Source organism: Kitasatospora indigofera (assembly GCF_014655955.1).
Taxonomy (GTDB): Bacteria; Actinomycetota; Actinomycetes; order Streptomycetales; family Streptomycetaceae; genus Kitasatospora; species Kitasatospora indigofera.
Window position 1 is genome coordinate 1 of record NZ_BNBO01000055.1, and the last position, 57,671, is coordinate 57,671.

Consider the following 57,671-nt stretch of genomic DNA (forward strand, 5'->3'; position numbering starts at 1 on the left):
TCCGAGCGCTCCCCGATCGCCGCCCTCGTCACCGAGATGCTGGAGGACATCCAGCCCTAGGGACAAATCGGATGTAGTGGGTCATAGGTGGTCAATTCGCATAGTGGGGCCCGCCCTTGAGAGGGCGGGCCCCTCGTTTGTCATCACATCGGACCGCCCGCTGTCCGCCGAACGGCGAAAATTCTCGCCCCGGAGGATTGTGAGATGCGCCACGCAGACGGGAATTGCGCCGGAGATGCCCGGTGCGGCATGGTGAGTTCCCTGTCAGGCCCCGCGTACGGCACGACAGGGCCCCTTCGCCGGGGTCCGCGTCACCCAGACGGTGACGATGTGTGCGAAATGCCCGCCAACTCCGGTCGGTGGGAGGACAACTGAAAACCTGAGCCGTACGCCGCCCGATTCACACGTCCTGCCGACCACCTCGGCCGGGCGCCGGGCCAGCACCTCCCGTGACCAGCTCGGCGGAGGACAGTGCCAAGGGGCATGTTGCGCCCGTACGGTCACGCGTGGGCGATGCTGGAAGGAAACCATGTGACTCGGATCTCGGTCCGGGGAGTCGCTGTGGCCTCCGCCACCGTCGTCACCGCAGTCGGTGCCGTCGCGGGTGTGGCCTCGGGCAGCGAGGGCAAGGCCGCTCAGACGGTCGATGTCGCAGGCGCGACCCTGCTTGCCGACGTCCCCTCAGGCGCCCAGGCGCAGACCATAAGCGACAACTTCAGCCACCAGGCCTCCGCCCAGCAGGCCTCCGCCGACGCTGCCGCCAAGAAGGCCGCGGAGGAAGCCGCGCGCCAGAAGGCCGCGGCCGACGCCCAGGCCAAGGCGGACGCGGAGAAGGCCGCCGCGCAGGCCGCCCAGGCCGCCGAGGAGAAGCGGAAGGCCGACGAGGCCGCCGCTAACCGCTCCAAGGCACGCTCGGCGATGGCCGCGGTCGAGAGCTCGGCCCCGCCGGTCTCGGTCAGCCCGGGTTCGGTGCAGGAGCTCGCCCAGCAGATCATCGGGAACGACACGCAGTTCCAGTGCTTCAGCCAGATCGTGAAGCGCGAGAGCGGCTGGAACTACACGGCCACCAACGCCAGCTCCGGCGCCTACGGCCTGGTCCAGGCGCTGCCCGGCAGCAAGATGGCCTCGGCCGGCGCCGACTGGCGCACCAACCCCGCGACCCAGATCAAGTGGGGTCTCGGCTACATGAACAGCCGCTACGGCAGCCCTTGCGGCGCCTGGTCGTTCTGGCAGTCGCACCACTGGTACTAGGCCACCGGTACCCGGCACCCGCCCCGGTGCCAGGAGCCGTCCGGCGGCTTCCGCCGGCCGGCCCCGACGCTGTCCGGCGAGACCCCCGACCGTACGGTCGGGGGTCTCGCCGTTTCCCGGCGCTCCATGGTGCGAGGACCTCCGTCGGGCGGGCCGCGCCGCCCGGGCTGCGCTGACCAGTGCGCGCGGACGGTGCGGTCCTGGGTGCGGACGCGGGGCGCGGGAAGGGGTCCTGGTTGCTTCCCGCACCGGCCGGTCCGCCGGCGGTTGGTCCGACGGACCACTCCCGGCTTCGGCTCGGCCGCAGGCCCGGAGTGCTCCCTCGTTCGGGTACCTCCCCTGCCCCCGGGTGCCTGAAACCACCCCTTTCGACGGGTTTGTGACGATCGTCCCGCGTCAGGTCCACCCCCTGGGGGCGGTAACCCACCGGCCACCCGGACTCGCCCCGCACCGGGCGGGTAGCGTCTTCACCGACGGCCGTGGCAACACCCACGGCGCACCGCCGGGACGGCGGTCCGACGGGGAGCGGTGGTAGGTCGAGATGGCACGGGGCGGAAAAGCGTTGAAGGCGGCGGCCGCCGGACTGGCCCTGGTGGCGCGCGCGGCCGCCGGGATCGAGCGGCGCCGGCGGGCGGCGATCGCCGCCGAACCGGCCGGGCGGCCCGAGGCGCTGCCCGCCGGCCCGGCCGTGGTCGAGGAACAGGTCCCGCCACCCCGGCGGCCCGAGGCCGAGGCGCCCCCGGCGCCCTACCTGCCCACCCACGGCGCCTTCGGCCGCGAGGTGCACCCCGGCCGCCCCGCCACCCCGGCGGAGGCCGTCCCGTGGGGCCTGCGGGTGGCCGCCGAGTCGACCTGGCGGCTGCTGCTGCTGGGCGCCGCCCTGTACGTGCTCTTCCGGGTCGTCGACATGCTGCGCCTGGTCGCCTTCGCGGTGCTCGCCTCGCTGCTGATCTCGGCCCTGCTGGAGCCCACCGTCTCCTGGCTGCGCCGGCGCGGGGTGCCGCGCTCGCTGGCCGCCGCCGGCACCTTCCTCAGCGGCCTGGCCGGCATCGGCCTGGTCGGCTGGTTCGTGGTCTGGCAGGTGACCACCAACCTCCCGTCGGTCACCGTCCGGGTCCAGGACGGCGTCGACAAGCTCCGGGACTGGCTGGTCACCGGGCCGCTGCACCTGACCCAGCAGCAGATCAACGACTTCGCGAAGCAGATCACCACCGCGATCAACGCCAACTCGGAGCAGATCACCTCCGCGGGCATCACCGGCGCGCAGATCGCCGTCGAGGTGCTGACCGCCATGCTGCTCGCCTTCTTCACCACCTTCTTCCTGCTGTACGACGGCGAGAAGATCTGGAACTGGGCGCTGCGCGGCCTGCCCCGGCACTCGCGCTACGCGATGGCCGGCGCCGGCCCCAAGGCCTGGGCGACGCTCACCGCGTACGTCCGGGGCACCGTCTGCGTGGCCTTCATCGACGCGGTCTGCATCGGGATCGGCATCGAGCTGCTGGGTGTCCCGCTGGCGCTGCCGCTGGCGGTGATCATCTTCCTGGGGGCGTTCGTCCCGCTGGTCGGGGCGCTGGTCACCGGCACCATCGCGGTGCTGATCGCGGCGGTCACCGAGGGTCCGTTCACGGCGCTCATGGTGCTGGTGGTCCTGGTCGCCGTCCAGCAGATCGAGGGGCACGTCCTGCAGCCGCTGATCCTCGGCCGGGCCGTCCGGGTGCACCCGCTCGGCGTGGTGCTCGGGGTCGCGGCCGGCTCGATCGTCGGCGGCATCGGCGGCGCCATCGTGGCCGTCCCGCTGATCGCCGTCACCAACACCGTGGTCACCCACCTGCGCCGCCGCAACGAGGCCGGCCAGGAGGTCTTCGTCGCCCTGGAGGCGGCCCGGGAGGCGGCGGCCGCCCGGACGGCCGGCGAGCCGGCGACGGGCTCCGAGCAGCGGTCGCCGGCCGGCCGCTGACCGGCCGGCCTCCCCCCTGGGGCCGCGCATGCCGAAGGGCCCGCCGATCCGGCGGGCCCTTCGGTGCCCAGGTGTGCGCGTGGGCGGTGCGTCAGGCGGTGACGCCCGCGAGGACGGCCTCGGAGTCGAGGGTCGCGGCGACGCCCTGGAGGATGGCGGCGATCTTCATCGAGGCCTGGATCACCTCGCGCTCGACACCGTGCTTGCGGAGCACGGCCTCGTGCGAGTCGAGGCACTGGCCGCAGCCGTTGATCGCGGAGACCGCGAAGCACCAGAGCTCGAAGTCGGCCTTCTCGACGCCCGGGGTGCCGATGATGTTCATCCGCAGGCCGGCCCGCATGCTGCTGTACTCCTTGTCGGAGAGCAGGTGCAGCGTCCGGTAGTAGACGTTGTTCATCCCCATCACCGCGGCCGCGCCCTTGGCGGCGTTGTACGCCGCCGGGGTGAGGTTGGCCTTGGCCTCGGGCTCCAGCTCGCGCAGCACGGAGGGGCTGCGGGTGGCCATCGCGCAGGCCAGCACGGTGCCCCAGAGCTGCTGGGCGGGGAGGTCGGAGTTGCCTATGACCGCGCTCAGGTTGAGCTTGAGGTCCTTGGCGTACTCGGGGAGTGCCGCCTTCAGGTCGTCGAGGGCCATGGGTCAGCCCGCCAGCAGCTGGTCGGCGTCCAGGGTGGCCTCGCCCTTGTTCCAGTTGCACGGGCACAGCTCGTCGGTCTGCAGGGCGTCCAGCACCCGCAGGACCTCCTTGGGGTTACGGCCGACCGAGCCGGCGGTCACCATGACGAACTGGATCTCGTTATTCGGGTCCACGATGAACACCGCGCGCTGGGCGGTGCCGTCCGCGCCCTCGACGCCGCAGGCCCGCATCAGCTCGTGCTTGACGTCGGCCAGCATCGGGAAGGGCAGGTCGCCGAGGTCCTTGTGGTCCCTGCGCCAGGCGTGGTGGACGAACTCGGAGTCGCCGGAGACGCCGAGGATCCGGGCGTCGCGGTCGGCGAACTCCTCGTTCAGCTTGCCGAACGCGGCGATCTCGGTCGGACAGACGAAGGTGAAGTCCATCGGCCAGAAGAAGACGACCGACCAACCGTTGCTGTCCGCCGACGAGTAGTCCTTGAACTCCAGCTTGTCAGCGGAAGGCCCCTCGACGCCCTTGAGGTCGTAGGCGGGGAACTGGTCACCGATCGTGAGCATGTTCGCTTCTCCTGGGTGTGAGATCTGAGGGTGTCTGCCCGTATTGCCTATGATTCGACAGTTCCGGACGTGATCCACAGTGACACGACGGGCACTGATCGCGGAAATAGCTAGACTCGATTCATCTGATCGGAGAGAGCTATCAATACCCAGCAGCCCGACCCTCGCCGGGGCCGGCCGCGCAAACCCGACGCCGGTGTGGCGAGCGGCACAGCCGGCAGCGCCCCGCGGGGGCCCCGCACACCCACGGTCGCCCAGCTCAGGGCCTTCGCGGCGGTGGCCGAGCACCGGCACTTCCGGGACGCCGCGGCGGCCAGCGGCACCAGCCAGCCGGCCCTGTCCGGGGCGGTCGCCGCACTGGAGGAGGCGCTGGGCGCACAGCTCGTGGAGCGTACGACCCGCAAGGTCATCATCACCCCACTGGGCGAGCGTGTCCTCGACCACGCGCGCCGGGTGCTGTCCTCGCTGCACGCCCTCACCGAGGAGGTGGAGGCGGCCCGCCGCCCGTTCACCGGACCGCTGCACCTCGGCGTCATCCCGACCGTCGCGCCGTACCTGCTGCCCGCCCTGCTGCGACTGGTCCGCACCAGCTACCCCGACCTCGAACTGCACGTCCACGAGGAGCGCACCCCCTCGCTGCTGGACGGACTGGCGGCCGGCCGGCTGGACGTCCTGCTGCTCGCGCTGCCCTCCGGCGGCAGCTCGCCCACCCGGGACATCCCGCTCTTCGACGAGGACTTCGTCCTGGTCACCCCGCCCGGACACCCGCTGGCCGGCCGGGCGGGCGTGCCGCGCGACGTCCTGCTCGACCTGGACGTGCTCCTGCTGGAGGAGGGCCACTGCCTGCGGGACCAGGCCCTGGACATCTGCCGCGAGGCCGGCGCCGACCTCCCGCAGGGCGGCAGCACCCGGGCCGCCGGCCTCTCCACCCTGGTCCAGCTGGTGGCGGGCGGCCTCGGGGTCACCCTGCTGCCGGCCACCGCCCTGGACGTCGAGGCGGGCCGGACCGACCGGCTGGCCTCGGTCCGCTTCGCCGATCCGGCCCCCGGCCGCCGGATCGGCCTGGCCACCCGCCCGGGCTCCGCCCGCACCGCCGAGTACGACCGCTTCGCGGCCACCCTGCGGGACGCCCTGCGGGAGCTCCCGGTCCGGATCGTGGAGTAGCCGCCCGCCTCGCCGGCCAGGCCGCGCGCCCGGCCTACGGCAGCCGCTGCTCGAACCAGACGACCTTGCCCGCGCCCAGCCGGGTCGCCCCCCAGCGGTCCGCGCAGCGGGCCACTATCTGCAGGCCCCGGCCGCGCTCCTCGTCCGGCGCGGCCCGGCGCCGGCGCGGCAGCAGCGGACTGTCGTCGCCGACCTCGCAGCGCAGCCGCGAGGTGCGGACCATGCTGAGCGTCACCGGGCGGGTCGCGTGCTGGACGGCGTTGGTGACCAGCTCGCTGACCATCAGCTCGGTCGACTCGGTGAGGTGCTCCAGCCCCCAGCGGCGCAGCGTGTGCGCGGCCAGCCGGCGGGCCCGGCCGGGCGTCTCGTGCCGGGGCTGCAGGTACCAGTGCGCGACGTCCTCGGCCGGGATGCCGTCGAAGGAGGCCGCGAGCAGCGCGATGTCGTCGCCGCGGTCGCCCGGCGGCAGGATCCGCAGGGCGTCCTGGCACAGGTGCTCCGGCGAGTGCCGGTGCGAGGTGGCGAGCCGGGCCCGGAGCAGTTCCAGGCCGGTGCTGATCGGGCGGCGGCGGGTCTCCACCAGGCCGTCGGTGAACAGCAGCAGGGCGGAGCCCGGCGGGGCCGGCAGCTCCACCGAGGAGAAGTCGATGCCGCCGACCCCGATCGGCGCGCCGGACGGCAGGTCCAGCAGGTCGGCGCGGCCGTCCGGCTGGACCAGCACGGGCGGGACGTGGCCGGCGTTGGCCAGCACCACCCGGTTGGCGATCGGGTCGTAGACCGCGTACACGCAGGTGGCCAGGTGCTGTTCACGGCCGAGGCGTTGGGCCTGTTCGTCCAGGTGGTACAGCACCTCGTGCGGGGGCAGGTCGAGGGCGGCCAGGGTCTGCGCGCTGGTCCGCAGCTGGCCCATGATGGCGGCCGAGGTGAGCGAGTGGCCCATCACGTCGCCGACGATCAGCGCCACCCGGTTGCCCGGCAGCGGCACCGCGTCGTACCAGTCGCCGCCGACCTGCGCGCCGCGCTCGCCCGGCAGGTAGCGGTGCGCCAGCCGGACGCCGTGCGGCTGCGGCAGGTGGGTGGGCAGCATGCTGCGCTGCAACTCGTCGGCGATCTCCCACTCGCGGGAGTAGCGCAGCGCGGTGTCGACGGCGAGGCCGGCCTGGGTGGCGAGGTGCGAGGCGGTGGCGGTGTCGGCCGGGTCGAAGCGGCCGTGCCCCCGGCCGTCGGGGTCGCCGGCGCCGGCCGGGTCCGCCGGTCCGGCGGCGAGGGCTGGGCCGTCGACGGGCTCGGTGGGGCCGGTCGGCCCGGGCTCCTCGACGCCGCCGGCCGCTCCCTTCGGCGGGCGGCGGATCAGCACCAGCAGGCCGAGCACCGCCTTGCGCCCGCGCAGCGGCAGGGCCAGCACCGAGGTGCCGGCCGTCAGCCGTCCGGCCGTCCGGGAGCCGTACAACTCCCGCAGCAGCGGCCGGATCCGGGCGTCCGTGCTGGTCCCGATCACCGCCGGCTCGACCGGGTCGCGACTGAGCATCGCCCGGCAGAGCGCGCCGTCCGGCGGGACGGGCGTGCTGGGCCCGGCACCGGAGCGGCGCCCGAGCCGGGTGCCGTGGCTGTGGTGGATGCGCAACCGGGTCGGGCAGCCCGGGTCGCGCTCGACGTTCGGGAGCGGCTCGCGCAGGTGGACCACGGCGCCGTCGGCCAGCGCGGGGACCAGCACCCGGCACAGGTTGCGCAGCGTGGAGGCGAGGTCCAGGGCGCTGTTGATCCGGCGGGTGGCGGCGTCCAGGTAGGCGAGCCGCTCGGCCACCTGCCCGGCCACGCCGTCGGACTCCTCGCCGTCGTTCGGATCGGCGCCGCCCGGGGGCGGGCGCCGCTGCGCCGGCACGGCAGGTGGCTGCCCGGTCTCGGGCTTGAGCTGGTCGCGCACGGCTGCCTGTCCTGGGGGTAGTGGGAGGAATCGGGTCTGGTGGCCGCGCCGGCCGGGTGCGGTGGCCGGCGCCGGCTCAGCCGACGCGCCGACAGCGCAGGAACAGCTGCTCCTCCGGCGGCAGTGAGGTGCTGGCCGGCGCGTACGGCATCCCGAACTGCTCCTGGACGGCGAACCCCGCGCCGGTGAGCACCCGTTCGAGGTCCTCGCGCAGGTAGCCGGTGATTCTCAGCGTGGTGCCGAGGAAGGGCAGGGCGGCATGGTCGAGATCGGCCTCCACCATGCCGAGGGCCAGCAGGCCGCCGGGGCGCAGAAGCCGGCGGATCCGCCGCAGCACGGTCGGGACTTCGTCCTGCGGCAGCAGGATCAGGGAGAAGAACGCCGTCGCGGCCGCGAACCGGCCGGCCCCGGCGGGCCCCAGGCCCGGCAGGTCCCAGACGGTGGCGGCCCGCTCGGTCGCCAGGTCGTACATGTCGATCCGGTGGTGGACGGCCTCCGGGACGGTGCGGCGGGCCAGCGCCAGCATCCCGTCGGAGAGGTCGATGCCGGTGACCCGCAGGCCGCCGGCCACCAGCCGGGCGGCGGTCGGCTCGCCCGTCCCGCAGCCGACGTCCAGCACCTCGGCGCCGGGCTCCAGCTCGCCCAGCAGCCACTCGCCGCAGGCCAGTTGGCCGCCCTTGGCCGGGAAGACCTCGTCGTAGCCGGTGCCGATGCCGTCGAAGGCGACGGCCTGCAGGGCCCGTACGCCGCGGCGGCGCAGCTCCTCGGCGCTGCCGGCGGGAGGGGGGCCGGCGGCAGGGGGGCCGGAGGTGACGGAACTCAGGAGGGCGGCGGGTGCGGTGCCGGTGGACGAGGTGCCGGCGGAGGCGGTGCCGCCCGGTGCGGTGGAGCCGCTGGCAGAGGGACTGGTGACGGAGGGGCCGGTGGCGGCGGGCCGCGATCCGCGCGGCGGGGCGTCGCACGACGCGCCGGCGGGCGTCGGATCGGAGATCTGTCCGGTCGTCACGATTGCGAGGCACCCTTCCACCCTGGCCGCCGGCCGGCAGTACGAGGCCGGGCGCCGCCTTCGCCGGCGCCCTACTTCCTCGCCGGCCTACTGCCGGTGGCGGTCTGTCACGCTCCCTGCGTCACTCCGTGCTGCCTGGCCGGCCGTGGTCCGGCCGGGCCCGGTGCGCTTCTGACTGCCTGTTGTATGCACTGATCCTTGAGAATATGCGTGATCACTACGCCGTGGGGCTCCTTTTTGGCCAACTCGTGGCCGAAGGGCCGATCCGGCCCGGGCGGCGGCAGCGTGCAGAAGCAGTCCGGGGTGGTGCGGATCGCGCCCGCACGCCGCATGGCGCGCCCGTCCAACGCCTCCCACCTGCGGTTTCCCGCGCCGATGCGGCGTTTATCGAACGTCAATCACCGGGGTGCACAGTGGATCCAGCGCCGGGGAAGCGTCGACGGTGTTCCCGCAGCCGGGGGGCTGCGGGGACACCGCACACGCGACCGGGGGAGGGGCCCTCCTGTCGGGGGACGGGGGTGGAGGGCTACGGCGCCGGGGGAGAGGAAGGCTCGGTGTGCTGCTGCTGTCGGGAGACGAGGTCCAGCACGGGGGAGGCCTCAGGCACACCGAGCCGGGTGAAGATGGCGTACGCCTCCTGGAGACAGGCCAGCCCACGGGCGGGCTGCGCGAGCTGGAGCAGTGCCTCGCCGAGGGCGGCGTTGGCCAGGCCCTGGCAGTAGGCGGAGTCCATCTCCTGCGCGATCGCCAGCGACTCCTCGGCGGCCTCGGCCGCCGCCGGCACCTGCCGGTCGGCGAGCAGGCTGCTGGCGAGGCGGGTCAGGGTGTAGGCCTCCCGCAGCCGGTTCTGCTGGGACTGGTAGAGCTGGTGCGCCTCCCGCAGGTGGACGGCGGCCCCGCCCGGGTCCCCGGTCGAGAGCAGCACGACGCCGAGCTGGTACACGGTGTCGGCCAGGCAGGGGGCGTTGCCGGAGGTACGGGCCGTGGCGACGGCCTCGTGCACGGACTTGACCGCGTCCACGGTCTGCCCGACGTCCAGTTGGGCGCGGGCGATGTTGCCGAGCAGCCTGGCCTCGCCGCTCGGCGCACCGATCACCCGGCTGATCGCCAGCGCCTGCCCGAAGAACGGGAGCGCCTCGGCGGGCCGGTTCGCGATGCTGAGCATGATGCCGAGGAGGTTCGCGACCATGGACCGCAGCATCGTGACGTCGTCCTCGCCCTGAAGGCTCAGACTCTCCCGCAGGGACACCTCGGCGTTGTGGAACTCGCTGGTCAGATGCTGCAGGAAGCCCTGGGCGAAGCGCACCCGGGCCAGCGCGGCGGTGTCACCGTGCGCCTTGGCCTCGACGTAGGCGGTCTCCAGGATCTGCCGGATGCGCTGGCCGTGCGTCGGGTCCTCGACCATGCTGTTCAGCACGATCAGCAGGTCCACCGCCGGACGCAGCATTCCGGACGGCGCCCGGACGGCCGCCTCGACGGTGCTCAGCAGCAGCGCCGTCTCCGCCCGCAGCCAGAGCTGGGCGGCCGGGCCGGTGCCGAAACCGATGCCGCTGGAGACCAGCTTGTTCAGGGGTTCCGGCAGGAGGTCCTCGGGCTCGATGGCCTGCGCCGCGTTCAGCAGCGTGGCGAGCAGCAGGTCGAGCAGCCGCAGGACGGCGGCCTGCTGCTGCTCGGTGTCGGCCAGCTTCTCGTTCTGCTGCTGCGCGTACAGCCGCAGCAGGTCGTGGTAGCGGTAGCGTCCGGGGGAGTAGCACTCCAGCATGTTGGCCTCGACCAAGGCTTCCGCCAGCGCCTCGGCGCGGCCCTCGTCGAGTCCCAGCAGGGCCGCCACCGCACTCAGCGGCAGATCGGGGGAGTCCACCAGGGACAGCAGGCGGAAGGCGCGGGCCTCCTCGGGCCGCAGCTGTCCGTACCCGAGCCCGATGGTGGTCTCCACGGCCAGGTTGCCGAGCTGCAGTTCGGCCAGCCGCTGCCGCTGGTTCGCTAAGCGGCGGGCCAGGTCGGACACGCTCCAGCGGGGCCGGCTGGCCAGCCGGGCGGCGGCGATGCGCACGGCGAGCGGGAGGAACCCGCACGCCTTCACCACCGCCAGGGACGCGTCGGGCTCCGCGGCGACCCGCTGTTCGCCCACGATGGCGGAGAACAGGCCGAGGGCCTCCTCGGGGCTGAGTTCCTCCACGTCGACCAGGTGGGCCCCGGGGATCCCCGCCAGGCGGGAGCGGCTGGTGGCCAGCACCGCGCAGCCGGACACGCCCGGGATCAGCGGCGTCAGTTGCTGTGCGTCCTGGGCGTTGTCGAGCAGGATGAGCATCCGCCGGTTGGCGAGGAGCGAGCGGTAGAGCGCGGCGCGCTGTTCCAGCGAGTCCGGGGTCTCGGTGACGCCCAGGGAGTAGAGGAAGTCGCCGAGGACCACGGCCGGGTCGGCGGGCGACGCGCCGGCGCCGCGCAGGTCGACGTACAACTGGCCGTCGGGGAAGGCGCTTCGCACGCTGTGCGCCACGTGCACGGCGAGCGTGGTCTTGCCCACGCCGCCGATCCCGGCGAGCGAGGTGACCACCACGGCCTGTCCCGCCGCACTGCGGAGCACTTCGCGCAGCTCGCTGACGAGCTTGGAGCGGCCGCTGAAGTCCGATACGTCGGCCGGGAGTTGAGCGGGAGGCGTGAAGGGGGGCGCGTCGTCCCGGTCGGCCGGCCGGGCCTCGGACCCGGGTGCGGGCATCAGGGCGGGGTCGGCCGAGAGGATGCGCGAGTGCATCAGGGCGAGGCCGGTGCCCGGCTCCACGCCGAGTTCCTCGATCAGCAGCTTGCGGGTGTCGGAGTAGACGCCGAGGGACTCCGCCTGCCGTCCGCAGCGGTAGAGCGCCAGCATCAGCAGTTCGCGGATCCGCTCCCGCAGCGGGTGTTCGGCCGCGAGGGAGCTCAACTCCGAAACGATCTCCGAGTGCAGGCCGATGTCCAGGGCCGAGGCGCAGCGCTCCTCCCAGGCGGTGACCTGGCGCTCGGCCAGTCGTAGCCGTTGGGCGTCGGCGTACGGGCCGGGGACGCCGGCGAGCGGGCGGCCCCGCCACAGCGCGAGCGCGGACACCAGCTGCCGGTGCGCCTCGTGGGTCCGGCCGGCGGCGCGGGCTCCCATCGCCTCGGCGAAGCCGGCGTCGAAGGCCGACAGGTCGAGCGCGGAGGAGGGGATCCGGAGGGCGTACCCGTCGCTGACGGAGACGAGCAGCGCGGCCGGCGCCCGGGTCTCCCGGTCCGGTTCGATGACGGTCCGGAGGCGGGAGATGTAGGTGCGCAGTGCGGCCACGGCCTGAGGAGGGGGCCGGTCGCCCCAGAGCCCGTCGACGAGGTCCTGGGTGGTGACGGGCCTGCCGTGGTGGAGGAGCAGGGCGGTGAGGACGGCCTGTTGCTGGGGCGATCCCAGGGACAGCGCCTGTTCACCGCGCCAGGCTTGAACCGGGCCGAGCACCTGGAAGCGCAGCGCTGAGTGCGGCGTCTCCCGAAGCTCCATGTACTCCCCCGATGTGGCTTCTGGTGGTTCCCGCGTAGGACGCTCGCCGGTCCGTAGTAGCTACGCCAGTTTAGGTGGAGGGGCGCAATCGGTGGACCGGAGCACCAGCGGCACGATGTTTATAAGACATTTAACGGCCCCTACGATACTTGCCCGGGCGCCCGGACCATCAGTTCGGGCGCACTGAGATCTGATGACCCGAAAGGCGGCCCGTTCATGGCCACTAACGAGAGCACGACGCCGGAACCTCAGGCCACGCCGGAGCAGCAGGCGGCCACCACTCAGCCCGCGACCGAGTACGTCCCCCCGGCGGTCGAGGTCGAGCCCGGGCTCGACGACCTGTTCGGCGGGGAGCCGGTCGCCGAGCCGGTGCCGGCCGAGGGTGACAAGTCGGGCGAGGTCTTCGAGCCCCTCGGTGCGATCACCAGCCGTCCGTAGCAGGGCCGCGGGACGGACCGTCCCGCGCGCCGCACCCGACGCCGCCGCCCCGGACTCCAGGAGTCCGGGGCGGCGGCGTCAGGCCGCCGGGGCCGCGGGAGCCCGCCGGGCTACTCCGCCGAGCGGACCCGCAGGCTGGTGATCAGCGGGCCCTCGGTGGTCTCGCGGAAGAAGTCGTTGCCCTTGTCGTCGACCACGACGAAGGCGGGGAAGTCCTCGACCTCGATCCGCCAGACGGCCTCCATGCCCAGCTCGGCGTACTCCAGGACCTCGACCGATCGGATGCAGTCCTGGGCGAGGCGGGCGGCGGGGCCGCCGATCGAGCCGAGGTAGAAGCCGCCGTGCTTGGCGCAGGCGTCCGTGACCTGCTTGGAGCGGTTGCCCTTGGCGAGCATGACCATCGAGCCGCCGGCGGCCTGGAACTGGTCGACGTAGGAGTCCATCCGGCCGGCCGTGGTCGGGCCGAAGGAGCCGGAGGCGTAGCCCTCGGGGGTCTTGGCGGGCCCCGCGTAGTAGACCGGGTGGTCCTGGAGGTACTTGGGCATGCCCTCGCCGGCGTCCAGCCGCTCCTTGATCTTCGCGTGCGCGATGTCGCGGGCGACCACGAGCGTGCCGGTGAGCGAAAGGCGGGTCTTCACCGGGTACTTGGAGAGCTCGTCGCGGATCGCGGCCATCGGCTGGTCGAGGTCGATCCGCACCACGTCGTCGTCGAGGTGTTCGTCGGTGGTGTCCGGCAGGTACTTGGCCGGGTCGGTCTCCAGCTGCTCCAGGAAGACGCCCTCGGCGGTGATCTTGCCGAGTGCCTGGCGGTCGGCGGAGCAGGAGACGGCCATCGCGACGGGCAGCGAGGCGCCGTGCCGCGGGAGGCGGATGACCCGGACGTCGTGGCAGAAGTACTTGCCGCCGAACTGGGCGCCGATGCCGATCTTCTGGGTCAGCTCGGTGACCTTGGCCTCCAGCTCCAGGTCACGGAAGCCGTGGCCGCTCGCGGAGCCGGTGGTGGGCAGCTCGTCCAGGTAGTGCGCGGAGGCGTACTTGGCGGTCTTCAGCGCGAACTCGGCGCTGGTGCCGCCGACCACGATCGCCAGGTGGTACGGCGGGCAGGCCGCGGTGCCGAGCGAACGGATCTTCTGCTCCAGGAAGTTGAGCATCGAGGCCTCGTTGAGGATGGCCTTGGTCTCCTGGTACAGGTACGACTTGTTGGCGCTGCCGCCGCCCTTCGCCATGAACAGGAACTTGTACGCGTCGCCGTCGGTGGCGTACAGCTCGATCTGGGCGGGCAGGTTGCTGCCGGTGTTCTTCTCGTCCCACATGGTCAGCGGGGCCATCTGCGAGTACCGCAGGTTGAGCTTGGTGTACGCGTCGAAGACGCCGCCGGCGATGGCGGCCTCGTCACGGCCCTCGGTGAGGACGTTCTGGCCGCGCTTGCCCATGACGATCGCGGTGCCGGTGTCCTGGCACATCGGCAGGATGCCGCCGGCCGAGATGTTGACGTTCTTCAGCAGGTCCAGTGCGACGAAGCGGTCGTTGGGGCTGGCCTCGGGGTCGTCCAGGATGCGGCGCAGCTGGGCGAGGTGCGCGGGGCGCAGGTAGTGCGAGATGTCGTGCATCGCCTCGGCGGTGAGCAGCCGCAGGGCCTCGGGCTCGACCTTGAGGAAGCGGCGGCCGCCGGCCTCGAAGGTGGAGACGCCCTCGGAGGTGATCTTGCGGTAGGGGGTGGGGTCCGCACCGAGGGGGAGCAGGTCGGTGTAGTCGAACTCTGGCGTGGGAGCCATGGGGGCGGTCCTTAGGGTGATCCGGCTGCGGCGGCGAAGCACCCTCAAGGGTAGGCGGCGGGAGAACGGCGCACGTGCACAGGTCTGCCTGCGTGACCGGAGTCACGCGAAACCGGGGGAACTGTCGTTCGGGACGGGCTCCGGTGACTAGTCTTTTCCCGTGGACAACTCGCCGTCGCAGGACGACCAGCCGCAGGACGACCAGGGGCACGCGCCCGTACCGATGACCAAGCCCGAGCCGGTCCGCGCACCCGCGCGGACCGACGCCGGCGCCCCCGTGGCGGAGGCGGACATGCGCGCCTCGGACGCGGACCGCGAGCGGGTCGCCGAGCTGCTCCGCGACGCCTACGCGGAGGGCCGGCTCGACGTCGACGAGCACGCCGAGCGGATCGAGGCGGCGTACGGGGCGAAGACCCTGGGCGAGCTGGCGCCGCTGACCCGGGACCTGCCGGCGCACGGGACGATCTCCTTCGAGAAGCCCCCGCTGGGCGTCCCGGCGCCATCGCAGCGGCCGCCGGCCCGGCAGGAGGCGCCGACCATGCTGGCGGTCTTCGGCGGGGCCTCCCGCAAGGGCCGCTGGCGGGTCGGCTCGCACCTGCGCGCGGTCGCGGTGTTCGGCGGGATCGAGATCGACCTGACGGACGCGGTGTTCGAGTCGCCCGAGGTGGTGATCGAGGTGGCCGCGGTGTTCGGCGGGGTCGAGATCAAGGTGCCGGAGAACGTCAGCCTGCACGGCGGCGGGGTGGGCATCTTCGGCGGCTTCGACGTGAAGGAGCAGACGGCGGCCGACCCGTACGCGCCGGTGGTGCGGGTGAAGGGCGCCGCGGTGTTCGGCGGCTGCGAGGCCAAGCCGCGCAAGGGCAAGAAGCTCAAGGAGTGGGTGCGCAAGCAGCTCGGCACCTGAGCCCGGCCCTCGTCCCGGCCGGCGTCGGACGACGAGCGGGACGGATCGGCACGCCCGGGCAGGACGGGAGCGGGACGGATCGGCACCCCCGGGCAGGACGGGAGCAGGACGCAGGACCGGAGCAGACGACAGGACCGGACGGCGGGGGCGGTACGCGGTGGGGGAGCCCCGTCGGTGGCCCCCGCCGTCCGTACTCTCCGTCAACTCCCCGGCAGGCACTCGGCATTGCCTTGAGTGCACTCCGTAGTCAGTTGCGTGCGGTGTGCATGAATCCGGATGGGGCGGGGTAGTTCCTCACGCACATCGTTTCTTGTACGGCTGTGACACCGGAGGCGGCCTGGGCCGGCCCCGGGGGGTGTGGCACGGGGCAGCCGGGCAGGGACGCGAGCCTTCCCCCGAGACTGAGCCTCGTCAGGAGTACGCCGTGCTGCATCCGATCGAGTCCCGCACCATTCGTCCTGTCGCCGCCGCACCGCAGCCCGCGCCGTCGCCGTCGCACGACGAGGACAACCCCTGGCACACGGGCGCCGCCTGCTGCCGGGACGAGGCGGGGCTGTTCTTCGCGCCGTCCAAGGAGCCCACGGCGGCCCGGCTGGCCCGGGAGGAGCAGGCCAAGCGGGTCTGTGCCCGCTGCCCCGTCCTGCTGGAGTGCCGGGAGCACGCGCTCGTCCAGCCGGAGCCGTACGGGGTGTGGGGCGGTCTGACGGCCGCCGAGCGCCGGGTGGTGCTGGCCCGCCGGCGCCGCCGGGACGTGGAGCTCCGCGAGGCCGCCCGGGTGCCCGCCGCCCGCCGGATAGCGGGCTGAGCGGGACCGCCCGGCGGGGCCGGGCCCGGAGCGTGGTGGTCGGGGAGCAGCGGCCGCGGGGCCGGGCGGGGAGAGCCCGAAGACCGGTGCGGAGACGGCAGCGGCCTCGGCGGAGGGGGATTCCGCCGAGGCCGCTGCTCACGTTCTGTCAGGACTTCCGTCCCGGTCCGGACTCCGGTCCGTGACCTCGGACGCCCACGGCGCCCGTCCGGTCAGTTCGCGCGGTCGAAGTCGATCGCGCTGTAGGCCCGCAGCTTCGAGAGCTTGTGGGTGGAGTGGATCTCCCGGATGGTGCCGCTCTTGGAGCGCATCACCAGCGAGCTGGTGGTGGCGGTCTCCTGGCGGTAGTGCACGCCGCGCAGCAGCTCGCCGTCGGTGATGCCGGTCGCCACGAAGAACACGTTCTCGCCGCTGACCAGGTCGTTGGTGGTGAGCACCCGGTCCAGGTCGTGGCCGGCGTCGAGGGCCTTCTGCCGCTCGGCGTCGTCCTTGGGCCACAGCCGGCCCTGGATGACCCCGCCCATGCACTTCATCGCGCAGGCCGCGATGATGCCCTCGGGGGTGCCGCCGATGCCGAGCAGCAGGTCGACGCCGGTGCCCTCGCGGGCGGTCATGATGGCGCCGGCCACGTCGCCGTCCGAGATGAACTTGATCCGGGCGCCGGCCTCGCGGACCTGGCGGACCAGGTCGTCGTGGCGGGGGCGGTCCAGGATCATCACGGTGACGTCCTCGACCGCGCTGCCCTTGGCCTTGGCGACCCGGCGGATGTTGACGGCCGGCGGGGCGGTGATGTCGACGAACTCGGCGGCCTCGGGGCCGGCGACGAGCTTGTCCATGTAGAAGACGGCGCTGGGGTCGAACATGGTGCCGCGGTCGGCGACCGCCAGCACGGCGACGGCGTTGGCCATGCCCTTGGCGGTCAGGGTGGTCCCGTCGACCGGGTCCACCGCGACGTCGCACTCGGCGCCGGTGCCGTCGCCGACCCGCTCGCCGTTGTAGAGCATCGGGGCCTCGTCCTTCTCGCCCTCCCCGATGACGACGATGCCGTTCATCGAGACGGTGGAGACGAGGGTGCGCATGGCCTTGACCGCGGCGCCGTCGGCGCCGTTCTTGTCGCCACGGCCGACCCAGCGGCCGGCCGCCATCGCGGCGGCCTCCGTGACCCGGACGAGTTCGAGCGCGAGGTTGCGGTCCGGGGCCTCCGGGGCCACCTCGAGGGACTGCGGGAGGGTGTTCGGGAAGTTGCTGTGTACCGCGTGCGTGGTCATCGTCGATACCTCTCTGTACGCGACGGCCGGTAAGCGCCCGACTACTGCCCGGTCGAACGCCGTGGTGAGGGTGCTGCGATCGTATCTTCCTGCCGGAGCACTGTCTGTGGCGCGGGTCCCCGCTGGGCCCGGCCCGGGGCGGTATGTCCCTGTTCACCCGTTCGCGGGTACCCCGGGTGCGGGGGCCCCGGGCGCGATGGGTCACCATGTGGGGATGGCAGGGAAGAGCAGCATGAGGGGCCGGCAGACGGTACGGGACATGGTCCTGTCGATGGTGGCCATCGGTGGTGTGGTCGCGGTCGGGTACGCGTTCATGCCGCATTCCGAGGGGGACGGCGTCCACGCGGTCGAGTACCGCGCCGCCGCGTCCTCCGCCAAGCGGGACGCGCCGTTCCCGCTGCTGTCGCCGGAGGGGCTGCCGGAGAAGTGGAAGGCCACCTCGGTCGAGTACCGGGACGGCAGCCGGGCCGGCAACAACGGCCACAACACCTGGCACCTGGGCTTCGTGACCCCGTCCGGGCAGTACGCGGCCGTCGAGCAGAGCGACGCGCCGCGCGCGGACGTCCTGGCGGCGATGGTGGCCGGGGCCGAGGCGGACGGCACCGCGACGGTGGACGGCGCGAGCTGGGACAAGGTCCAGGGCCGCAAGGCCCGCGCGCTGGCCGTCCAGGCCGGCAACGCGACCACGCTGGTGACCGGCACCGCCTCGTACGAGGAACTGGAGCAGCTGGCCGACGCGCTGAAGTGAGGCGCGTCCGCCCTGCGGACCGCATGCCGAAGGGCCCCGGCCGGGTCGAGGAGTCTCGACCGGCCGGGGCCCTTCCGCGCTCCGCCCGGGGGCGGTCGGCGGATCAGACGGTGGTGACGACCTCGTCGTAGGCGAGGCGCGGGGAGCGCGGGAACCAGGCGTCCTCGGCCGGCTTGCCGATGTTGACCACGGCCAGCACCGAGTGGTCGCCGTCGCCGAAGAACTCCTTGTTCAGGCCGTCGGCGTCGTAGCCGGTCATCGGGCCCGCGGCGAAGCCGGCGGCGCGCACGCCGATGATGAAGTAGGCGGCCTGCAGGGCGCCGTTGAGCTGGGCGGAGGACTCACGCACCGGGCGCTCGGAGAAGAACATGTCCTTGGCCTGCGGGAAGTGCGGGAGCTGCGAGGGCAGCTCCTCGTGGAACTCGTTGTCGGCGGCCAGGATGGCGACCAGCGGGGCGCTCGCGGTCTTGGGCTTGTTGCCGTCGGCCATGTGCTTGACCAGGCGCTCGCGGCCCTCGGCCGAGCGGACCAGGACGATGCGCAGCGGCTGCTGGTTGAACGCGGTCGGGCCGTACTTCACCAGGTCGTAGACGGCCTGGATCTGCTCGTCGCTGACCGGCTCGTCGGTGAAGGTGTTGGCCGTGCGGGCCTCGCGGAAGAGGAGGTCCTGGGCGGCGGCGTCGAGCACCAGAGCGTCGTTGGCTGCAGTCGTCATGCTTGTGCACCTCATGCTGAGCGATATGGGGGGTCGGCCGGGGAGCCGATCACCCGTTGACAACATGAGTGAACATTCAACTGTTCCCGGGGGTGATGTGACACGCGTCACTCCGCTTGTCGGTCACCCCTGGCCGGCGGCCTCCTCGGCGGCCAGCGCCGCGTCCAGCCTGGCCCGGGCGCCGTCCAGCCAGCGCTGGCAGACCTTCGCCAGCTGCTCCCCGCGCTCCCAGAGCGCCAGCGACTCCTCCAGCGACGTCCCGCCGGTCTCCAGCTGCCGGACGACCTCCAGCAGCGCGTCCCGGGCGTGCTCGTACCCGAGGGCGTCGTCGGGCGTCCGCGGCTGTCCGCTCTCCTGCTGGTTCTCCTGGTCTGCCATGGGGCCAGCCTAGGGGGCGGGGCCGACAGAACGGCCGCCGCGCCGGGCACCCGGCCGCGCCGGGGCGCCGCGCCGGGCCGCGGGCGGACCGGCGGCCGTACGAGCGGGCGCGCCGATGAGCGTGCCGCCGGGCGGGTCGGGCGGGGCGGGTCCGGCGGGGCGGGTCAGTCCTCCGGGTCGACCGTGACCCCGAAGCCGCCGGCCGCCACCCGGGCGTGCAGCGCGTCGCCCGCCGCGACCTGGGCCGGATCGGTCACCACCGTGCCGTCCGGCCGCTGCAGCACCGCGTACCCGCGCTCCAGCGTCGCGGCCGGGGAGAGCGCCACCACCCGGGCCAGGGTGTGCCCGAGATCCGACTCGGCGGCGTCCAGCCGGTGGCCGAGGGTGCGCCGGGCCCGCTCCAGCATGGCCGTCACCTCGTGCGTACGCCCGTCCAGCATCCGCTGCGGCGCGGCCAGCACCGGGCGGCTGCGCACGCCGTCCAGGCCGTGCTGCTCGCGCTCGACCCGGCCGGTGACCTGGCGCCTGGCCCGGTCCCGCAGCTGGCGGACCTTGGCCAGCTCCTCGCCGACGTCCGGCACCACCCGTTTGGCGGCGTCGGTGGGGGTCGAGGCCCGCAGGTCGGCGACGAAGTCCAGCAGCGGCTGGTCGGGCTCGTGCCCGATCGCGCTCACCACCGGCGTCCGGGCGGCCGCGACCAGCCGCACCAGCTGCTCGTCCGAGAAGGGCAGCAGGTCCTCCACGCTGCCGCCGCCCCGGGCCACGATGATCACGTCCACCTCGGGGTGCTCGTCCAGCGACCGGACCGCCGCCGAGACCTGCGCCACCGCGGCGGCGCCCTGCACCGGGACGTTGCGGACCTCGAAGCGGACGGCCGGCCAGCGCCGCCTGGCGTTCTCCAGGACGTCCCGCTCGGCCGCCGAGCCCCGCCCGGTCACCAGGCCGACGCACTGCGGCAGGAACGGCAGCGGGCGCTTGCGGTCGGCCGCGAACAGGCCCTCGGCGGCGAGCTTGCGCTTGAGCTGCTCCAGCCGGGCGAGCAGTTCGCCGAGCCCGACCAGCCGGATCTCGCTCGCCCGCAGCGACAGCGTGCCGCGCGCGCCGTACCACTCGGGCCTGGCGTGCAGGACGATCCGCGAGCCCTCCTGCACCACGTCCGCGACCTGCTCGAAGACGGCCCGGAAGCAGGTGACGGTCAGCGAGACGTCCCGCTCCGGGTCGCGCAGGGTCAGGAACACCACGCCCGCGCCCGGACGGCGGCTCAGCTGGGTGATCTGGCCCTCGACCCAGACCGCGCCGAGGCGCTCGATCCAGCCGCCGATCAGCGCGGATACCTTGCCGACCGGGATCGGGGCTTCGGGTGAGCTGGTGTTGGCCATACCGACGAGGCTAGCGCCGCCGGCCGACAGCGGTCCGGTCCTGGACGAACAGCACCGCGAGCCCGGCGGCCAGCCAGACCGCGCCCACCCACTGGGCGGTGTCCGCGGCCTCCACGATCACCGCCACCGTCACCACGATGCCCAGCGCGGGGACGACCAGGTGCCGCAGCCGGTCCCGGGAGCCGTGGCGGACGGTGTACCACCCGATCACCGAGGCGTGCAGCAGCACGAACGCGGTCAGCGCGCCGATGTCGACCACCGAGGTCAGCTGGTCGAGCCCGTCGTCGCGGCGGGCCGCCCAGACCGCCGCGACCAGCGTGACCACCGCCGCCGTCAGCAGGGCGAGCCGCGGCACGCCGGTCCGGCCGTCCACCGTGCCGAGGGGGCGCGGCAGCCGGCCCTCGCGGCCCATCGCGAACAGCAGCCGGCCCGCCGCGGCCTGCCCGGCCAGCGCCGCGAAGGCGGCGCCGATCGCCTTGCTGACCGCGACCAGGGTGTGCAGCCAGGACGCGATCGCGGTGTCGACCGTCCGGTAGAAGGCCGCGCCCTGGGCCGCCGGGTCGGCCGCCAGCTGCTGCGGGGAGTCCGGCTCCAGCAGGGCCGCCAGGTAGGTCTGCGCGACGAACAGCAGCCCGGCCAGCACCAGGCACCACAGCACCGCCCTGGCGACCGCGGCCGAGGCGCCCACCGCCTCCTCCACGAAGGAGGCGATCGCGTCGAAGCCCAGGAACGACAGCACGGCCACGCTGACCGCGGAGAGCACCGCGGTGGCGGAGAAGCCCCCGACCCCGCCCAGCGGCGAGAGCCAGTCCCGGGCCGCGCCGTCGCGCGCCAGCACCACCACGGCCGCCACCAGGAACACCGCCAGCACCGCGATCTCCATCGCCAGCACCGCGAAGCCCACCACGGCCGCCGTCCGCACGCCGGCCAGGTTCAGCGCCGTGGTGACCAGCACCGCCAGGGTCGTCCACACCCACCGGGAGACGTCCGGCACCAGCGAGTTCAGCGCGATGCCGGAGAACAGGTACGCGACCGCCGGGATCAGCAGGTAGTCCAGCATCGCCATCCAGCCCGCGACGAACCCCGGCCCCTCGCCCAGCCCGGCCCGCGCGTAGGCGAACACCGATCCGGTCCGCGGCACCGCGCGCACCATCTGGGCGTACGAGAACGCGGTGAACCCCATCGCGACCGTCGCCGCGAGGTAGACCGCGGCGACCGCGCCGTGGCTCTTCGCGTCCAGCACCCCGAACACGCCGACCGGCGCCATCGGGGCGATGAACAGCAGGCCGTAGACCATCAGATCCCGGACGCCCAGGCTGCGCCGCAGTCCGCCGGGCTCCACCGTCTCGCCGCTGCTGTCCATAAACTCCACATTTGAGCATTCCGGCCGAGTTCGGCCACGTACGTGGCGCCCGTCGGCGCGGCTCGACGGCGCCCGTACCATGGGAGCCATGTCCACCACTGCTCAGCGCCGTGTCCTGCTCGCCGCCCCCCGGGGCTACTGCGCGGGCGTCGACCGCGCCGTCATCGCCGTGGAGAAGGCCCTTGAGCAGTACGGGGCGCCGATCTACGTCCGCAAGCAGATCGTCCACAACAAGTACGTCGTGCAGACCCTGGAGAAGCAGGGCGCGATCTTCGTCGACGAGACGGAGGAGGTGCCCGAGGGCTCGATCGTGGTCTTCTCCGCGCACGGCGTCGCGCCGTCCGTCCACGACGAGGCGAAGGCCGGCAAGCTCGCCACCGTCGACGCGACCTGCCCGCTGGTGACCAAGGTCCACAAGGAGGCCGTCCGGTTCGCCGAGGAGGACTACGACATCCTGCTGGTGGGCCACGAGGGCCACGAGGAGGTCGTCGGCACCATGGGCGAGGCCCCGGACCGGATCCACCTGGTGGACGGTGCCGAGGACGTCGCCAACGTGACCGTGCGTGACGAGAGCAAGGTCGTGTGGCTCTCCCAGACCACGCTCTCGGTCGACGAGACGATGGCCACCGTCGGCGAGCTGAAGAAGCGCTTCCCGCTGCTGGTCAGCCCGCCCAGCGACGACATCTGCTACGCCACCCAGAACCGCCAGGTCGCCGTCAAGCAGATGGCGCCCGACGTCGACCTGCTGATCGTGGTCGGCTCCAAGAACTCCTCCAACTCGGTGCGCCTGGTCGAGGTCGGCCTGGAGTACGGCGCCGGCGCCGCCCACCTGGTGGACTTCGCCGACGAGATCGAGGAGTCCTGGCTGGAGGGCGTCACCACGGTGGGCCTCACCAGCGGCGCCTCGGTGCCCGAGATCCTGGTCGAGGGCGTGCTGGCCTTCCTCGCCGAGCGCGGCTACGCCGACGTCTCGATCGTGAAGACCGCCGAGGAGCACCTGATCTTCTCGCTGCCCAAGGAGCTCCGCCGCGACCTGCGCGCCGAGGCCGCCGGCAAGCTCTGACCCGACGCCCGTCCGACGCCCGGGAGCCCCGCGGGGCTCCCGGGCGTCGTGCTGCCCGTCCGCGGGTATCAGCAGGCGGGGCCGACCGGCCTCTCGTACGTTGGTGCCGGAACGGCCTTCCGTACGGTTGTGCACAGGCCTGTGGACAGAAGGGACGACGCATGACGGCGAACGTATTCGGCGTGGACATCGGCGGCTCCGGCATCAAGGGTGCCCCGGTGGACCTACGGCGCGGAGTGCTGGCCGAGGAGCGCCACAAGGTGCTGACCCCGCGCCCGGCCTCGCCCGAGGCCGTCGTCGCCGCGGTCTGCGAGGTCGTCCGGCACTTCGGCCACCAGGGCCCGGTCGGGCTGACCTTCCCCGGCGTGGTGGTCGGCGGTCACACCCGGACGGCCGCCAACGTGGACAAGGGCTGGATCGGCCTCGACGCGGAGGGCCTCTTCCGGGAGGCGCTCGACCTGCCGGCCACCCTGCTGAACGACGCGGACGCGGCCGGCCTGGCCGAGACCGCCCACGGCGCGGGCAAGGCCCGGGACGGCGTGGTGCTGGTGCTGACCTTCGGCACCGGGATCGGCAGCGCGCTCTTCGTGGACGGCGTCCTGGTGCCCAACACCGAGCTGGGCCACCTGGAGCTGCGCGGCAAGGACGCCGAGCGGCGGGCCTCCTCGGCCGCCAAGGAGCGGCACGAGTTGAGCTGGGAGCAGTGGTCCGTCCGGGTCGACGAGTACCTGGACCTGGTGGAGGGCCTGTTCTCGCCCCAGCTGATCATCATCGGCGGCGGGGTCAGCCGGAAGCACGACAAGTTCCTGCCGCTGCTGAAGAAGCGCGAGGCGGAGGTCGTCCCGGCCGAGCTGCGCAACGACGCGGGCATCGTGGGAGCGGCGATGGCGGCGGCCAAGGCGGCCTGACCGGCCTGACCGGCCGGGTGACGGCGGAGGCGCGTAACCGGGGGCGGCGCGGGCGCCGGCCCCGGTCCGCCGCCCGTGGCCCGCCCGGGTGGAGCCGGCCGCCGGGGTGGAGCCGGCCGGGCCGGTCAGCGGCCGCGCTGGATCCGGCGCTGTGCCACGAAGCGGGCGAGCACGATCGCCGCGGCCAGCCCGGTACCGCTGAACAGCCAGCCGGCCCGCAGCGCCAGCCCGGTCGCCAGCGCCACCACCTGGGCGGTCACCCCGGAGCCGGACACCGGCCCGAGCAGCAGCAGCGCCGCAGCGAAGGCGATCGGCCCGCTGATCGGCGCGGCCAGCAGGTCGGCCGCGCGGACCCGGACCGCCAGCTGGAAGCAGACCACCAGATAGGCGACGCCGAACAGCACGCCCAGGCCGCCGAAGAGCAGCCGGTCGACGCCGGCCGCCAGCACGGTGCCGGCCACCGCCAGCACCCCGGTGCCCACCGCCGTCAGCCGGGCCGGCCGGCCGCCGCGCGGCCGCTCGCCGCGGGACCGGCCGCCCAGGGGCAGCCGCAGTCGCAGCCGGGCGCCGGGTGCCGGGCGGGCGCCGTCCCGCACGCCGGAGGCCGCCCGCAGCCCGGGCCGGTCCGGCCCTTCGGCGGCGGCCCGCTCGGGGGCCCGGCCGGGGCCCGGTACGGCGGCCCCGGCGCCGCCGTTCGGCGGTCGGCGTCTGGGCCCTGGCGGCTGGGTACGGATGCTCTGCTCCACCTGGCCAACGTACGGTCCGATCAACGCCACACTGTGTAATGGTGATCGGGAGCTTGCTCCGTGTCTCCGTCCGGCGCAGTCGTATGATGGTCCGTCATCGTGCGTACGGGGAGGAACCATGACGGCCGGCTTCGGATTCGAGCGGCTGCACCACGTGCAGCTCGACATGCCGGCCGGGGCGGAGGAGCTCTGCCGGGCGTTCTGGGCGGGTGTCCTCGGCATGACCGAGATCGAGAAGCCGCCGGTGCTGGCGGCCCGCGGCGGCTGCTGGTTCCGGGGCGGCGGCGTCGAGGTCCACCTCGGGGTGGTGGCCCGCTTCACCCCGTCCGCCAAGGCGCACCCCGGCATCCTGGTGCACGGCCTGGACGGCCTGGCCGCCCGGCTCGCCGCGCACGGCCACCGGGTGGTCCGGGACGGGAACCTCCCCGGGTACCGGCGCTTCCACTGCACCGACGGGCTCGGCAACCGCCTGGAGTTCCTGGAGCCCGAGCCGGTCGGCTGAGCGCCAGCCCGTAGACTGGGTGGCCGGCCCGTACGGTGGCCGCTCCACTCCCTCCGAGCCCACGGGACTGCGCTTCATGTCGCTCACGATCGGAATCGTCGGCCTGCCGAACGTCGGCAAGTCGACCCTTTTCAACGCCCTGACCAAGAACGACGTGCTGGCGGCCAACTACCCGTTCGCCACCATCGAGCCCAACGTCGGCGTCGTCGGCGTCCCGGACGCCCGGCTGAACAAGCTCGCCGAGATCTTCGGCTCGCAGCGGATCCTGCCGGCCACCGTCGACTTCGTGGACATCGCGGGCATCGTCCGCGGCGCCTCCGTGGGTGAGGGCCTGGGCAACAAGTTCCTCGCGAACATCCGTGAGTCCGACGCGATCTGCCAGGTGATCCGCGCCTTCGTCGACCCCGACGTGGTGCACGTGGACGGCAAGGTCTCGCCGAAGGACGACATCGAGACCATCAACACCGAGCTGATCCTCGCGGACCTCCAGTCCATCGAGAAGGTGCTGCCCCGCCTCCAGAAGGAGTCGCGCCTGAAGAAGGAGTCGGCGGCCACGCTGGCCGCCGCCGAGGCCGCCCAGAAGATCCTGGAGGAGGGCCGGACCCTCTTCGAGGCCGGCTTCGACTCCTCCTCGGTGCGCGAGCTGCACCTGCTCACCACCAAGCCGTTCCTCTACGTCTTCAACGTCGACGAGGACGAGCTCACCGACGAGGAGTTCAAGGACGCCCAGCGCGCCCTGGTCGCCCCCGCCGAGGCGATCTTCCTCAACGCGAAGATCGAGTCCGAGCTGATCGGCATGGACGAGGACGAGGCGCTGGAGCTGCTCCAGTCGATGGGCCAGGAGGAGACCGGCATGGCCACCCTCGGCCGGGTCGGCTACGAGACCCTCGGCCTGCAGAGCTACCTGACCGCCGGCCCCAAGGAGACCCGGGCCTGGACGATCAAGAAGGGCGCCACCGCCCCCGAGGCCGCCGGTGTGATCCACACCGACTTCCAGAAGGGCTTCATCAAGGCGGAGATCATCTCCTTCGACGACCTCGTCGAGTGCGGCTCGATCGCCGAGGCCCGCAGCAAGGGCAAGGCCCGCATCGAGGGCAAGGAGTACGTCATGCAGGACGGCGACGTGGTGGAGTTCCGCTTCAACGTGTGACCGGCCGGTCGGCCGTCGCCGGGTGATCCGGCGGGTGCGCAGGCCGAAGGGGTCGGACTCGGTGGAGTCCGGCCCCTTCCGCATTCCCGTGCCGAGGTGGCGCCGACCCCCGCCGGAGTACCACCTGCCGGCAGCACGGTCGACGGGTCGTCGTCCTCATGGTCCGACTCCTCTGCTGAGTGCAGGAATGTACGTCCGCCCTGCGTCGGCGACAGGTGCGAACCCTCCCCGGCTGCCGGGGCCCGGTGCGCCCGCCGGCGCCGACGGCCCTCCGTCCGGGCCCGCGGAGGCATGGCCGGGCGTGGCCGCGGTGCCGTCCGGGCGGTGTCAGCCGGCGGTCTCGGCGCGTACCCAGTCGAGGTAGGCGGGGCTGCCGGCGAGGACGGGGACGGCGATGAGCTCCGGGGTGTCGTAGGTGTGCTCCGCGGTGACGAAGGCCGCCAGCCGCTCGAAGAGCGCGGCGCGGGTCTTGAAGTCGATCCGCCACTCGGGGTCGGTCCGCAGCCGGCCCTCCCAGCGGTAGACCGAGCCGACGGCGCAGACCTGGGCGCAGGCGGCCAGCCCTGCGCCGACCACGGCGGCCGCCAGCGCGTGGGCCTTGTCCTCGGCGTCGTGGGTGGTGCTGACCACGATGAATTCGGGGGTCGTCATGAGGGCAGCGTAGGGGCCGGCGTCGCCGGCGGGGGCGCACCACAGGGGCGTGCGGGGGGCTCGCGGGGCGCGGTGAAAATGGCGCAGAACATGCCAATGTTGCTGCGGCATAACAGAATTGATGGACAGTCAAGATTTCGTCATCTGATGGGGACAGTGCTCCGCGGGCCCCCCTACGATGACGGCACTCCGGGAGTGGGGGACGCCTGCGGAGGCCGCGACGGTGCCGAGCCGCGATGCCGCCTGCGCGGCTGCTCCCGGGGATTCGAATGGATCGGGGTCGAGGGAGGGGTAAACCGGTATGACCTCTGGACCGGACATCACCGCGCCGGGCGCCACCGGGCCGGCCACCGCGGCGCGGATCGACGCGCTGCTGGAGAACCGGCGCGGACTGCTCGTCACCGTGGAGACGGAGACCGCCCGCTGGCAGCGGACCGGGGCCGCCCTCGGACGGCTGGACGAGGTGCTGGCCCGGCTGCGCGCGCACCGCGACGCGTCGGAACGGCTCAGGGAGGTGCTCGGCGGGCCGGGGCTGCGGGACCTGCGTTCGCGTGTCGCGGAGCTGCTGGACCAGTACGGGCACGCCGCGGCCCGGTTCTCGCGCGGCACCGTGAACCTCGGGGTGAGCGGCCAGGCACGGGTGGGCAAGAGCACCTTGCTCCAGTCGCTCTCGGGCCTCACCGACGACCAGATCCCGACCGGTTCGGGCGTCCCGGTGACCGCCGTGCGCAGCCGGATCTTCCACACCCCGGGCCGTTCCCGGGCCGTCGTCGGCCTGCACACACCGGGCTCCTTCCTGGCCGAGTCGGTACGGCCGTACCATGCGCTGCTCGGCCTCGCCTCGGCGCCGGAGACCCTGGAGGAGTTCGCCCACCAGCGCCTCCCCGACGAGGTCGACGACAGCCTGGCGCCGCTGCTGCAACGGCTGCGCGGGATGCAGCGCGGCCTCTGGTCGTACCGTGACGACCTGACCGGCGGCGAGCGGGAGGTGCCGCTCGCCGAACTGCGCGGCTACGTCGCGTACCCCACGCAGTCCGAGGTGGACGCGGGTGAACCGGCCCGGCGCTACCTGGCCGTCCGCGAGGCCCGGATCGAGTGCCCGTTCCCGCACGCGGGGGTGGACCGGATCGGCATCGTCGACCTGCCGGGGCTCGGCGAGGTCGCGGCGGACGCCGAGCGGCGGCACGTGGCGGGCCTTCGGCACGACGTCGACGCGGTCCTGCTGGTGAAGCGCCCGCTGGAGGGGATGGCCTACTTCGGGGCGGCGGACAGCCGGGCGCTGGCCCTGCTGGAGGAGGCCCGCGGGCTGGTCCGGCGGACCGGGGACTTCGTCTTCATCGTGGTCAACCGCGGCAAGGACGACGCCGAGGGCCTGACCGCCGCCCTGCTGGGGCACCTGGCCAGCGAGGTCGACGCCGGGCGGGCGGGGCGGCGGTTCAGCGTCCTGCAGACCGACGCGGCCGACCCGCACGCGGTGGGCGCGGACCTCCTGGCGCCGCTGCTCGCCGCGCTGGCCGACCGCCTCCCGGTGATGGACGGGGACATCGTCGGCGGGCTCGCCGAGCGCGCCGGGGCGCTGGCCGACGCGGTGCGCGCCGAGGTCGCCGCGCTGACCGCGGCGCTGGCCGGGCTGCGCGGCCATGCCTCGGCCCCGGCGGAGGACCTGGAGCGGCAGGCCGAGGGGCTGCGCGAGGATGTCGCCGCCGAACTGGGCGAGGTGGTCGCCGACCTGCGGGCCGAGGTGCTGGGCGGCTTCGAGGACGAGCACTTCACCGCGGCGGTGGAGGACGCCTACGCGGACGTGTCCCGCTGGCTCGCACGGGGCCTCGGCACCGCCGGACAGGACCGGACGGGCCCGGACGGCGCCGGTGACCCGGAGGCCGCCGGGGCGGCCGGCGACGAGGACGACGCGGTGCACCGGCAGCGCTGGTGCGCACGCCAGCTGCGCCAGATGCGGGTGCACAACAACGCGGCCCCGGTGGCGGCCGACGAGCTCAACCGGATCCGGGTGGAGATCGGGCGCCGGTTCTCCTCCGTCGACACCTACTTCGAGGAGCGGGTGCGGCGGCTGCACACCCGGGTCGCCGACGTGCTCGGGCAGCACACCGGCGAGCTGCTCGCGGCCGAGGACGGCACGGTGGCCCGGGGGGCCGAGGCCCTCGGCCGGTTCCGCGCACTGCTGGACGACGGCTACGAGCCCTGCCCCGAACTGTCGGCCGCGGTGGCCGAGTTGCTCGCCCTCCGGCTGGACTACCGCACTCAGCTGTACCCGCGGATCCGGGCCCAGCTGGACGGGCTCAACCTGGAGGTCCTCGACCCCGGGGAGGGGCAGATGCGCTCCCAGATCGCGGTGGCGGTGAACCCGGCCGGGGTGGAGGAGCTGTACGACTTCATCACCGTCCGGGCCGAGCAGGCCGCGTACCGCACCCGCAAGGCGCTGCTGCGCGACTCGGTGCTGCCGGGGATGGTGCTGTTCGCGGCGGTCGAGCAGTTCGAGGACGCGCTGATCCGGTCCGGCACGGCCGGACGCGAGTTCCGCCGGCTCGCCCGCACCTACCGGGACGAGCTGTGGCCCGGCCGGTACGGCGGCCTGAACAGCGAGCACGCCCGCTTCGCGGCGGTGGCCCGGGCCTGCGAGGAGATCGAGGTCGCCCTGCGGGGCGGCCCCGGCCCCCGGCCCGCGGTGCCCGGCCCCCGGCCCGCGGTGCCCGGCGCCCGCACGGCGGGTGCCGGGGCGGCGGGCGCGCGGGCGGCCGGCGGAGCACAGGCAGTGGAAGCAGACGACACGGAGGACGCCAGATGGAGAGTGTGACCACCGACGCCGACGCCGGCCCGGTGTTCCGGATCGGCATGCTGGGCCCCAGCCGGGTCGGCAAGACCTCGCTGGTGGTCTCGCTGCTCACCGACAGCGAGCGCCTGCTCGGCGGTACGCCGGTGGTGCTGCGGGCGGCCGATTCGAGCACCAGGGCGAGGCTGCGGCTGCGGCGCCAGGAGCTCGACGGCGGCCTGCTGGCCAAGAAGTTCGACACCGCGGTGATGCGCGGCAGCGAGAACCTGACGTACTTCGAGCTGGACCTGAAGGCCGGGCAGGCGACGGACGGCATCAGGTTCTCGCTGCTGGACTTCCCGGGCGCCTGGATGAGCGAGCACGAGCGGCGCGGGTCGGAGGAGGTCCGGCAGTGGGACGAGTGCCGTGACTTCCTCGTCGGGAGCAACATCCTGATCGTCCCGATCGACGCCACCGTGCTGATGGAGGCCGATCAGGCCGCCCACTGGCAGTCGGTGCCGGCGGTGCTGGAGACGCTGGCCGTCCAGGAGATCGCGGAGAGCTGGGCCGGGTACCGCAACCTGGCCCCGGACGAGCCCGCGCTGGTCGTCCTGGCGCCGGTCAAGTGCGAGTCCTACTTCGCGGACAACGGCGGTTACCGGGACGACTCCCAGCTGCTCAGGGAGCGGGTGCTCGACGTCTACGAGCGCACGGTCGAGCTGATCCGGCTGAACGCGCCGCACGCGCAGATCCGCTACTGCCCGGTGGACACCCTCGGCTGCGTGGAACTGGTCAAGGTCGAGTGGGAGCCGAGTGCCGACGATCCCGGGGTGCAGCGCCCGAGGGGCACCTTCGCCGTCCGGGGCAAGGGGAAGATCTCGATCGCCGGCGCCGACGACATCCTCGGTGCGGTCTGCTCCCTGCTGGTCGAGGCGCAGCGCAAGGTGACCACCGGCCTGGCGGCCGGCCACATCGCGTCGGCCCAGGACATGGAGGTGCGCGGCCGGGAGCTGAAGCGCGGCTTCTTCCGGCACGTCCTCAACACCCTGAACGGGAACATCCGGGCCAACGAACTGGAGCGCAGCGGGGAGTTGGGCAAGGCCCGGGCGCTCCGGGCGCAGGCGCAGCAGTTGCAGGACGCGGTGGAGATGATCGCCGGCCGGGCGTCGAGCGGAAGGAGCAAGGTGCTGTGACCGAGGAACTGGGCAGCGGCCCGGCCGGGGAGGCCCGGGACGGGACGGCGGTCCCGGAGCTGCCGGGCGGGGAGGCCGGGCCGGGCGGAGGGCCGGTGCGGGCGGAGGCGGACCATGGCGGGGAGGCCGGGGAGGCGGAGCCGGACGGGGAGCAGGAGCCGGCCGGCGTCCGGGGGTACGTGATGACCCGGGGCGTCGAGCGCGACAAGGACTACCGCTTCCTGGGCGCCGCCCCCGCCGCCCTGTGGTGGAGCGCCTACCGGGACCACGCGGACACCAACTACCCGACCCTGCTGGTGGAGGCGGGCGAGGGCGGCTGGCGGGCCTTCGTCAGCGGCATCCCGTCGGCCCGGCGGGACGAGGTCAGCACCCCCATCCGCTTCACCCTGGCGCTGACGGGTGCCACCGCGGCCGCCGGCGGGCCCGGCGCGCCCGTCCGACTGGACCGGGTCGTCCGGCTGGTGGCGCTCTGGCTGGAGGCCTTCACCGCGCAGGAGGGGCGGGAACGGCTCGGCCGGCTGCTCGACGGGCTCTTCCCGGACGAGGCCGAGGTGGTCGAACTCCGCCGCCGGCGCGACCCGCAGGCGGCCCGGACGGTGCGGGAGCGGGTCACCGCGCTGCTGGACGCCCTGGACCCGCCGCCGGAGTCCGGGGCGGACGCGGCGGGGGGCCCGGCCCGTGCGCTGCCCGCCGCCTGGTTCGGCGCGGCCCGGAGCGAGCAGGGCGCGAGCGCCTTCGTCGCCCGGGTCCGTGACCTGCTGAGCGGTGAGCGGGAGGGCCGCGCCCTGGTCCTCAACCTGGTGGAGGACCAGGCCGAGGCCCCGGCGCGGGTGGGGCGGGAGAGCCTGGCCGTCCTCGCGGTCGACGGCGGGCCGGTCCGGCCGCAGCCGTTCGCCGTGACCGTGCCGGGGCCGCTCGTCGTGACCCCGCCGGGGCCGCCCGTCGAGACCGTGCCGGGGCCGCCAAAAAAATTCGGACCGCTGCACCGCCGGGCCCTGCTGTTCCTGGCCACTCCGGCCGGGGCGGCGGCGATGGTGCTGGCGATCTGGTATTTGACGCACCGTCACCATGGTGGCAAGCCGTAGTGGAACGCTCGACGGAGGCCGGGTTCACGGGCGCGGTGATCCTCGGGCTGCGCGACGGGAGGAGGATCCGGCTGCCCGCCGTCTGGCGGCCGGGCCAGGGGTCCGAGTACCTCGTCGGGTCGCTGAGCCATCTGTCGGACGGGCTGCCGGCCGGCTCGGTCTCGGTACGGGGGCAGCTGTCGGGCCTCGACCGGCTGCTGAAGGTGGGCCGCGGGGCGATGAGTTCGCAGGACGGACTCCTCGGACTGTCGCCACCGCGCCCGCTGCGGGAGGTGGAGCTGCGGCTCACCCTGCCCGGCCTGGACGTGGTGCTGCGGCCCCGGTGCACGATCCTCCAGGACGGGCCGGACGCGGCCGGCGGGCTGGAGGTCCACCTGATGACGGCGGACGGCGGAGCGGTCGAGTTGTCGCTGACGGACGTGCTGCCGCCGCCGGGGGAGGCGTCGGCGGCAGGTCCGTCCCGGCCGGGGACCACCGGCGGCCAGGGCGGGGGCTGCCGGTGAGCCGGGCCCCCGCGGCGGTCCGCCGGCTGGTGGTGGCGGTGGACCTGGCCGGGTCCACCGCGCAGGACCACCTGCGCCAGATCGCCACCCAGCGACGGCTCGCGGACGTCCTGGAGGTGGCCTGCGCGGAGGCGGGCATCGACCGGCCGGCCTGCCTGCGGCAGCCGCAGGGCGACGGCGAACTGCTCCTGCTGCCACCGGGGATCGACGAGGGCCGGGTGGTGCCCGACCTCGTCCGCGAGCTCGGCATCGCTCTGCGGGAGGTCAACCGCGACCTCAGCGACGCCGCCCGGCTGCGCCTGCGGGCGGCCCTGCACCAGGGGGTGGTGCACGAGGCCGCGGGCGGCTTCGTGGGGCGCGCCGTCGTACGGGCGTTCCGGCTGCTCGACTCGGCGGAGCTGCGTGCCGTCCTGCGGGAGCAGCCGCGCTGCGAGCTCGCCCTGATCGTCTCCGGCCAGCTCTTCGAGGACGTGGTGGAGCACGGCTACCGGGGCCTCGATCCGCAGGCGTTCCGGCAGGTCAGGGTGGAGGTGCCGGAGAAGGGCTTCGCCGGGGACGGCTGGGTGCACGTGGTGCTCGCGCCGCCGGCGGTGCCGCCTGCCGCGCCGCCCGCCGGGCCGGCGGGGGCCGGGCGGGGCGGCGGGCCGCGACCGGTCGCACCGGCGGACCTGCCGCCGGTGCCCCGGCCCGAGGAGGTGGCGCCCCGCCTGTTCCGTCCGGAGGTCTTCCGGCAGTTCGAGGGCAACTGAGCCGGGGCGCCGGCCGGGGGGTTCCGCGGTCAGCCGCCGGTGACCGCCGGGAGGTCGGCGGTGGCCCGCAGGGCACCCAAGTCCCGTACCACGAGCGAGCGGTAGCGGGTGGTGACCGCGCCGTCCTGCCGGAGCCGGCGCAGGGCGCGCTGGACACTGGCGTTGGAGAGCCCGGTGAGCCAGGCCAGGTCGGCCTGGCAGAGCGGGATGCCGATCCGCAGCCCGGCGGGATCGGCGTGGCCGTACCGGCGGGCGAGCGTGTCCAGGGTGCGGGCCACCCGGACGGTCGCCGAGCCCGCTCCGGCGTCGATCCGGTGCCGGGTCGCGGCGCGCAGCTTGGCCGTCAGCGAGCGCTGCACGGCGGCCGCCAGGCCCGGCCGTTCGCGCATCAGCGCCCGGAAGGCGGCGCCGTCGACCGTGCTGACCGTCGTCGGCCGGACGGCCAGCACCGTGGCCGACCGCGGATGGCCGTCGATCGCCGCCAGTTCGCCCACCAGGTCGCCCCGGGCCCGGACGGCGAGCAGGGCCGTGCCGCCGTCCTCCGTCCCGCCGAGGACCTTGACGTAGCCGCCGGTGAGCAGCGAGACCTCGGTGTCCCGGTCGCCCTCCAGCATCAAGGCGCTGCCGGGCCGGTAGGCGCGGGGATTCCCGAGCCGCTCCAGGGCCGCGCGGTCGCCGGTGCTCAGCTCCGCCATCAGGGTGCCCGGCGGCCAGGGCGGCTCCGGGGCCGTTGGTTCAGGCATGGGCGCACTCCGCCGCTCCGCCAGTCCGGCGGCCGCGCGCCGCCGAAGGAGCCTGGCGCGTCGATGATATGACTCCCGGCCGTCCGGTTGGAGGGTCCTGACCGCACCGGCCCGGACCGCCTCCGGCACCGGCGTCCGCCCGGCTCCGCCCGGCCGCTGCCCGACCACTGCCCGTCCGGGCCGGGCGCCGTGCCGTCCAGGGTTGAGTACCCGTACTCATGTGCGGCGCCCGCCCGGCCGGGACACTCTGGGCATGACCAGTACTCCGCCCCCCGGCCCCGGCGCACCCGGGCAGGTTCCGGCGTGCCCCGACTGCGGGGCGCCGTTCGAGACGGACCGACCCGCCCGCTGCGGCCGCTGCCGGCTGCCGCTCACCGGGGCGGCCGCCGCGACGCTCTGGCAGGTGACGCTGGCGTTGCAGGGCGTCGAGGCGCAACGGCTGGTGCTGCTGCGGCAGCGGGACGACCTGCTCGCCGGGCTGCGGGCCCGCCGGGACGAGCCGGAGGGCGCCCCCGCCCCGGTGCCCGCGTTGCCCGCGTGGGGCCCGCAGCGGCCCGGGGCACCGGCCGCGCCCGGGCGCCCGGAGGTGTCCGGGCGATCCGCGCAGACCGCCCTGCTGGTGCTGGGCGGCCTGCTGGTGAGCATCGCGGCGCTGGTCTTCACCGTGGTCAGCTGGGGGTACCTGGGGATCGGCGGCCGCGCCGCCGTGCTGGCCGCGCTGACCGGGTGCGCCCTCGCGCTGCCCCCGCGCCTGCGCCGCCGTGGCCTGTCCGCCACCGCGGAGACCTCGGCCGCGATCGGCCTGGCCCTGGTGCTGCTGGACTTCTTCGCCGCGCGGGCGGCCGGCCTGGCCGGCCTGGACGCCGTCGCCCTGCCCGCCTACTGGGCGGCCGCCACCGCGCTGACCGGCGCCGGGGCGGCCGCGTACGGGTGGGTGCTGCGGCTGCGCCTCCCGGTGGTGGCCGGGGTCCTGCTCTGGCGGCTGCCCGGACTGCTCGTCGTGGACGCGCTCGGACTGGGCGGTGCCGACGCCGTCGCCACCGCGATGGTGGCCACCGCGGCGGTCGACCTCGCGGTGCTCCGGGCCGTGGCCGGCCGCGCCCCGGCCCGGGCGCTTCCGGCGGCCGGTGCGGTGACAACTGCGGTGACCGCACCGGTGACCGCACCGGTGACCGCACCGGTGACCGCACCGGTGACCGCACCGGCGGCCGGTCCGGCGGCCGGTGCCGCGTCGCGGAGGACCGTCGGCGCCGTGCCCCTGCAGGCCGCGGGTGCGGTCGCCGCCCTCTGGGGCGGGCTCGGCGCGTTCCTCGCCGGGCAGGCCTCGCTGTCGGCCGTGCTGGTGCCGCGTCTCCCGGCGGCGTCCGCGGCGGCGGCAGCGGCCGCGGACGAGCGCTGGGCCGTGGTCCTCGGGGCCTGGCTCCCGCTGGGCTGCTTCGCCCTGCTGGCCCTGGCGGTGTCGCTCCGTCACCCGCGCCCCGGGCGCCCCGGCCTGTCGGCCGGCCACCGCCGGGTGGCGGCCGCCCTCGGCGGTGTCGCCCTGCTGGTCGCCTGCGGTGGAACCGTCGCCGCCGGGCCGGCCCGGGAGTGGGGCGCGGTCGCGTACGCCGCGCCGGCCGCGCTGCTCGCCCTCGCGACGGGCGCCCTGCTGCGCGGCTCCGGGTCCGACCGTACGGGGGCCGGTGAGCAGGCCTCGGGGCAGCGGCGGATGCTCGGGCAGGCCGTGCCGCTCGGTCTGTTCCACGCCGCCGCGCTCGTCCTCGTGGTGGCCTCGGTGCCGGCCCTGGGCGAGATCGTGCGGGCCGTCCTCGCCCCGCTGGGGCAGGTCCGGGCGGCCTGGGCCGGCGGTCCGGCGGCGTCCTGGGCCTGGTCCGTCGCCCCGGCCGCCGTCACGGGCCTCTGGCTGCTCCTCGCGGTGCTCGCCGCGCTGGCCGGGTACGGCCTGACGAGGGCCGACCTCGCAATCGCGCCGGCCGCACCCGCGGCGGCGGCCGCCGGGGTCCCGGCGCCGGCCGGGGCCGACGCCACCCGGGCAGCCGCACCGGCAGCCGTTCCGGCAACCGGTCCCGCTGCGGGCCCGGCCTCGGGACCGGCCTCCGGTGCCGCTTCGGGTCCCGCCGCCGGGCCGGTCGGCGGCTTCGCCACGGCCGCCGCGCTGCTCGCGGTGCCCGCCCTCGCGCTGCTGCCGGTGGCGCTCGGGCTGCCGTACGGTGTCGCGGTCGCCGTGGCGGCGGGCTCGGCGGTGGCCGCGGTGGCGTACGCCCTGTCGCGCCCGGTCCGGCCGGCCACCGCGGTGGCGCCGGTGACGGCCGCGGTGCTGGCGCTGCTCTGGGCGCCGGCCGACCAAGTGGCGACGATCGCCGTCCTCGCGGTGCTCGCCGCCCTCTCGGTCGTCCTGGCGGTCCGCGCCGGCGCGGCGCCCGCCGGCGCGGGGCCCGCCGTCCGGGTCGTGGCCGCCGCCTGCGCCGTGGCGGCGTCGGGCGCCGAGGGCGCCGCCGTCACCGCCACCGCCGGCGGGACCCTGCCCGACGTGACGCTGGCGATGCTCGGGGTGGCCGTCGCCTCGGCCCCGGTGGCGGCCCGGACCGGCGGCGCCGTCTCGCGGGCGGTGGAGGGCACCGGCTACGCCCTCGGGGCGCTCGCCCTCCTGCTGACGGCCGGCGCGCCGGGGCGGCTGGCGTTCGCCCTCGTGGTGGCGGGCGTCGCGATGTCCGGGGTCGCGCTGCGCCCGGAGCGGCGCCGGGCCGCCTCGCTCGCCGCGACCGCGCTGCTGATCGTCTCCTCCTGGATCCGGCTGGCGCTCTCCGGGGTGGGCACGCCGGAGGCGTACACGCTGAGCGCGGCGGTGGCCGCCCTGGTGATCGGCGGCCTGCGGCTGCGGCGCCACCCCGAAGCCGGGTCCTGGACGGCCTACGGCCCCGGTCTCGGTCTCGGGCTGGCGCCGAGCCTGCCGGCGATGTGGGTGGACGGGGGCTGGCTGCGGCCGCTGCTGCTCGGTTCGGCGGCGCTGGTGGTGACGGTGCTGGGCGCCCGGTCGCGGCTCCAGTGCCCGCTGGTGCTCGGTGGCGGCGTCCTGCTGCTGGTGGGCGTGCACGAGCTGGCCCCGGTCGTGGTGCAGGTGCTCGGCCTGCTGCCGCGCTGGGTGCCGCTCGCCTTCGCAGGCCTGCTGCTCCTCGTCCTGGGGGCGACCTACGAGCAGCGCCTGCGGGACGCCCGCCGCCTGCGGGCCTCGCTGGGCCGGCTGCACTGAACCCGCCGGGAGCCCGGCCGGGCCGGCCCGCGGCAGGCCGGCCCGGCGGGCCGCCCGGTCAGCCGACCCGGACGGTCAGCGTGCCGTCGGCGCCGGCGGTCACCTCGACCCGCTCCAGCGAGTCCACCTGGACGGTCGGGGCGTGGGCGGCGGCCCGGGGCCCGATGCCGACCACCTGCATGCCGGCCGCGAGGGCGGCGGCGATGCCGGCCTCCGAGTCCTCGAAGGCCAGGCAGTCCGCCGGGGCGAAGCCGAGGGCGGCGGCGCCCTTCAGGAAGCCCTCGGGGTCGGGCTTGCTGGCGCCCACCGACTCCGCGGTGACCAGCACCGGCGGCAGCGGCAGCGCGGCCGCGCCCATCCGGACCCGGGCCAGGCCCTCGTCGGCGGAGGTCACCAGGGCGTGCGGGAGGCCGGCCAGCGAGGCGAGGAAGGCGGGCGCGCCGGGGACGGGGACGACGCCGTCGGTGTCGGCGGTCTCCTCGGCGAGCATCAGGCGGTTCTCCTCGATGTTCTGCTCCATCGGGCGGTCCGGCAGCAGGATCGCCATCGAGAGGTGGCCCTGGCGGCCGTGCACGACGCGCATCGCGGCGTCGCCGTCCAGGCCCTGCCGGGCGGCCCAGCGGCGCCAGCAGCGTTCGACGACGGCGTCGGAGTTGACCAGGGTGCCGTCCATGTCCAGCAGGAGGGCTCGGGCGGACAGCTCGGTGGTGACGGGCACGGCGGGGCTCCTCGGAAGGCCGGTGTTTGTTTCAATATGATACAAACCATCCGGGCCCGACCCGACGGCGATCCGGCCGCGGGCCCGCGGGCCGACGGCGATCCGGCTCCGGGCCGGCCCGCGCTCACCCGAGCAGGTGCGCGTTGACCTTCCGGGCCTCGGCCGCCAGCTCCGGCAGCTCCACGACCTCGATCCCGGCCGCCTCCAGCAGGGCCGTGCCCTGGCAGCCGGTGACGAAGAGGTCCGGCTCCCGCCAGGCCACCACGACCCGGCCGACGCCCGCCGCGATCAGCAGCCGGGAGCAGGTCAGCGGCCGGGAGGCGCGCTGCCCGCAGGGTTCGAGCGAACTGTAGACGGTCGCACCCAGCAGCCTCGGGTCCCCGGCCGGGAGCTTGGCGAGGGCGGCCTCCTCGGCGTGGTCGAGCGGATCGCCCTCCCGGCTGTACCCCTCGCTGAGCACCACGCCGTCGACGCCGACCAGCACCGCGCCCACCGAGAAGGCCGTTGCGGACGGCGGGCAGAGCCGGGACAGCTCGACGGCGCGCCCGAGCAGGGCGAGGTCGGCGGCTCGCTGGTCAGTGGTCACGCGGCTGGCTCCTTCGGGGCGTACCTGAGCAGGACGACATCACCCACCGTACGGGCCTCCAGCAGCCGCATCCGCCGGGCCGGCCCACCGGGGAAGGCGGCCGGGTTCACGAACCGCGGCGCCGCGGCCTGGCCGACCAGCAGCGGGGCGAGCACCAGCTGCAACTCGTCGGCGAGACCCTGGGCGAGGAACTGGGTGTGGACGCTGCCGCCGCCCTCCACCATCAACCGCCGCACCCCGCGGGCCCCGAGGTCGTCCAGCACCGCGCCCAGCCCGGCCTCGGCGCCGAGCGCGACCACGTCCGCCAGGCCGTCCAGGGCCGGCCGCAGCCGCCGGGCCCCGTCGTCCGTGGTGTAGGCGACCTTGGCGCCGCCGGTGTGCCAGAACCTCAGCCCGGGATCGAGCGCGCCGCTCGCGCTGAGCGTCACCTTCAGCGGGTACGCGGGCCGGCCGGCGGCCACCCTGGCGGCCCGCCGGGCGGGGTCGTTGACGAGCAGCCGGGGGTTGTCCGCGCGCAGCGTGTTGCCACCGATCAGGACCGCGTCGCTGTCGGCACGCTCCGCGTCGACCCGGTCGAAGTCGGCCGGGTTGGAGAGCAGCAGGCGTTCGGGCGAGGCGTCGTCGAGGTGCCCGTCCAGCGACATGGCGGCGCTCAGCAGGACGTAGGGGCGGGTCGGGGCCATGGGTGCGGGATCCGTTTCTGGTCGGGGCACCGTCCACGGTACGACCCGGCGGGGGCCCGGCCGGTGACCGGTGCCCGCCGCGGCCGCGGCCCACCCCGCCGGCCGGTGCGGTGCCCACGCCGGAGGCCGGCCGCCGGCGGGGTGACCGCCCACCGGTGCGTCCGGGCGGGTCCGTCACCGGCCAGCGGTGCGGGCCGGCCCGGTGGTCCGAGCGGAAGGACGGTGTTCGCCCGGCGGCCCGGTGTTGTAGGGGCGGCGTTCGCCCGCGGCGCCCAACCTGATCCGGACCTCGCACCGCCTCGCCGTAGAAGGGCCCCACCAGTGTCGTACCCGCGCCGTCCGCTCGGCCTCGCCGCCGCGCTCACCCTGGCCGCCGCACTGCCCGCCGTCGTCATCCCCGCCGCCCCCGCGCTCGCGGTGACCTACGGAACCCCCACCATCGCGCTCTCCGCCGGCTACCTCTCCGGCGCGGTGGGGGCGACCGGTGACCCGACCGTCACCGTCACGATCGCCCAGAGCGGTGCGGACGTCTCCGCGCTGACCGTCGCGGCCTCGGCCAGCACCAAGACCGCGGTGGCGATGACCACGGACGTCACGGTGGCCGGCACGACCGGCAGCCGCGTCCTCAACGTGGCCGCGCGGGGCGTCGGTTACACGGACCTGACGATCAAGGTGACGGGCCTCGGCGGCAAGACCGCCACCAAGACCCTGCACTACGCGGCCTCGGCGGCCGTCCAGCACTCCGCCGACGCCCGCTACCTGACCGGGTCCAGCGACGCCTCGGCGGCCGTGGACGCGGGCAACGGCTACATCGTGGTGGCGGACGACGAGTCCAACGTGCTGCGCCTGTACGACCGCAACGCCTCCGGCGCGCCGGTGCGCACCTGGGACTTCACCTCCGCGCTCGGTGTCTCCAAGGAGATCGACATCGAGGGCGCCACCCGGGTCGGCAACACCATCTACTGGACGGGCTCGCTCGGCAACAACAAGGACGGCGAGATCAAGGCCGACCGCCGCACCGTCTTCACCACCAACGTCACCGGCTCCGGCGCCACCACCCAGCTCACCCTGGGCGGCAAGTACACCGGCCTGCGCGACGACCTGATCAACTGGGACAAGGCCAACGGCAACCACTACGGCTTCGCGGCCGGCGCCGCCGCCGGCGAGATCCCCAAGCAGATCGACGGCTTCAACGTCGAGGGCCTGGAGTTCGCGCCGGGCAGCACCACCACCGCCTTCGTCGGGTTCCGCGCCCCGCTGACGCCGGCCGTCACCAACGGCAAGGCGCTGCTGGTGCCGGTCACCAACTTCAACCAGCTGCCCGGCGGTTCGGTGCACGCGACCTTCGGCACGCCGATCGAGCTGAACCTGGGCGGCCTGTCCGTCCGGGACATCCGCCGCAACGCGGCCGGCCAGTACCTGATCGTGGCCGGCTCCTGGGCCGCGGACGACAACTCCGACCCGTACGCGCTCTACCGCTGGGACGGCCTGGCCGGCACGGCCCCGGTCAAGCTGCTCGACCTGCCGACCACGGACGCGGGCGGCTGGGAGGCCGTGGTGGACGTCCCCGACCTCACCGTGTCCGGCGCCCGGGTGCAGCTGATCACGGACGACGGCTCCGCCGACCTGTACAACGACGGCACCGAGGCCAAGGACCTGACCCACCCCGAGTGGAAGAAGTCCCGCTCGACCTGGTTCACCGTCACGCCGTAACCGTCGCCGCACCATCGCCCCCGCCGGAGCGGCTCCGGCGGGGGCTTCGGCCTGCCGTACGGCTCCGCCGGGCCCGGCGGGCCGCCCCGGGCCCCGCCGGGCCCGCGAGTCCCGTCAGGCCGCCGGGCGCGGGGGCAGCGGCAGTGGCAGGGCGGGCATCCCGTCGATGCTGGTGCCGACGTGGTCCTTGCCCTCGCAGTAGGTGGCGAACTCGGGGTCGGTCTTGCGGTCGAAGTAGTCCGCGTGCAGGCTGCGGTCCTCGCGGTAGTCCATCAGCGGGACGGCGAAGCCGCAGGAGTCGCTGACCCGTTCGGCGTGGACCAGCACGATCGCCCGCAGGGCGCTGCCGTCGGCCGCCGGGTCGAAGCGGCCGACCAGCCCGGCGAACCGCGGGTCGTCGCGGAAGACCGCCTCGCCGCGCCCGTGCACCCGCACCACGGTGGGCGGCCCGGTGAAGGCGCACCACATCAGGGTGATCCGCCCGTTCTCCCGCAGGTGGGCGATGGTCTCGGCGGTGCTGCCGCCGAAGTCCAGGTAGGCCAGGGTGAGTTCGTCGATGACGACCAGGGTGCCGGAGCGCCCCTTGGGGGAGACGTTGACATGGCCGTCGTCCGCCAGCGGGGCGGTCGCGGCGAAGAAGACCGGCTGGCGCTCGATGAATGCGCGCAGCCGTCCGTCGATCCGTTCGTAGGTCTTTCCCATGCCCCGATTCTCCAGCAGGAGGGCCGTCCGAGGGCAGTCCCTTTTTCGATCGTCTCTTATGTTGAGACCAATATTCTCATTGGGCGAGACGCGGAGTAGCGTCGGAACGGCCGGAGAACGGTCCGGCCCGATCCGAGGGGGCGTCATGACCGAGCATCAGAACACCTACACCCACGGCCATCAGGAGTCCGTGCTGCGCTCGCACCGGTCCCGGACGGCCGCCGACTCGGCGGCCTACCTGCTGCCTTCGCTGCGCCCGGGGCAGGCGGTGCTGGACGTCGGCTGCGGGCCCGGCACCATCACCGCCGACCTGGCCGAACTGGTCGGCCCCGGCGGGCGGGTGGTCGCGGTGGACAGCTCGGCCGAGGTGCTGGAGCAGGCCGCCGCCACCGCGGCCGCGCGCGGGCTGGACAACGTGGTGTTCGAGGTCGCCGACGTGCACCGGCTGCGCTTCGAGGACGGCGAGTTCGACGTGGTGCACGCCCACCAGGTGCTGCAGCACGTGGCCGACCCGGTCGCCGCGCTGCGCGAGATGCGGAGGGTCACGGTGCCCGGCGGCACGGTGGCGGCCAGGGACGCCGACTACGCTGCGATGACCTGGTACCCGCGGCCGGCCGGGATGGACGACTGGGCCGCCCTGTACCAGCGGGTCTCCCGGGCCAACGGCGGCGAGCCCGACGCCGGGCGCCGCCTGCTGTCCTGGGCCAGGGCCGCGGGCTTCACCGAGATCGAGGCGGGCTCCTCCACCTGGACGTACGCGACGCCCGAGCAGCGCGCCTGGTGGGGCGGCATGTGGGCGGACCGCATCCTGAAGTCGGCGATCGCCGGGACGGCCCTGGCCGAGGGCTTCGCCGAGCAGGCCGACCTGGAGCGGATCTCGGCGGCCTGGCGCAGCTGGGCGGCGGCCGAGGACGGCTGGTTCGCGGTGTTGCACGGGGAGGTGCTGGCCCGCGCGTGAGGCGCCCGGGGCGGGCGTGACGGGCCCGTGAAGGTTCGGTGAGCTGGTCCGATAGAGTCGCGCGTCGGTCAGTCGTCGAACTGGTGCCCGCCAGTGGCGGGCGGGGGAGCTCTAGGTGTCGCCGAACATGTCGAAGGCCGGTCCGGGCTCCCCGGAGGACGGCACGCCCGGCCCCGCCGCCGAGCTGCCTCCGGCTGAGCTGCCTCCGGCTGAGCTGCCTCCGGCCGAGCTGCCTCCGGCGGAGGCGCCGCCCGCCGACGCACCGCCCGTCGCGGCACCGCCCGCCGACACCCCGCCCGCCGACGTGCCGCCCGCCGCCCCCGCGCCCTTCGACCCGTGGGCGCCGCCCGGCGAGGCCGAGGCCGCCGCCCCGGCGGCCGCCGGCCACGTCGCGTCGTCCACCCCGCCGCCGGCCGGCTGGCCCCAGCCGCCCGCCGGTGCCCAGCCGCCGCCCGGCTGGGCTCCGCCGGCCACCGGCTGGGGCGCGGTCACGCCGGGCGCGGTGTCCGGGTACCAGGGGATGTACGCGTACCAGCCCCGGCCCACCAACGGAATGGCGATCGGCTCGCTGGTCACGGCGCTGACCTGCCTGTCGCCGGTCGCGCTGGTGCTCGGGGTGATCGCCCTGGTGCAGATCCACAAGCGGCAGGAGCGCGGCCGCGGCATGGCGGTGTCGGGGGTGGTGCTGGGCGTCCTCGGCCTGTTGTTCGGGGCGCTCACGACCGTCGGCCTGGTCCTCGGCGACGAGGACGGCGGCGGGCCGCGCCGGGCGGCCGGGCCGCGCGGCGCGGTCGCCTGGGACAAGGTCGCCAAGGGCGACTGCTACAACCCGGCGCAGGGCAGCGGCGACGCCGGCCGGCAGGTGTCCTGGGTGACCAAGGTGCCGTGCTCGCTCCCGCACCACTCGGAGGCGGCCGGCACCGCGCCGATCACCGCGGCCGAGGGTGGCGGCTACCCGGGCGAGGACGCGATCCTCAAGTCGGCCGACGCGCTCTGCAAGCCGGTCTTCGACGACTACGTGCTGGACGACTGGGCCGTGCCGGACGGCGTCGGCCTGGGCTACATGTACCCGACCCGGGGGAGCTGGCGGGCCTCCGGCGGCGCGGTGATCTGCGTCCTGGAGGACGACGACGCGCAGCACAAGGGTTCGCTGCGGACCGACCGCACCACCCTGACGCCCGCCCAACTCGCCTACCTGGAGGCGGTGAAGCCGCTCAACGCCGCGGCCGACGACATCCCGGAGGACGAGGTGGAGGACGCCCCGGCGGACTACCGGGCGTGGGCGGCGACGATGGCCGAGGCCACCCAGCAGGAGGCCGAGAAGCTGGCCGCGATCGCCTGGCCGGAGGGGGCCCGGGCCCCGGGCGAGGCGATGGTGGCCAGCAAGCCGGCCGCCGTGGAGGCCTGGCACGCGGTGAAGACGGCGCGGGACGGCGCCGAGCTGGCCCGGGCGGTGCGGCGGGCGGAGGGCCTGCTGCGTGACTCCGTCGGCGAGGCGAAGGCCGTCCGCGCGGCCCTGGGCCTGTCCACCGGCGAGCACCCCGGCGACATCCAGGTCTGACCGCCCCGCCTCCCGGACGGGCCACGGGCACCCCCGGTCCGGACCGGCCGGACGCGCCCGGGCGGCCCGTCCGGCCGTCGCCGGCCCCGGTCTTACGCACTGTTAACCCGTCCCGTACCTGCCGGTAGCGGTCGGTGCCTAGCGTCGTGCTCAGGGCCGGCCCGGCTCGACCCCCACGCGAGCCGGGCCCGTCACCCCCGCCCGGGCCCGTCACCCCGCCCGGGCCCGTCACCCCCGCCCGGGCCCGCTACCCTCGCCCGCGTGGAGACGTACCGGGTGATGCGGCAGGACGACAACGGCAATCGGTACCTGGTCGCGGGCGGCCTGGACCGGGCGGAGGCCGAGCGGCTCGCCGCCGAGTTCGAGGCCCGCGGCCACAAGCAGCTGTACTGGGTGGAGTCCGAGGCCGCATAGGGTCGTGGCCATGGAGATCCGGATCGTCGTCGGCGGCGCACTCATCCACCAGGGCCGGGTGCTGGCCGCCCGGCGCAGCGCGCCGCCCGAGGTGGCCGGACGCTGGGAGTTCCCGGGCGGGAAGGCCGAGCCCGGCGAGTCCGAGGAGCAGGCGCTGGAGCGTGAGCTGCTGGAGGAACTGGGCGTCCGGGCCAAGGCGTTGGAGCCGCTGCCGGGCAGCTGGACGGTGCGGGCCGGCCTGGAGCTGCGCTTCTGGGCGGCCGAGCTGCTGTCGGGCGAGCCGCAGCCCCTGGAGGACCACTCCGAGCTGCGCTGGCTGGGCCCGGGCGAGCTGGGCGAGGTGGAGTGGCTGGAGCACGACCGTGACGTCCTGCCGCACGTCGCCCGTCTGCTGGCCCGGGGCTGACACCCACCCGCCCGTACCGCCCTCCCGGCCCCTCGGCGCCCCCGCGCCCCCTGAACCCCCTCCGGGCGCCCCCGGGCACCCCTCCCGCCCCGGGGCACGGCCCCGCCCGCCGGCGCCCCGGCGCGGCCCGGTCGCGGCCCCGCCCGTGGCGGGCCGGGTAGGCCAATCGGAAACCACCGGACGGCTACCGGGATAGCCACGGTTTCCGCGGGGTATGTCACTGTTCGGCAGCATTCGTCACCATCGGTGAGCCGGCCGTTCCGGCCGCACCGGTCGTGACCTGGGATCGGCCACGACATTCCGCGCCACGGCACCCCGCCGAGGCGCGCAGTCCGAGAGGCGGAGGCCCCGTCGGTGTCGAGTACGGGTAATGGCGAGGGAGAACGACGAGCCCAGGGCCTTCCCCGACGGGGGCCGCGGCGCGTGGCCCCCACCGGCCTGGGCCCGCTGCGCCGCGCGCGGGCGGGAGCCGCCGCCGCGCGGGCCCGGCTGCGCTCCGGGACCAGGGCCGCCGGCCCGGCCGCCCGCCGTCGCGAGGACGCGGCCGGCCCCCGCACCACGCTGCCCCTCGTCCACCCGGGCCCCCCGGCGGTGGGCACCCGGGGCGGTCCGGGGCTGGCGTTCCCCGACGCCGGACCGCCGGTGGAGGGCCCGCCGCTGCGGACCGAGGGCAGCCTCTTCGACGTGGTGAAGGTGGCCATCGCCATCCTCGACACCTCCGCCAGGGTGGTGCTGTGGAGCCCGGCGGCGGAGGACCTGCTCGGCTGGCCGAGCGAGCTGCTGGTGGGCCGCCGGATCGACGACCTGCTGGGCGACGAGGAGCAGGTCGTCCGGACCAGGGCGGCGATCCAGGAGACCCTGCGCAGCGGCGGCTGGCACGGGCTGACCGAGATCCGGCACCGGGACGGCCCCGCCGTCGCCGTGGAGGCCCGGATCTCGCTGCTGGTGGACGGTGACGGCACGCCGTTCCTCCAGGTGGCGCTGGCCGAGGCGCGGGCCCTGCAGGCCGTCGAGCGGGACCTCGCGGTGCGCGACGCCCTGTTCGAGCAGTCCCCGCTGGGCATCGCGGTGCTCGACACCGACCTGCGCTACACCGCGGTCAACCAGACGCTGGCCGACATGAACGGCGTCCCGATCGACGAGCACACCGGCCGGACCACCGGCGAGACCCTGCCCGAGCGGGCCGCCGACGAGATCACCGCCATCCAGCGGCAGGTGCTGGCCACCGGCGAGCCCGTCATCGACGTCACCCTGGCCTCCCCGGTGACGGCCCGGGCCGGTTTCCGCTCGATCTCGTACAGCCGGATGACCGACCGGGCGGGCCGGGTGCTCGGCATCTCCGGCACCGTGATGGACGTGACCGAGCGCTACCGGGCGGTGGCCAAGGTCGAGCACGCCCGCCGCCGGCTGTCGCTGCTCAACGAGTTCGGCTCCCGGGTCGGCGACCTGCTGGACGCCTCCCGGATCGCCCAGGAGCTGGCGAGCGCGGTGGTGCCCCGGCTGACCGACCACGCGGCGGTGATCCTGCTGCAGGCCGTCGCGCACGGGGACGACCTGCCCCGGCACGGCCACGACCGCCGTACCTCGCTGCTCCAGCTCGGCACGGCCTCGGTCCAGGACGGCCCGGAGGTGGAGGTGATGCTCCGCCGGGGGGCCCGGATCACCTTCGCGGAGGACTCCGCCTGCGGCCGGGTGCTGCGCACCGGCGTGCCCGAGCTGCTGTCCGGCGCGGACGAGCTGAGCGACGTCACGTACCCGGCCGACCCGAAGATGCAGGCCGCCCAGGAGCTCGGGGTGCACTCGATGCTGGTGGTGCCGCTGCGGGCCCGGGGCATCGTGATCGGCCTGCTGCTGGTCAGCCGGGCCGGCTACCGCGAGGGCTTCGACCGCGACGACCTAGCCTTCACCGTGGAGCTGGCCGACCGGGCCGGCAGTTCGCTGGACAACGCCCGGCTGTACGCCCGGGAGCGCACCGCGGCGCTCACCCTGCAGCGCACCCTGCTCCCGCAGCAGGTCCCGCAGCCGACCGGGGTGGAGGTCGCCTACCGGTACGTGCCGGGCAGCAGCGGCACCGAGGTCGGCGGCGACTGGTTCGACGTCATCCCGCTGCCGGGCGACCGCACCGCGCTGGTGGTCGGCGACGTGATGGGCCACGGGCTGCGGGCCGCGGCCACGATGGGCCGGCTGCGGACGGCGGTGCGCACCCTGGCGGGCCTGGACCTGCCGCCGGACGTCCTGCTGCGGCACGTCCACGAGCTGACCGACGACCTCGCCCAGAGCCCGGACGAGGCGCTGCTGGCGACCTGCATCTACGCCGTCTTCGACCCGGCGACGGCCCGGCTGGTGGTCGCCAAGGCCGGGCACATCCCGCCGGTGCTGATCGTCCCGAGGGAGGCCGCCGGGGAGCCGACCCGCACCGGCGGCCCGCTGCCGGGCGGGGTCGGCCGGGTCCTGGAGCTGCCCTCCGGGGCGCCGCTCGGGGTCGGCGGGGTGCCCTTCGAGTCGGTCGAGCTGAAGATCCCCGAGGGCAGTCTGCTGGCGCTCTGCACCGACGGACTGGTCGAGTCCCGGGACAAGGACCTCGACGTCGGCCTGGGCCGGCTGCTGACCGTGCTGGAGGAGCCGTACGCGTCCATCCAGCAGGCCTGCGAGGCGGTGCTGGGCACCATGGAGCAGGGCCGGGAGCCGGACGACGTCGCCCTGCTGCTGGCCCGGCTCGGCCACGGGCAGGCCGGCACCCCGACGGCCGGCTGGACGCTGCCGGCCGAGCCGACCGCGGTGGCCCGGGCCCGCCGGCTGGTCCGGGCCACCCTGGCGGAGTGGGGCGTGGAGGAGCTGACCGACACGGCCGAGCTGTTGGTCAGCGAACTGGTCACGAATTCCGTCCGCTACGCGAGCGCACCGATCGGCGTCCGGTTGACGCTGGGGAACACCCTGCTGGTGGAGATCTCCGACCCGCTGCCCGACCCGCCCCGGGAACGGCACGCCGCCGAGGCCGACGAGGGCGGCCGGGGGCTGGAACTCGTCCGCCGGCTGGCCCTGCGCTGGGGTGCGCGGGCCGAAGGAATCGGCAAGGTCGTCTGGTTCGAACAGGCGCTCCCGGGTATGGAGCCGGACGAGAGGTGACGCGAGTAGATCGGGACATGACATGGCGTACGGCGGCCCTGGGGGGCGCGCGCGACAGCAGGGGGCGCGGGCGTGGCATTGTGGTTGCGCGGGCGGCCGGACAAAAACCTTCGCCCGATCTGATGTTGTGATGTTGAGGGCGTGTGCGCTCACCCCTCGATGATGAATACTCGGTCTTCTCGACATCCGGACGGTCGCGGGTTGGAGGGGTCGGTCCGTTGAACAGCACCCCGGCGCGGAGCGCGCCGAGCAACAGCGGTCATGTCGCCGTGCCCGGACAGTCCACGGCGCCCGGCGGACTGCCGCGGCCCGCGCCCGCGAACCTGGCCCGCTGGGGCCACGGCCAGCCCGGATCGATCTACGACTACATCCGGGTCGCCACCTTCGCGATCGGCCCGGACGGCCGGATCAGCCAGTGGAGCGACCGCGCCGCCGAGTTCTTCGGCCTGCCCGCCGCCGAGGCGGTCGGCGCCGACCCGATCACCACCTTCGTGCCCCGCGAGCTCTGGGCCCGCGGCCGGGCCAGGCTGGAGAGCATCCTCCGCGGCGAGGAATGGGTCGGCACCGCCCCCTACCGCGACGCCACCGGCGCGGAGAGCCTCGCCGAGCTGTACCTGATGCCCGACAGCGCACTGCCCGCCTCCGGCGCGACCTGCCTGGCCGTCGACCTCGGCCGGCTGCGCCGGATCGAGACCGACCTGGCGGCCTCCGAGGCCGTCTTCGGACAGACCCCGACCGGGTTCGTGCTCTTCGACGCCCGGCTGCGCCTGCAGCGCGTCAACGACGCCTTCGCCTCCGGCGTCGGCCTCGGGCCCGGCGACCTGGAGGGCCTCACCCCGTACGACCTCTTCCCGCCCTCCGAGGCAGACCGGCTGGCCGCCGCCCTGCGCAAGGTGCTGGACAGCGGCGAGCCCGTGTTCGACCTGCGCTTCCACGCCCCCGCCGTCGAGGGCAACCGCCTCTGGGCGATCTCGCTCTACCGCCTCGACGGCGGCGGCGGGCAGCCGATGGGCGTCGCCGGGCAGGTCTCGGACGTCACCAGCCGCCACGTCGCCGAACGCGAGGCCGACGGCGTCCGGCGCAACCTCGCGCTGCTCAACGAGGCCAGCGCGCACATCGGCTCCACCCTCGACCTGGAGACCACCGCCAAGGAGCTGCTGGACGTCGTCGTCCCGCCGTTCTGCGACCTGGCCACCGTCGACCTCTACACCGCGCTGCTGACCGGTGAGAACGCGCCCCGCTCGGGCCGGCTCGGCGAGCCGGTGCTCACCGACGGCTGCGGCGAACTGCGCCGGGTCGCCGTGTCCAGCGTGGTCGGCGGCGCCTCCTCGGTGCTCGGCTCGGTGGCCGGGTTCCCGGTGGCCGAGGCCGGCGGCACGCTCTGTTACCCGCGCCGCTCCCCGCACGCCCGCGCCCTGCGCACCGGGCGCAGCGTCGCCCCCGAGCCGGGGCCGGACCCGCTGCTGCGTTCCACCCTGATCGTCCCGCTGGTCGCCCGGGACCAGGTCCTCGGCCTGGTCCAGCTCTCCCGCGCGATCGGCAGCGAGCCCTTCGACGCCCGCGACGTCGCGATCGCCGAGGAACTGGTCGCCCGCGCCGCCGTCTGCATCGACAACGCCCGGTTGTACCGCCGCGAGCACGAGCGCGCGCTGATCCTGCAGCGCAGCCTGCTGCCCCCGGGCAACCCGGCCGCCAGCGGCCTGGAGATCGCCTGCCGCTACCTGCCCAGCAACAACAACACCGAGGTCGGCGGCGACTGGTTCGACATCATCCCGCTGCCCGGCAACCGCACCGCCCTGGTGATCGGTGACGTGATGGGCCGCGGCCTGCGGGCCGCCGTCGCGATGGGCCAGCTGCGGACCGCCGTCCGGACGCTCGCGATGCTCGACCTCGACCCCGCCGAGGTGCTCACCGCCCTGGACGAGATCGCCCGCGGGCTCGGCGACGACTCCGCCCCGGCGGCCGGCACCACCCCGTACGGCCGGCTCACCTCGCCCGCCGACGAGGAGGCCCGCGAGGTCTACCTGGCCACCTGCGTGTACGCGGTCTTCGACGCCGTCACCCGGCGCTGCGTCTTCGCCAACGCCGGCCACCTGCCACCGGTCCTGCTCAGCCCCGGTGAGAGCGCCCGGATGCTCGACGTGCCGCCCGGCCTGCCGCTCGGCGTCGGCGGCGAGCCCTTCGAGGAGGTCGAGCTGACCCTCCCGGACGGCGCCCTGCTCGGCCTCTACACCGACGGCCTGGTCGAGTCCCGCAAGCACCAGCTGGACGAGGGCCTGCGGGCCTTCCGGCAGGCGCTGTCGGCCGGCGCCAAGAGCCTGGAGGACCTCTGCGACCACGTCCTCGGCGAGCTGAACCCGCACCACGGCGAGGACGACATCGCCCTGCTGATGGCCAAGGTGCACGCCTTCCCCGAGGACTCCGTCGGCGACTGGCACCTGCCGCCCGAGCCGACCTCCGTCGCCAAGGCCCGCGAGCTGGCCTGCAGCTGGCTGCTGGCCCGCGGCCTCGACGAGCTGGTCGACACCACCGAGCTGCTGGTCAGCGAGCTGGTCACGAACGCCCTGCGGCACGGCCGGGGCGACATCCGGCTGCGGCTGCTGCGGGACCGGACGGTGGTCTGCGAGGTCTGGGACGACGGCTACGCGCAACCCCGCCAGCGCCGCGCCCAGGAGACCGACGAGGGCGGCCGCGGCCTGCAGCTGGTCAGCCTGCTGGCGGAGCGCTGGGGCAGCCGCCGCACCCCCAAGGGCAAGATCGTCTGGTTCGAGCTGAGCCCCTGACCGGCGCGGCGGCCACCCGGCCGCCCCTCACCGGCGGCCCTTCGCCGGGCAGCCGGTTGTCCGCCACGCGGGTGCTTCGGCAGGCCGCCCGCCGTGTCGGGCCGGTGCCCGGCACCGCCGTCGCGTTGAGTGGTGACCCACCCCGGTCATCGGGTCACCCGACCAGCCGACGGAGCCGAGCATGCGCGCCCGCCAGTTCACCGCCGCAGCCGCCGCGCTGCTCCTCGCCGGCCTGCTGACCGGCTGTTCGGACGACCCGGCACCGGCCGCCGTACCGGCCTGGGACGTCAGCGCCGCCGACCGGGCCCAGGTCCGCGAGGGGGGCACCCTGCGCTGGGCCGTCGACGCCGTCCCCACGACGCTCAACGTGTACCAGCCGGCGGCCACCCCCGACTCCGAGCTGATCGCCCGGGCCGTGCTGCCCTCGCTCTTCCGCTTCGACGAGCACGCCCGCCCCACCGCCGACCCGGACTACCTGCTCTCCGCCGAGTCCACCCCGGCCGGGCAGTCCCCGCAGGTCGTCACCTACCGGCTCAACCCGAAGGCGGTCTGGAGCGACGGCACCCGGATCTCGGTCGCCGACTTCACCGCCCAGCGCAGCGCGCTGGCCGGCGCGAACCCGGCCTACCAGGCGGCCCGGCCGGCCGGGTACGACGCGATCGACTCGATCACCCAGGGCGCCGACGCCACCGAGGTCAAGGTCACCTTCAAACGGCCGTACGGCCAGTGGCGGGCGCTGTTCGGCCCGCTCTACCCGGCCTCGGCCACCGGCTCCCCGGAGGCGTTCAACCAGCCGCTCGCCGGCGAGTTCCACACCTCGGGCGGGCCCTTCCTGCTCGCCGACTACGACCGGACGGCGGGCCGGGCGGCGCTGGTCCGCAACCCGAAGTGGTGGGGCGACGCGCCGAAGGCCGAGCGGATCGACTTCCTCGCCACCCCCGCGGCCGCCCGGCTGGACGCCCTCGACCAGGGCAAGCTCGACATCGCGACCCTCACCGACGCGGTCGACCGGGCCGGCGGTGCGGAGCCCTCGGCCGCCCAGGCCGCGGCCACCACCGTGCCGTCGGCGTCGGCGTCGGGGGCCGCGTCCGCCGTACCGTCCCCGCCGGCCGCGGCGTCCGCCTCCGGTACCGCCTCCGCCTCCGGTACCGCCTCCGCGGCCTCGGCCGCCGCCGCGCCGCCCGACTCGGCCGGGGTCGCGCTGGCCGTGGCCTCCGCGCAGGCGCTCAAGCGGGCCGAGTCCCTGCCCGGGCTGTCGCTGCACCGGGCGGCCGCCCCGGCCCTCACCGAGCTCACCCTCAACTCCGCCCGGGCCCCGCTCACCGACCCGGCCGTCCGCCGCGCGCTGGCCCGGGCCGTCGACCGCCGGAAGGTCGCCGACGCCGCCCTCACCCCGCTCGGCCTGCCGGCCACCCCGCTCGGCAACCACCTGCTGGCCGTCGGCCAGGACGGCTACCAGGACAACAGCGCGGTGGCCGGGGACGCCCCCGCGACCCAGCTGCTCGACGAGGCCGGCTGGAGGACCGCCGGCGGCTCCGGAACCCGGTCCAAGGACGGCAAGGAGCTCAGCCTCACCCTGCTGCTGCCGGAGGGCTCGGCCACCGCCCGGCGCACCGCCGAGGCGCTGACCGCCGACCTGGCCGGGGCCGGCATCGCCGTGCAGGCCAAGGCCGTCCCGGTCGCCTCCTTCGTCAGCGGCCCGCTGGCCTCGGGCGACTTCGACCTCGCCCTGTTCTCCTGGCCGGCCACCGCCTCCCCGGCCACCGACGAGCGGGCCGTCTACGCCAAGCCCCAGCCCGGCCCGGACGGCGCCCCGCGGCTCGGGTCCAACTACGCCCGGACCGGCACGGCGGAGATCGATCTCCTCTTCGACCGGGCCGCGGCCGAACTCGACCCGGCCGCCGAGCGCTCGCTGCTCCAGCAGGCCGACGCCCGGATCTGGGAGCTGGGGCACTCCGTCCCGCTCTACCAGCGCCCCGACCTGGTCGCCGTCCGCACCGGCGTGGCCGGCGCGGGAGCGTACGGTTTCGCCCGGCCGCGCTACCAGGACCTCGGATTCCTGGCCACGACCTGACCAATCCGCACGAAAGGGTGAACCCGGACCGAAGTCGTGGCACTACGCTGTGTACCAGGGCCGGACTTCCGTCCATGGGAGCGACGATGACTCGCGAGAAAATGCCGGACTGGGCCATTCCGCCGGAGGGCGGCTTCACCGCCGAAGACCTCGACCGGCTCCCCGACCTGCCTCCGCACACGGAGCTGATCGACGGGAGCCTGGTACTCGTGAGCCCTCAGCGTGACTTTCACAGCGTCGCCATCGACCTGCTCATGGCGGGCCTGAGAGTGACCGCCCCAGGGTTCTTGCGGGTCCGGCGCGAGATGACGGTCACCCTCGGCCCCCGCCAGCGCCCCGAGCCCGACCTGATGGTGGTCAAGGCCTCGGCCGTGACCGGCCCCGAGCTGACCAGTTTTCGGCCCGCCGACGTGTTGCTGGCCGTCGAGGTGGTCTCCCCGGACTCGGAGGAGCGCGACCGCGAGCGCAAGCCGGACCTCTACGCCGGCGCCGGCATCCCGCACTTCTGGCTGGTCGAGCGCGAGGGCGGCCGGCCGGTGGTGCACGTCTACGAACTGGACGCCCCGACCCGCAAGTACGTCGCCGTCGGCATCCACCGGGAGCAGCTGAAGCTCGCGCTGCCGTTCGCGATCGACATCGACCTGACCGCCATCGACCAGCTCTGACCGCGGTCCGGGCGCGACGGCTAGGCGCGGCCAGGACACCCTCTCCCGGGCCCGTCCGGACGGTCCCGACCGTGCCGGGTGACCGACGACACCCCCGCTCCGCAGGCGGGGGCACGTGGCCGTTTCGGCCCAGCTGGGTGGTTCCCAGTACCATAGGAGAAAGCCGTGGCGTGTCTGCCCGGCGGGTGGACCGGTAGTAGCAGGCGGAACGGGCGGCGGCGATCAACAGGGATCGCAGGTCGGCGTCACGCAGCCGGGCGCCGTAACCCACGACTCCGGGAGAATCCGCTCCGCATGCCCACGCGCAATGACATCCGCAACGTTGCCATCGTCGCCCACGTCGACCACGGCAAGACCACGCTGGTCGACGCCATGCTGAAGCAGGCCGGCGCCTTCGCCGCCCACCAGCACCTCGACGACCGAATGATGGACTCCAACGACCTGGAGCGCGAGAAGGGCATCACCATTCTCGCGAAGAACACCGCCGTCAAGTACCACCCCAAGGAGGGTGGCGCGCCGATCACGATCAACATCATCGACACCCCCGGCCACGCCGACTTCGGTGGTGAGGTCGAGCGCGGCCTGTCGATGGTCGACGCGGTCGTCCTCCTGGTCGACGCCTCGGAGGGTCCGCTGCCGCAGACCCGCTTCGTGCTCCGCAAGGCCCTGACCGCGAAGCTCCCGGTCATCCTCTGCATCAACAAGACCGACCGTCCGGACTCCCGGATCGACGAGGTCATCAACGAGACCTACGACCTCTTCCTGGACCTCGACGCCACCGAGGAGCAGATCGAGTTCCCGATCGTCTACGCCTGTGCGCGTGACGGCGTCGCCTCGATGACCAAGCCGGAGAACGGCACCGTGCCGCCGGACAGCGACTCGCTGGAGCCGTTCTTCTCCACCATCCTGGAGCACGTCCCGGCCCCGGTCTACGACGAGGACGCCCCGCTCCAGGCGCACGTCACCAACCTGGACGCCGACAACTTCCTCGGCCGCATCGCGCTCTGCCGCGTCGAGCAGGGCGAGCTCCGCAAGGGCCAGCAGGTCTCGTGGATGAAGCGGGACGGCTCGATCCAGCAGGTCAAGATCACCGAGCTGCTGATGACCGAGGCGCTCACCCGCAAGCCGGCCGAGGTGGCCGGCCCCGGCGACATCTGCGCCGTCGCGGGCATCCCGGACATCATGATCGGCGAGACCCTGGCCGACCTGGAGAACCCGGTCGCCCTGCCGCTGATCACGGTGGACGAGCCGGCCATCTCGATGGTCATCGGCACCAACACCTCGCCGCTGGTCGGCAAGGGCGGCAAGGGCCACAAGGTCACCGCCCGCATGGTGAAGGACCGCCTGGACCGCGAGCTGATCGGTAACGTCTCGCTCCGCGTGCTGCCGACCGAGCGCCCCGACGCCTGGGAGGTCCAGGGCCGTGGCGAGCTGGCGCTGGCCATCCTGGTCGAGACCATGCGCCGGGAGCTCTTCGAGCTGACCGTCGGCAAGCCGCAGGTCGTCACCAAGGTCATCAACGGCAAGACCCACGAGCCGGTCGAGCGGATGACCATCGACAGCCCCGAGGAGTACCTCGGCGCCATCACCCAGCTGATGGCGACCCGCAAGGGCCGCATGGAGACCATGACGAACCACGGCTCCGGCTGGGTCCGCATGGAGTTCATCGTCCCGTCGCGCGGCCTGATCGGCTTCCGCACCCAGTTCCTCACGGACACCCGCGGCACCGGCATCGCGCACTCCATCTTCGAGGGCCACGAGCCGTGGTTCGGCGAGCTCCGGATGCGCAACAACGGTTCGCTGGTCGCCGACCGCGCCGGTGTCGTGACGCCGTTCGCGATGATGGGCATCCAGGAGCGCGGCACGCTCTTCGTCGAGCCCACCACCGAGGTGTACGAGGGCATGATCGTCGGCGAGAACTCGCGCCAGGACGACATGGACATCAACATCACCAAGGAGAAGAAGCTCACCAACATGCGTGCGGCCTCCTCCGACACCACCGAGAACCTGGTGCCGCCGCGCAAGCTCTCGCTGGAGCAGTCGCTGGAGTTCTGCCGCGAGGACGAGTGCATCGAGGTGACCCCGGAGACCGTGCGCATCCGCAAGGTCGTCCTGGACCAGAAGGAGCGCGGCCGTACGGCCTCGCGCGCCAAGAAGAACTGACGCCCGCTCCGGCGTGCTGACGCTCGCCGCGGTGTCCTGACACCGCGGCCGTGGCGCCACCGGCCGCCGTCCGGTCTCCCGAGAGGGAGGCGGGACGGCGGCCTTCTTCATGCCCGGGACGGCGCCGCGAGGCCCTTCCGGAGGCCCTTTGTCCCCTTTCCTGAGCAACCCTGGCCGCTCCGTCGGATCGTGCACGGATCGATCGGCCCCGGGGTGCTGTCATGCCCGCGGCGGTTTCCGCTTTGTGCCCCCCCGGGGCGCCGGCGAAGGGCCGCGTTAACCGCAATCCCGACTGTTAAGTGAAGGCTGTCTGTTAACGGAGCGCTGTCGACGCGCGTAGCGCCGCTGAGGCCTCTATCACGCCCGGATGTCCGCTGAGCGAACGTGACAATCCGTCATACATGACAACTGTCCGTTTAATACCTGTCTGGCTATGTCTCATATGTCCGATTTTCGAAACTTACCGACCGTTCATGTGACCTAATTGAGATCCGTATTCGTCACTTTCGTCTCCGTGTGTGACGGATAGTGGGTGCAGTCAGGCTCGGGCAAGGGTTACGCGCAGGGGTGCGCGCCGAACCTCGAGCGAGGAAGCACCGCCGGCCAGGCGCTGTTGCCGGCCACTCCCCCCGGTGCTCTCCACGTTTGCAAACACGGATTTCAGGAGGCACACCGATGCGCGGTGCCAGCCAGGCCAAGTGGGTCGTCGCAGCTGTTGCTGTCGCCCTTGCCGCAACTGCTTGTGGCAGCGGTTCTTCCAGCGGTGGCAGCTCCGACAGCGCCGTCAACGCTCAGGGCGTCTTCAGCTACCAGAGCGCCGAGCCGCAGAACCCGCTCCAGCCGGCCAACGCCATGGAGAACCAGGGCGGCCGCATCGTGAAGCAGCTCTTCATGGGCCTCGTCGACTACGACCCGGCCTCGGGCGCTCTGCGCAACCAGGTGGCCGACAAGATCGAGACCACCGACGCCAAGAACTACACCGTCACCCTGAAGTCCGGCTGGACCTTCCACGACGGCACCCCGGTGACCGCGAAGTCCTTCGTCGACTCGTGGAACTGGTCGGCCAACACCAAGAACAACCAGATCAACTCGGACTGGTTCTCCGACATCGCCGGCTACGACGCCGTGCACCCGGAGAAGGGTGACCCGACCGCCGACGCGATGTCCGGCCTCAAGGTCGTCGACGACACCCACTTCACCATCGAGCTGACCGGCCCGGTCTCGTACTTCCAGTACAAGCTCGGCTACTCGGCCTTCTTCCCGCTGCCCACCGGCTTCTTCGCGGACCCGGCCGGCTACGGCCAGAAGCCGGTCGGCAACGGCCCCTACAAGTTCGTCTCGTGGGAGCACAACAAGGCGATCACCCTGGCCGCGTACGACAAGTACGCCGGCACGGACAAGCCGAAGAACGGCGGCATCGTCTTCAAGAACTACTCGTCCGGCGAGGCGGCCTACAAGGACCTCACCTCGGACACCCTGGACGTGCTGGACCAGGTCGACCCGACCGACCTGGCCTCCTACAAGACCGACCTCGGCAACCGCGCGGTCGACCAGGCCCAGGGCGCCATCCAGAACATCTCGTTCGCGCTGTACCAGGGTGACTGGGCCGGCGTCGACAAGGCCAAGGTCCGCCAGGGCCTGTCGATGGCGATCGACCGCGACACCATCACCAAGACCGTGCTGAACGGCTCGCGCCAGCCCGCCGACAGCTGGGTCGCCCCGGGCGTCATGGGCTACAAGGCCGGCGCCTGCGGCGACGCCTGCAAGTTCGACCCGGCCAAGGCCAAGGAGCTCATCCAGGCCGGCGGCGGCGTGCCGAACAACAAGATCACCATCATCTACAACTCCGACGGTGGTCACAAGGAGTGGGTCGACGCGGTCTGCAACTCGATCCGCCAGTCGACCGGCGTCGAGTGCCTCGGTGACCCGAAGCCCGACTTCAAGACCTCGCGCGACATCATCCGCAAGAAGGCCGTGCCGAGCATGATGCGCACCGGCTGGGTCCAGGACTACCCCCTGAACGCCAACTTCCTGCGTGAC

44 protein-coding genes and 1 pseudogene (1 of these 45 running past the window's edge) are annotated in these 57,671 nt (G+C 74.3%); 28 read left to right on the plus strand and 17 right to left on the minus strand.

From position 1 onward, the window contains the following. Nucleotides 1-531: 531 nt before the first annotated feature. On the plus strand, nucleotides 532-1,251 hold the full coding sequence (locus IE329_RS32005) for an aggregation-promoting factor C-terminal-like domain-containing protein (protein ID WP_461782309.1): 720 nt from the start codon (nucleotides 532-534) through the stop codon (nucleotides 1,249-1,251). A 562-nt stretch (nucleotides 1,252-1,813) separates the two neighbouring features. After that, a complete protein-coding gene (locus tag IE329_RS32010) occupies nucleotides 1,814-3,208 on the plus strand; it encodes an AI-2E family transporter (protein WP_229927937.1) in 1,395 nt (464 codons plus the stop codon). A gap of 91 nt (nucleotides 3,209-3,299) precedes the next feature. Here the strand turns inward: IE329_RS32010 and IE329_RS32015 are convergent, their stop codons facing one another. Together IE329_RS32015 and IE329_RS32020 are read right to left on the minus strand one after the other, a co-directional pair. Next, on the minus strand, nucleotides 3,300-3,842 hold the full coding sequence (locus IE329_RS32015) for an alkyl hydroperoxide reductase (protein ID WP_190214530.1): 543 nt from the start codon (nucleotides 3,840-3,842) through the stop codon (nucleotides 3,300-3,302). A gap of 3 nt (nucleotides 3,843-3,845) precedes the next feature. After that, on the minus strand, nucleotides 3,846-4,397 hold the full coding sequence (locus tag IE329_RS32020) for a peroxiredoxin (RefSeq protein ID WP_190214531.1): 552 nt from the start codon (nucleotides 4,395-4,397) through the stop codon (nucleotides 3,846-3,848). 198 nt (nucleotides 4,398-4,595) lie between these two features. Here IE329_RS32020 and IE329_RS32025 point away from each other — a divergent pair, with 198 nt between their 5' ends. Further along, complete coding sequence (locus IE329_RS32025) at nucleotides 4,596-5,561, plus strand: LysR substrate-binding domain-containing protein (RefSeq protein WP_190214532.1); 966 nt, start codon at nucleotides 4,596-4,598, stop codon at nucleotides 5,559-5,561. Between the two features lie 34 nt (nucleotides 5,562-5,595). Here the strand turns inward: IE329_RS32025 and IE329_RS32030 are convergent, their stop codons facing one another. From IE329_RS32030 to IE329_RS32040, 3 genes are all read right to left on the minus strand, one after another. Then, nucleotides 5,596-7,485, minus strand: coding sequence for an ATP-binding SpoIIE family protein phosphatase (locus tag IE329_RS32030; RefSeq protein WP_229927938.1), 1,890 nt, complete (start codon nucleotides 7,483-7,485; stop codon nucleotides 5,596-5,598). A 76-nt stretch (nucleotides 7,486-7,561) separates the two neighbouring features. Beyond that, complete coding sequence (locus IE329_RS32035) at nucleotides 7,562-8,491, minus strand: class I SAM-dependent methyltransferase (RefSeq protein WP_308438421.1); 930 nt, start codon at nucleotides 8,489-8,491, stop codon at nucleotides 7,562-7,564. 526 nt (nucleotides 8,492-9,017) lie between these two features. Then, nucleotides 9,018-11,996: an AfsR/SARP family transcriptional regulator gene (locus IE329_RS32040; protein WP_190214533.1), complete on the minus strand. Its 2,979-nt coding sequence runs from the start codon at nucleotides 11,994-11,996 to the stop codon at nucleotides 9,018-9,020. 216 nt (nucleotides 11,997-12,212) lie between these two features. On the opposite strand from IE329_RS32040, the gene IE329_RS32045 reads away from it, so the two are divergent. Then, the gene (locus IE329_RS32045) at nucleotides 12,213-12,434 is read left to right on the plus strand and encodes a hypothetical protein (RefSeq protein WP_190214534.1); all 222 of its coding nucleotides are present in this window, start codon (nucleotides 12,213-12,215) and stop codon (nucleotides 12,432-12,434) included. 110 nt (nucleotides 12,435-12,544) lie between these two features. Here the strand turns inward: IE329_RS32045 and IE329_RS32050 are convergent, their stop codons facing one another. After that, nucleotides 12,545-14,209 (minus strand): fumarate hydratase, encoded by a 1,665-nt coding sequence (locus tag IE329_RS32050; RefSeq protein ID WP_190214535.1) that lies wholly within the window; start codon nucleotides 14,207-14,209, stop codon nucleotides 12,545-12,547. 160 nt (nucleotides 14,210-14,369) lie between these two features. On the opposite strand from IE329_RS32050, the gene IE329_RS32055 reads away from it, so the two are divergent. Next, nucleotides 14,370-15,113, plus strand: a complete 744-nt coding sequence (locus IE329_RS32055; RefSeq protein ID WP_373311359.1) for a DUF1707 SHOCT-like domain-containing protein — start codon at nucleotides 14,370-14,372, stop codon at nucleotides 15,111-15,113. Between the two features lie 424 nt (nucleotides 15,114-15,537). Then, entirely contained in the window at nucleotides 15,538-15,918 is a 381-nt protein-coding gene (locus IE329_RS32060) for a WhiB family transcriptional regulator (RefSeq protein WP_190214536.1), read from the plus strand. A 212-nt stretch (nucleotides 15,919-16,130) separates the two neighbouring features. Here the strand turns inward: IE329_RS32060 and glpX are convergent, their stop codons facing one another. Then, the gene (gene glpX, locus IE329_RS32065; RefSeq protein WP_073926308.1) at nucleotides 16,131-17,186 is read right to left on the minus strand and encodes a class II fructose-bisphosphatase; all 1,056 of its coding nucleotides are present in this window, start codon (nucleotides 17,184-17,186) and stop codon (nucleotides 16,131-16,133) included. A 214-nt stretch (nucleotides 17,187-17,400) separates the two neighbouring features. On the opposite strand from glpX, the gene IE329_RS32070 reads away from it, so the two are divergent. Further along, nucleotides 17,401-17,934 (plus strand): DUF4245 domain-containing protein, encoded by a 534-nt coding sequence (locus IE329_RS32070; protein WP_190214537.1) that lies wholly within the window; start codon nucleotides 17,401-17,403, stop codon nucleotides 17,932-17,934. Nucleotides 17,935-18,037: 103 nt separating this feature from the next. Here the strand turns inward: IE329_RS32070 and IE329_RS32075 are convergent, their stop codons facing one another. From IE329_RS32075 to IE329_RS32090, 4 genes are all read right to left on the minus strand, one after another. Then, nucleotides 18,038-18,649 (minus strand): malonic semialdehyde reductase, encoded by a 612-nt coding sequence (locus tag IE329_RS32075; RefSeq protein WP_073926306.1) that lies wholly within the window; start codon nucleotides 18,647-18,649, stop codon nucleotides 18,038-18,040. 123 nt (nucleotides 18,650-18,772) lie between these two features. Next, nucleotides 18,773-19,027 (minus strand): exodeoxyribonuclease VII small subunit, encoded by a 255-nt coding sequence (locus tag IE329_RS32080; protein WP_190214538.1) that lies wholly within the window; start codon nucleotides 19,025-19,027, stop codon nucleotides 18,773-18,775. 164 nt (nucleotides 19,028-19,191) lie between these two features. Continuing rightward, nucleotides 19,192-20,406, minus strand: coding sequence for an exodeoxyribonuclease VII large subunit (xseA, locus tag IE329_RS32085; RefSeq protein WP_190214539.1), 1,215 nt, complete (start codon nucleotides 20,404-20,406; stop codon nucleotides 19,192-19,194). A 10-nt stretch (nucleotides 20,407-20,416) separates the two neighbouring features. After that, the gene (locus tag IE329_RS32090) at nucleotides 20,417-21,769 is read right to left on the minus strand and encodes an APC family permease (protein ID WP_190214540.1); all 1,353 of its coding nucleotides are present in this window, start codon (nucleotides 21,767-21,769) and stop codon (nucleotides 20,417-20,419) included. A gap of 79 nt (nucleotides 21,770-21,848) precedes the next feature. Between IE329_RS32090 and IE329_RS32095 the strand changes: the two genes are divergently transcribed. After that, complete coding sequence (locus IE329_RS32095) at nucleotides 21,849-22,832, plus strand: 4-hydroxy-3-methylbut-2-enyl diphosphate reductase (protein WP_190214541.1); 984 nt, start codon at nucleotides 21,849-21,851, stop codon at nucleotides 22,830-22,832. Nucleotides 22,833-22,993: 161 nt separating this feature from the next. Further along, nucleotides 22,994-23,740: a polyphosphate--glucose phosphotransferase gene (gene ppgK / locus IE329_RS32100; protein ID WP_190214542.1), complete on the plus strand. Its 747-nt coding sequence runs from the start codon at nucleotides 22,994-22,996 to the stop codon at nucleotides 23,738-23,740. A 125-nt stretch (nucleotides 23,741-23,865) separates the two neighbouring features. On the opposite strand, the gene IE329_RS41695 is transcribed toward ppgK, so the two are convergent. Next, complete coding sequence (locus IE329_RS41695) at nucleotides 23,866-24,486, minus strand: DUF6542 domain-containing protein (RefSeq protein WP_190214543.1); 621 nt, start codon at nucleotides 24,484-24,486, stop codon at nucleotides 23,866-23,868. A 118-nt stretch (nucleotides 24,487-24,604) separates the two neighbouring features. On the opposite strand from IE329_RS41695, the gene IE329_RS32110 reads away from it, so the two are divergent. Both IE329_RS32110 and ychF read left to right on the plus strand, forming a co-directional pair. Continuing rightward, the gene (locus IE329_RS32110) at nucleotides 24,605-24,988 is read left to right on the plus strand and encodes a VOC family protein (protein WP_190214544.1); all 384 of its coding nucleotides are present in this window, start codon (nucleotides 24,605-24,607) and stop codon (nucleotides 24,986-24,988) included. A gap of 76 nt (nucleotides 24,989-25,064) precedes the next feature. Further along, nucleotides 25,065-26,138, plus strand: a complete 1,074-nt coding sequence (gene ychF, locus IE329_RS32115; RefSeq protein ID WP_190214545.1) for a redox-regulated ATPase YchF — start codon at nucleotides 25,065-25,067, stop codon at nucleotides 26,136-26,138. A 327-nt stretch (nucleotides 26,139-26,465) separates the two neighbouring features. On the opposite strand, the gene cutA is transcribed toward ychF, so the two are convergent. Further along, nucleotides 26,466-26,789 carry a divalent-cation tolerance protein CutA gene (cutA, locus tag IE329_RS32120; RefSeq protein ID WP_190214546.1) on the minus strand — a complete coding sequence of 108 codons (324 nt, stop codon included), beginning with the start codon at nucleotides 26,787-26,789 and terminating at the stop codon, nucleotides 26,466-26,468. Nucleotides 26,790-27,090: 301 nt separating this feature from the next. Here cutA and IE329_RS32125 point away from each other — a divergent pair, with 301 nt between their 5' ends. The 5 genes from IE329_RS32125 to IE329_RS32145 are packed head-to-tail and all read left to right on the plus strand — an operon-like array spanning nucleotide 27,091 to nucleotide 33,086. Next, on the plus strand, nucleotides 27,091-29,601 hold the full coding sequence (locus IE329_RS32125; RefSeq protein ID WP_190214547.1) for a hypothetical protein: 2,511 nt from the start codon (nucleotides 27,091-27,093) through the stop codon (nucleotides 29,599-29,601). Continuing rightward, nucleotides 29,589-30,749, plus strand: coding sequence for a hypothetical protein (locus IE329_RS32130; protein ID WP_190214548.1), 1,161 nt, complete (start codon nucleotides 29,589-29,591; stop codon nucleotides 30,747-30,749). The genes IE329_RS32125 and IE329_RS32130 overlap by 13 nt, the downstream gene beginning before the upstream one ends. Then, a complete protein-coding gene (locus IE329_RS32135; RefSeq protein ID WP_190214549.1) occupies nucleotides 30,746-31,834 on the plus strand; it encodes a hypothetical protein in 1,089 nt (362 codons plus the stop codon). The genes IE329_RS32130 and IE329_RS32135 overlap by 4 nt, the downstream gene beginning before the upstream one ends. Continuing rightward, nucleotides 31,834-32,337, plus strand: coding sequence for a hypothetical protein (locus tag IE329_RS32140; protein ID WP_190214550.1), 504 nt, complete (start codon nucleotides 31,834-31,836; stop codon nucleotides 32,335-32,337). Before IE329_RS32135 ends, IE329_RS32140 begins: the two co-directional genes overlap by 1 nt. Further along, nucleotides 32,334-33,086: a hypothetical protein gene (locus IE329_RS32145; protein WP_190214551.1), complete on the plus strand. Its 753-nt coding sequence runs from the start codon at nucleotides 32,334-32,336 to the stop codon at nucleotides 33,084-33,086. Before IE329_RS32140 ends, IE329_RS32145 begins: the two co-directional genes overlap by 4 nt. Before the next feature lie 29 nt (nucleotides 33,087-33,115). Here the strand turns inward: IE329_RS32145 and IE329_RS32150 are convergent, their stop codons facing one another. After that, nucleotides 33,116-33,829 carry a Crp/Fnr family transcriptional regulator gene (locus IE329_RS32150; RefSeq protein ID WP_190214552.1) on the minus strand — a complete coding sequence of 238 codons (714 nt, stop codon included), beginning with the start codon at nucleotides 33,827-33,829 and terminating at the stop codon, nucleotides 33,116-33,118. 253 nt (nucleotides 33,830-34,082) lie between these two features. On the opposite strand from IE329_RS32150, the gene IE329_RS32155 reads away from it, so the two are divergent. Continuing rightward, nucleotides 34,083-37,079 (plus strand): SCO7613 C-terminal domain-containing membrane protein, encoded by a 2,997-nt coding sequence (locus tag IE329_RS32155; protein ID WP_190214553.1) that lies wholly within the window; start codon nucleotides 34,083-34,085, stop codon nucleotides 37,077-37,079. Nucleotides 37,080-37,137: 58 nt separating this feature from the next. On the opposite strand, the gene IE329_RS32160 is transcribed toward IE329_RS32155, so the two are convergent. Together IE329_RS32160 and IE329_RS41035 are read right to left on the minus strand one after the other, a co-directional pair. Further along, the gene (locus tag IE329_RS32160) at nucleotides 37,138-37,797 is read right to left on the minus strand and encodes an HAD-IA family hydrolase (protein WP_190214554.1); all 660 of its coding nucleotides are present in this window, start codon (nucleotides 37,795-37,797) and stop codon (nucleotides 37,138-37,140) included. Between the two features lie 124 nt (nucleotides 37,798-37,921). Next, a pseudogene (locus tag IE329_RS41035) lies at nucleotides 37,922-39,066 on the minus strand (dihydrofolate reductase family protein). 321 nt (nucleotides 39,067-39,387) lie between these two features. Here IE329_RS41035 and IE329_RS32175 point away from each other — a divergent pair. After that, complete coding sequence (locus tag IE329_RS32175; RefSeq protein ID WP_373311360.1) at nucleotides 39,388-40,779, plus strand: DUF3616 domain-containing protein; 1,392 nt, start codon at nucleotides 39,388-39,390, stop codon at nucleotides 40,777-40,779. A gap of 114 nt (nucleotides 40,780-40,893) precedes the next feature. Here the strand turns inward: IE329_RS32175 and IE329_RS32180 are convergent, their stop codons facing one another. Further along, nucleotides 40,894-41,481, minus strand: coding sequence for a pyridoxamine 5'-phosphate oxidase family protein (locus IE329_RS32180; RefSeq protein WP_190214557.1), 588 nt, complete (start codon nucleotides 41,479-41,481; stop codon nucleotides 40,894-40,896). Nucleotides 41,482-41,626: 145 nt separating this feature from the next. Between IE329_RS32180 and IE329_RS32185 the strand changes: the two genes are divergently transcribed. The 10 genes from IE329_RS32185 to IE329_RS32230 form a co-directional block, all read left to right on the plus strand. Next, nucleotides 41,627-42,439 carry a methyltransferase domain-containing protein gene (locus IE329_RS32185; RefSeq protein WP_190214558.1) on the plus strand — a complete coding sequence of 271 codons (813 nt, stop codon included), beginning with the start codon at nucleotides 41,627-41,629 and terminating at the stop codon, nucleotides 42,437-42,439. A gap of 127 nt (nucleotides 42,440-42,566) precedes the next feature. Further along, on the plus strand, nucleotides 42,567-44,000 hold the full coding sequence (locus IE329_RS32190) for a DUF4190 domain-containing protein (protein ID WP_190214559.1): 1,434 nt from the start codon (nucleotides 42,567-42,569) through the stop codon (nucleotides 43,998-44,000). A 261-nt stretch (nucleotides 44,001-44,261) separates the two neighbouring features. Further along, the gene (locus tag IE329_RS32195; protein WP_190214574.1) at nucleotides 44,262-44,414 is read left to right on the plus strand and encodes a hypothetical protein; all 153 of its coding nucleotides are present in this window, start codon (nucleotides 44,262-44,264) and stop codon (nucleotides 44,412-44,414) included. Between the two features lie 10 nt (nucleotides 44,415-44,424). Next, nucleotides 44,425-44,820: an NUDIX domain-containing protein gene (locus IE329_RS32200; RefSeq protein WP_190214560.1), complete on the plus strand. Its 396-nt coding sequence runs from the start codon at nucleotides 44,425-44,427 to the stop codon at nucleotides 44,818-44,820. Nucleotides 44,821-45,243: 423 nt separating this feature from the next. Further along, the gene (locus tag IE329_RS32205; RefSeq protein ID WP_229927940.1) at nucleotides 45,244-47,946 is read left to right on the plus strand and encodes a SpoIIE family protein phosphatase; all 2,703 of its coding nucleotides are present in this window, start codon (nucleotides 45,244-45,246) and stop codon (nucleotides 47,944-47,946) included. A gap of 218 nt (nucleotides 47,947-48,164) precedes the next feature. After that, the gene (locus tag IE329_RS32210; RefSeq protein WP_373311361.1) at nucleotides 48,165-50,729 is read left to right on the plus strand and encodes a SpoIIE family protein phosphatase; all 2,565 of its coding nucleotides are present in this window, start codon (nucleotides 48,165-48,167) and stop codon (nucleotides 50,727-50,729) included. A 181-nt stretch (nucleotides 50,730-50,910) separates the two neighbouring features. Beyond that, the gene (locus IE329_RS32215) at nucleotides 50,911-52,803 is read left to right on the plus strand and encodes an ABC transporter family substrate-binding protein (protein ID WP_190214562.1); all 1,893 of its coding nucleotides are present in this window, start codon (nucleotides 50,911-50,913) and stop codon (nucleotides 52,801-52,803) included. An 86-nt stretch (nucleotides 52,804-52,889) separates the two neighbouring features. Continuing rightward, a complete protein-coding gene (locus tag IE329_RS32220; RefSeq protein WP_190214563.1) occupies nucleotides 52,890-53,468 on the plus strand; it encodes a Uma2 family endonuclease in 579 nt (192 codons plus the stop codon). Between the two features lie 294 nt (nucleotides 53,469-53,762). Next, complete coding sequence (gene typA / locus IE329_RS32225) at nucleotides 53,763-55,631, plus strand: translational GTPase TypA (RefSeq protein ID WP_190214564.1); 1,869 nt, start codon at nucleotides 53,763-53,765, stop codon at nucleotides 55,629-55,631. 675 nt (nucleotides 55,632-56,306) lie between these two features. Beyond that, a protein-coding gene (locus IE329_RS32230) for a peptide ABC transporter substrate-binding protein (RefSeq protein WP_190214565.1) crosses the window boundary here: on the plus strand, nucleotides 56,307-57,671 show its 5' portion. It continues 267 nt past the right edge of the window; the window shows 1,365 of its 1,632 coding nt (coding positions 1-1,365); its start codon is at nucleotides 56,307-56,309; its stop codon lies off the right edge, out of view.

Bases quoted from the DNA above. Each gene is read 5' to 3' on its own strand.
- ppgK (WP_190214542.1), top strand. From the start codon at position 22,994: ATGACGGCGAACGTATTCGGCGTGGACATCGGCGGCTCCGGCATCAAG.
- typA (WP_190214564.1), top strand. From the start codon at position 53,763: ATGCCCACGCGCAATGACATCCGCAACGTTGCCATCGTCGCCCACGTC.
- IE329_RS32045 (WP_190214534.1), top strand. From the start codon at position 12,213: ATGGCCACTAACGAGAGCACGACGCCGGAACCTCAGGCCACGCCGGAG.
- IE329_RS32150 (WP_190214552.1), bottom strand. From the start codon at position 33,829: ATGCCTGAACCAACGGCCCCGGAGCCGCCCTGGCCGCCGGGCACCCTG.
- IE329_RS32125 (WP_190214547.1), top strand. From the start codon at position 27,091: ATGACCTCTGGACCGGACATCACCGCGCCGGGCGCCACCGGGCCGGCC.
- cutA (WP_190214546.1), bottom strand. From the start codon at position 26,789: ATGACGACCCCCGAATTCATCGTGGTCAGCACCACCCACGACGCCGAG.
- IE329_RS32050 (WP_190214535.1), bottom strand. From the start codon at position 14,209: ATGGCTCCCACGCCAGAGTTCGACTACACCGACCTGCTCCCCCTCGGT.
- glpX (WP_073926308.1), bottom strand. From the start codon at position 17,186: ATGACCACGCACGCGGTACACAGCAACTTCCCGAACACCCTCCCGCAG.
- IE329_RS32200 (WP_190214560.1), top strand. From the start codon at position 44,425: ATGGAGATCCGGATCGTCGTCGGCGGCGCACTCATCCACCAGGGCCGG.
- IE329_RS32040 (WP_190214533.1), bottom strand. From the start codon at position 11,996: ATGGAGCTTCGGGAGACGCCGCACTCAGCGCTGCGCTTCCAGGTGCTC.
- IE329_RS32190 (WP_190214559.1), top strand. From the start codon at position 42,567: ATGTCGAAGGCCGGTCCGGGCTCCCCGGAGGACGGCACGCCCGGCCCC.
- IE329_RS32075 (WP_073926306.1), bottom strand. From the start codon at position 18,649: ATGACGACTGCAGCCAACGACGCTCTGGTGCTCGACGCCGCCGCCCAG.
- IE329_RS32015 (WP_190214530.1), bottom strand. From the start codon at position 3,842: ATGGCCCTCGACGACCTGAAGGCGGCACTCCCCGAGTACGCCAAGGAC.
- IE329_RS32020 (WP_190214531.1), bottom strand. From the start codon at position 4,397: ATGCTCACGATCGGTGACCAGTTCCCCGCCTACGACCTCAAGGGCGTC.
- IE329_RS32180 (WP_190214557.1), bottom strand. From the start codon at position 41,481: ATGGGAAAGACCTACGAACGGATCGACGGACGGCTGCGCGCATTCATC.
- IE329_RS32185 (WP_190214558.1), top strand. From the start codon at position 41,627: ATGACCGAGCATCAGAACACCTACACCCACGGCCATCAGGAGTCCGTG.
- IE329_RS32070 (WP_190214537.1), top strand. From the start codon at position 17,401: ATGGCAGGGAAGAGCAGCATGAGGGGCCGGCAGACGGTACGGGACATG.
- IE329_RS32215 (WP_190214562.1), top strand. From the start codon at position 50,911: ATGCGCGCCCGCCAGTTCACCGCCGCAGCCGCCGCGCTGCTCCTCGCC.
- IE329_RS32130 (WP_190214548.1), top strand. From the start codon at position 29,589: ATGGAGAGTGTGACCACCGACGCCGACGCCGGCCCGGTGTTCCGGATC.
- IE329_RS32095 (WP_190214541.1), top strand. From the start codon at position 21,849: ATGGGAGCCATGTCCACCACTGCTCAGCGCCGTGTCCTGCTCGCCGCC.
- ychF (WP_190214545.1), top strand. From the start codon at position 25,065: ATGTCGCTCACGATCGGAATCGTCGGCCTGCCGAACGTCGGCAAGTCG.
- IE329_RS32110 (WP_190214544.1), top strand. From the start codon at position 24,605: ATGACGGCCGGCTTCGGATTCGAGCGGCTGCACCACGTGCAGCTCGAC.
- IE329_RS32220 (WP_190214563.1), top strand. From the start codon at position 52,890: ATGACTCGCGAGAAAATGCCGGACTGGGCCATTCCGCCGGAGGGCGGC.
- xseA (WP_190214539.1), bottom strand. From the start codon at position 20,406: ATGGCCAACACCAGCTCACCCGAAGCCCCGATCCCGGTCGGCAAGGTA.
- IE329_RS32155 (WP_190214553.1), top strand. From the start codon at position 34,083: ATGACCAGTACTCCGCCCCCCGGCCCCGGCGCACCCGGGCAGGTTCCG.
- IE329_RS32090 (WP_190214540.1), bottom strand. From the start codon at position 21,769: ATGGACAGCAGCGGCGAGACGGTGGAGCCCGGCGGACTGCGGCGCAGC.
- IE329_RS32080 (WP_190214538.1), bottom strand. From the start codon at position 19,027: ATGGCAGACCAGGAGAACCAGCAGGAGAGCGGACAGCCGCGGACGCCC.